We start from the raw sequence: 54,703 nt of genomic DNA, 5'->3' as shown, positions 1-54,703 counted from the left end.
CTGGCGACGGCGCCCGCGGAGAGGTGGCAGAGCGGTTGAATGCACCGCACTCGAAATGCGGCATGGGCGCAAGTCCATCGGGGGTTCGAATCCCTCCCTCTCCGCCAAATCGACTGACCTTGAGGCGCAGCTGCTTCGGTCGTCTGGTATCTAAATAATACATTTATTTCGGATGGCTTGAGCGGCGAGCATGATGCTCGATCGTCTGGGCGGATCGTGTTGGGGATCGATCACCCGAGCAGGCCCCCTGAAGTACTGCTGGCAGGGTCCGAGCCGGTATCCCGCCGGGAGACAGGACGCCCTACTCCTCTCACGAGCGCTTCGGCCTCAGCCGCCAGAGCGCCGCTTCATGGTGATATGGCGGTTGTTGCGATGCTGTCGGGATCGCCCGATCCAGGCACATGAATCTGCGAGACACGTCTTTTATAAGATAATACAATATATTTAGCGAAGATATTTGCAATATATTCTAAAAATTACCCCATGGCAGGCGAAATTACCATAAAATACGTCGTCGTCGCAGATTATTTTCGATTCATATAAATGAATTGATTAGTAAACAAATATAATCATCGCCCTTTTGACCGTCTGCGTGCATATGCGACATGTCGCATCATTCGATCTTGTCTCGCGGATCGGGTCGTCGTGAATCGAAGCGACATCGGATATGAGCTGGAGCCGGGAGGTGCGCGATGGACTGGTTCGAGCGGCTGACCGGATTTCGGGAGATGGATTACGCGGAGACCCAGGCACGGCTGCGCATCAGCGAGGCTCGCCTCGTGCAGGAGCGGACCGGCGATCGCTTCGCGATCGGCACGCTGACGCTGCCATCGGTGGCGGAGCTGCGCGCGTCGGCCCTCGGTCTATGTCGGCCGGGCCGGCCGCGGTTGTCCATCGCCGAGGGCGACGTGCGGGCCATGCACCGCCTGCCCGAGAACCGGGGCGCGCTGTTCCAGGTCGCCTCGCAGTTCAACATGCTGGAGATGGTCGGGCCCGACGTCGCCCCGGAGGATGGCGTCGCCCGCTACGCCCACGATCGGACCCAGGGTCCGGCCTGCGCCATGGCGGCCGGCGCCGCCACGATCTACCGCAACTACCTCGTGCCCGTCGGCGACGGGACCGGCCAGGCCGCCGGGCGGCAGCTCGACGGGCTCGCCGATTTCGGTGACGCCCTCGCCTGGCGCCTCGGTACCGTGCGGACGGCGTTGTGGAGCATGCGCAACGGATACGCGCTCCCGACGCGAGAGGGGCTCGCGGCCATCGCCGCCAACCTGGACCAAGCGGACGAGGAGGCGCTGGACGACCTGCGCGGCCGGCTGAGGCTCGGCCTGCACACGGATGTCGAGGTCACCGATGGGCCGGCGCCGCGTCCGCGCGTCAGCCAGATCTTCTGCTCGGCGCTGCCGGTCGCCTATGCGGGCCTGCCGCAGGCGGACTGGGCGCCCTTCGCCCGCCTGGTGCTGGAGGCCGCCTACGAGGGGACGCTGCTCGCCGGTGTGATCAACGCGGCCCGCGGGGCGTCCGACCGCGTGCTGCTGACGCGGCTCGGCGGCGGGGCCTTCGGCAACGCGGAGGCGTGGATCGACGCGGCCCTGTTGCGGGCGCTGCGTGTGGTCGGGACCTGCGATCTCGACGTCACGATCGTCAGCTACGGGCCGCCCGCCCCGGCCTTGCGCGACCTCGTGCGACGCTACGCCGATCCGAGCGGATGATCGGGCCGAGGGTTCGTCGTGCGGTCCGACGGAGCGGCGTCCTGCATCGTGCCGTCCAAGATCATGCCGCCGCTGTCGGTCCGGGCACGCCTGGGCGAGAGCGTCTCCATCGACGGCCTCCCTCAGGGTAGCATCCTGGCCTCGACCGGCGATTTCACCATCGGCACCATGACGGCCGTCGCGGGGTCGGGCGCCGCCATGCCGAGATCCGGATCTCGGCACCGGTCCACCAGGGCAGCAGCGGCGCGGCGCCGGTCACCGTGCGCACCGCCGACGCCCTGGACGGCGGCGCCCGCCGAGAGGGCCCGCGACGTCATGGTCCAGGTCGTGTGCGCGTGAGCCGCCCTCGCTGCGCTCACGGATAGCGGACGGGCGGCGGGTCCTCGGGCAGCGGGATGAACTCGGCGTCGTTCGGCACCGTGTCGAACCGGCCCTGGCGCCAATCCTCCTTGGCCTGGGCGATCCGCTCGGGCCGCGAGGAGACGAAGTTCCACCACAGGTGGCGCGGGCCATCCATCGGCTCGCCGCCCAGCACCATGAAGCGGGAATCTTCCGTCGCCCGCACGCTGATCCGGTCGCCGGGTCGGAAGACCAGGAGCTGGCCCGGGCCGAAGCCGTCGCCGGCGATCTCGATCGCTCCCGACACCGTGTAGATCGCCCGCTCGTCGTATTCCGCGTCGAGGGGCAGGACGGATCCGGCCTGGAGCGTCACGTCGGCATAGACCATCGGGCTCGAGGTCCGCACGGGCGAGCGCGCGCCGTAGGCCTCGCCGGCGATCAGCCGCACGGTCTTGCCCTCGCCCGAGACGATCGGCAGGGCGCCGGCGTCGTAATGCTCGAAGGCCGGGGCGGTCTCCTCGTCCCGCGCCGACAGGGCGACCCAGCTCTGGAGGCCGAACAGCCGCGAGCCCGTCTGCCGCAGGGCGCTGCCAGTGCGCTCCGAATGGGTGATGCCGCGCCCCGCCGTCATCCAGTTCAGCTCGCCCGGGCGGATCGGCAATTCGGTGCCGAGGCTGTCGCGGTGCATGATCTCGCCGTCGAACAGATAGGTGACGGTGGACAGCCCGATATGCGGGTGCGGCCGCACGTCCATGCCCTGCCCGAGCACGAACTCGGACGGGCCCATCTGGTCGAAGAACACGAACGGACCCACCATCCGGCACTCGGTCGAGGGCAGCGCCCGCCGGACCGCGAAGGAGCCGAGGTCGCGCGAGCGCGGCACGATCAGGGTTTGGATCGCGTCGCAGCTGAAGGCATTGCCCGGAACGGGGTCGTCGGCACCGTGCCAGCTCATCGCATCTGCTCCTTCCGAAGGGGCCCCGAGGGGGTTTGCGTCGCCCGCCGGGCGGCCGTCCCGTGAGCCCGCATCCTGGCCCCACCGGATCGACCTGAAAACAGAAACGATCGAAACGCATCGTTTCGATTTGCGGGCTCGGGCCGGACAGGGAGCCATCGGGCGCAAGCTTCGCGCAATCCAGCTCCCGCACGCTGCGCGCTCCGGTGAAGGGAAGGCGGGCCATGGGCGACGAAGCACTGACGGAGGAGCAGGCCGCCGAGCGCCTGTCCCATTACCTCCTGAAGGAGGCCTATCACGACCTCGCCGCGGTGCTGCTCAGCGCCAACGCCAAGGCGGCCGAGAGCCTGTTCTACGCCATCGAGAAGCGCACCGCCGACGCATTGCGCGCCATCGTCTCCGACCGGACCGAGGGCGCCGCCTCGACCCGCATCGCCCGGACCGTCGGCGGCGAGCTGCACGAGCTGTTCGCCGGCGCGCATGGCCGCACCGCCGCGGCGCCGCAGCAGGTCGCGTAAGCTCGACAGCGGCAGGGCTGTCGCCTTACGCTGGGAGAGAACGACGCTCTCTCGCCCCGACGGTCCGCCATGCGCAGGCTCCTCGTCACCGCGCTCCTCTTCCTGTGCACGGCGGAAGGCCGCGCGGAGGAGCATCGGGCGGAGGAGCACCCGGGAGAGGAGCCGCGGACGCTCTGGCTGCGGGAGCCGGCCCTGTCGCCGGACGGGAGCCGCATCGCCTTCCGGTCCCGCGGCCGGATCTGGACCGTGCCGGCCGCCGGCGGCGAGGCCCGGGCGCTGACCGGCGCCGGCGCCCACGCGGAGACGCCGGTCTGGGCGCCCGACGGGCGGAGCCTCGCCTTCGCCTCCGACCGCTCCGGCGCCCTCAACCTCTACGGCGTCCCGGCCGGCGGCGGCGAGGCGCGGCGCCTGACCTGGTACTCCCTCGACGAGCGCCCGATGAGCGTGACGCCCGACGGTCGGTCGGTGCTGTTCGCCTCGGCGCGCCTGGGCGATGCGACCCGCACCTTCGCGCCCCCGCTCCGCTCCGAACTCGCGAGTCAGGTCTACGCCGTGCCGCTCGCGGGCGGGCGCGAGACCCTCGTCCTGCCCAACGCCGCCCTCGACGCGGCCTGGGATCCGGAGGGACGGCGCCTCCTCTATACCAGCCCCAACATCGAGCAGCGCTTCCGCCAGCATCAGGTGTCGCAGGCGGTGCGCCAGGTCTGGCTCTACGACGCCGCCACCGGGCGCCACGAGCGGCTCACCGACGGCACCCGCGAGAACCGCGGCGCGGTCTGGCTGCCCGGCGGCGAGATCGCCTATCTCGGCGAGGCCTCGGGCACGCTCAACGTCTGGCGCCTGTCCCTGGCCGACCGGGTGCCGCGCCAGGTCACGCGGTTCGACGGTGCGCCGGTGCGCTCCCTCTCCGCCTCCCGCACCGGCGACCTCGCCTTCGCCCGCGACGGGCAGGTCTACCGGCTTCGCGCGGGCGGCGAGACGCCCGAGCCCGTGCCGATCACCGCGCCGGAGGCGACCTTTCCCGACGAGGTCCAGGCCCGCACCTCCGAGTTCAGCGACCTCGCCCTGTCGCCGTCCGGGCACGAGGTCGCCCTGGTGGCGCAGGGCGAGATCTACGTCGCCGCCCGCGACGGGAGGTCGGTCAAGCGGATCACCCGCACGGCGGGCGAGGAGCGCAGCCCCGCCTTCTCGCCCGACGGCCGCCGCCTCGCCTACGCGGCCGAGCGCGACGGGCATTGGGGCCTCTACGAGGCGGTGCCGGCGGAGCCCGACGAGCGCGGCTTCGCGCAGGCGACCCGCCTCGTCGAGCGGGCGCTGCCGACCCCGCCGGGCGACGCCTTCCTGCCGACTTGGTCGCCGGACGGACGGCGGCTGGCCTACATCCTCGACCGCGGCGCGGTCCACGTCCTCGATCCCGCGACCGGCGCCGACCGCGAGGTGGTGCCGCCGGGCCGGTTCTATCCCTACCGCGACGGATCGTGGTGGCTGTCCTGGTCGCCGGACGGGCGCTGGCTGGCGCTGCCGGTCCAGCTCGACCGCGGCTTCACCGACAACGTGGCGGTGGTGCCGGCGGACGGCACGCGGCCGGCCGAGCGGGTGGCGCCTGCGGGCGAGGGCCAGAGCGAGGCGCAGTGGAGCCCCGACGGCGGCATGCTGGTCTGGCGCAGCGAGCCGGAGGACCTGCACTCCGCCTCCGGCGCCACCGAGCCGGCCGACATCGACGCGGTCTTCGCCTCGCGCCGGGCCCGGGACGCCTACGAGGCGCGCCTTCGCGTGCCGGTCGAGCCCGAGGCGCCCCGCCCGGCCGATCCGCCCCGGGGAACGGAGCCCGACACCGCCGAGACCAGAACCGCCGAGCCCGGGGCCTCGCCGCCGCGGGCCGCCGCCCGCCCACCCGCCCCGCTCCAGCCCTTCGATCCGGACGGCCTCGAGGACCGGCAGCACCGGCTGTCGCAGGGCCATGTCGACGTGGTCCTGGCCGCGATGCTGCGCGACGGGATGAGCCTGCTCGTGGTCGAGCGCAGCGAGCGGCCGAAGGGCGAGGGCTACGCCCTGACCGGCACGGTCCGCGACCTGCGCCGGGGCACGCGACGCACGGTCTTCTCGGATCTGCCCTATCGGAGTCCCTTGCCGGTGCGGCTGAGCCGCGACCAGAAGGTCCTGGTGGTCCTCTTCGGGACCGGCTTCACCGAGATCGACCTCGCCAAGGGCACCCCGCGCCACGTCCGGGTCGAGGCCGATGCGAGCCACGACCCGGCGGCGCGCCTCGCGGCGGGCTTCGAGCAATATTGGCGCCTGACGCGGGCGAAGTTCCTCGATCCCGGCATGCACGGGGTCGATTGGGACGCGGTGCGGACCCGCTACGCCCGCTTCCTGCCGGCGCTCGCCGACGCGCGCGACCTCGCCGAGCTCCTGTCCGAGATGGCGGGCGAGCTCGACGCCTCGCATACCCGGGCCTTCGTCGCCCCGAGCGTGCCGGCGGGCGAGCAGACCGCCTCCCTCGGCCTCTACTACGACGAGACCTTTGCCGGCCCCGGCATGCGCGTCGCCGCGATCCTGCCCGCCGGGCCGTTCGATGCCGGCGACACCCGGCTCGCCCCCGGCGACGTGATCACGGCGATCGACGGCGAGGCCGTACCCGAGGCGGGCGGCCTGCGCCGCCTCCTGCGCGGCGCCAAGGACCGGCGGGTCGAGGTGGCCTTCGCCAAGCCGGACGGGACGGTCCTGCGCGAGCGCCGGGTGCCGGTGAGCCTGGAGCGCGAGCGCGACCTCGCCTTCGAGCGCTGGCGGCGCCGGCGCCGGGACGCGGTGGCGGCGCGCTCCTGCGGGCGTCTCGGCTACGTCCACGTCCGGGCGATGAACGCCGCCTCCTACCGCAGTACCTTCGCGGAGGTTTTCGGGCGCTTCGGCCGCGCCGAGGGGCTGGTGGTGGACGTGCGCTTCAACGGCGGCGGCAACCTGCACAACCAATTGCTGACGATGCTGTCGGGCCGGCCCTACCTCACCTTCGCGCCCCGGACCGGCCCGGTCCAGAGCGACCCGCGCGACCGCTGGAGCCGTCCCTCCGCCGTGCTCATGAACGGGGCGAGCTATTCCGACGCCTCGATCTTCCCGCAGGGCTACCGCGACCTCGGCATCGGTCCCCTGGTCGGCGAGCCGGTGGCCGGCACCGGCACCTTCGTCTGGTGGGTGCCCTCCCCGATCGTGCCGCGCCTCACCTACGGGTTGCCGCAGGTCCCGCTCTACCGCACCGACGGTACGCGGCTCGAGAATACCGACGTGCTGCCGGACCTCGCGATCCCCTCCGACCCCGCCGCCTGGGCGGAGGGCCGCGACCCGCAGCTCGACGCGGCGGTGGACCGGCTGCTCGGCGGGACGGGCGGGGCCTGCCGAGCGGTAGGGGCTGCGGCGCCGGGGTAACCCGAGGACAGGATAGGATCAGTCTGGCGATATGAGTGGCTCACTTCGATCTCTTGCGGGCAATACGAATTTGCTGAGCCAAGATGGCAGTGGAGATCAGGATGGCTTCGCCAAGCAAAATGGATCTCGTGAGGGGCTTGGAAGAACGTCTGCATGATCCCGCCATTCGTAGCTCGCCGGATAAGGTGGCCGCGCTCCTGGCAGATGATTTTCTTGAATTCGGAAGATCTGGCGCGGCATACGGGAAAGATGAAATCGTTCGCAGACTGGCCACGGAGCAGGGTCGCGAGCGATCGGAGCTGATCGCCTACGGATACGAGCTGAGGATCCTCTCTGCGGGCGTCGTGCTTTTAACCTATAGAACCGTTCGGAAGGTGGAAGGAGCGCCGGACCTGCACACGCTGCGCAGTTCAGTTTGGAAGCTGATCGACGGCAACTGGCAGATGGCATTCCATCAGGGAACGCCAACCGTTGCCAAAATCTAACGTCTGCCCACCACCCCAAGTGGTCCTCCGCGCGGTCAGAGTGTTTGGGTTTCCACGCTACAGAAAACTCTGCGGATCGACGTCGATCCCGACCCTGAGATTCCCCCGCGGCTTCGGCCCGCGGGCGAGCCAATCGCGCAGATAGCTCTGGAGGTCGATCTCGCGCTCGGTCTTGACGAGCAGGCGGAAGCGGTAGCGGCCGCGCACCAGCGCCAGCGGCGCTTCCGCCGGGCCGAGCACCATCACGCCGGGCGGCGGCTCGGCGACGCGGGCCAGCGCCCGGCCATGGGCCTCGGCCGCCTCGCGGTCGGTGCAGGAGATGACCAGCGCCGCGAGCCGGCCGAAGGGCGGCAGGCCGGCGACCTCGCGGGCGGCGGTCTCCTCGGAATAGAAGCGCTCGGCATCGCCCGAGATCAGCGCCGAGATCACCGGGTGCTCGGGCTGGTAGGTCTGGACGAGCGCCCGGCCCGGCTTCTCGCCGCGGCCGGCGCGGCCCGTCACCTGCTGGAGCAGCTGGAAGGTGCGCTCCGCGGCGCGGGGATCGCCGGAGGTGAGTCCGATATCGGCATCGAGCACGCCCACCAGCGTCAGATGCGGGAAGTTGTGGCCCTTGGCGACGAGCTGGGTGCCCACCACGATGTCGCAACCGCCTTCGGCCACGGTCTGGAGCTCGGCCCGCAGGCGCTCGGCCCCGCCGGGAAAGTCGCTCGACAGCACGATCACCCGCTTGTCCGGGAAGGTGGCGGCGACCTCCTCGGCGATGCGCTCGACGCCGGGGCCGCAGGCGGTGAGGTTGTCGAAGGTGCCGCACTCGGTGCAGGCCTCGGGCCGGCGCTCGGCATGGCCGCAATGGTGGCAGACCAGCGCCCGGCGGAAGCGGTGCTCGACGAGCCAGGTCGAGCAGTTCGGGCATTGGTAGCGGTGGCCGCAGGCCCGGCAGAGCGTCAGCGGTGCGTAGCCGCGCCGGTTGAGGAAGAGCAGCGCCTGCTCGCCGCGCGCATTGGTCTCGGCGATGGCTGAGACCAGGCTCGGCGACAGGTAATGCCCGCGCGGCACCTTCTCGCGCCGCATGTCGATGGCCTGGATCTCCGGCAGGCGCCGGCCGCCGAAGCGCTCGGGCATCACCACCCGGCGGTAGCGGCCGCGCTCGGCATTGACCCGGGTCTCGATCGCAGGCGTCGCCGAGGCCAGCACCACGGCGGCGTGTTCGAGCTTGCCGCGCACCACCGCCATGTCGCGGGCGTGGTAGCACACGCCGTCATCCTGCTTGTAGGCGCCCTCGTGCTCCTCATCGACCACGATGAGCCCGAGGGTGCGGAACGGCAGGAAGAGGGCCGAGCGGGCCCCGACCACCACCTGCACCTCACCCGACGACACGCCCGCCCGGATCTTTTCGCGACGGCGCCCGCCGACGCCGGAATGCCACGCGGCGGGACGCACGCCGAAGCGCTTGGCGAAGCGGTCGAGGAACTGCGCGGTGAGCGCGATCTCGGGCATCAGCACGAGCGACTGCACGCCCCGGCGCAGGGCCTCGGCCACCACCTCGAAATACACCTCCGTCTTGCCCGAGCCGGTCACGCCCTCGAGCAGCGTCACCCCGCCCTCGCCCGCCGCCCCGCCGTCTCGCGGCGGCGCGGTGAGCGTGGCGATGAGCGCCCGGGCCGCCTCGGCCTGGGGTCCCGAGAGGGGATCGTGCGGGTGGTCGGGGTCCGGCGGCTCGGCGACCCGCTCGGGCGCCAGCGCCACGGTCTCGAGTACGCCGTCGTCGATCAGGCCGTCGACCACGCTGGCGCTGACGCCGGCCTCCAGGCTCAGCGCGCGCTTGCCGCGCACCGCGCCGTCGGCCGCCACCGCCACCACCTTGCCCCGGGCCGGGGTCATCCGGCTCGGCGGCATCCCGGTCGCCCGCACGCCGACCTTGGCGGTCTCGGTGCGGCTCTCCTCCGGCAGGCGCAGGGTCATGGCGAGCGCCAGGCCCTTCGGCGCCAGGGTGTAGCGGGCGATCCACTCGACGAGGCGGCGCAGCGCCGGGCTCAAGCCCTCGACGCCGACCCGTCCGCTGACGCGGCGCAGGTTCGAGCCCGCCCCGTCGCGCAGGGACCAGACCACGCCGACGGTCTCCCGCGGCCCGAGCGGCACCTGCACCACGTCGCCCTCCTGGAGGACGAGCTCGGGCGGCACGGCGTAGCTGTAGGCCTGGTCGAGGGCGAGCGGGATCAGGACGTCGGCGATCGGGGCGGTCATCGGGCTTCGAAGGTCGGGCGGGGCTGCCTCGTCATATAGGAACGGTCACGCCGGCTCGCCCCCAGAGGTTCCGGATCAAGAGATGCCGGATCAGGAGACGCCGGATCCTGCGGTCTCCTCGTCCTCGCCGATCCGCCGCCGCACGCCCCACTCGGCCAGCACGGCGTTGAGGTCGTCGAGGACGAAGTGGCGGGCGCTGTCCTGGTCGTAGCCCTCCTCCAGCAGGGAATCGTACTCGGTGAAGACGTGGCGGGCGTAAGCCACCATGCCGAGCCAGGCGGCGGTCTCGGGCGCGGCATTGCGCAGGCCGGTGCTCGCCAGCGCCCGATCGACGATCGCCTCCGATTCGAATTCCGGCACCCGGGGCGCGAGGCGGGCGAGCGCCGCCTCCACCGCCTCGCGTCGGGTGGGGAGCGCCCGTGGCGCGGGATCGGGACGGCGGGTCATCGGGGCCTCCGGCGCGGGCGAGCGGGCGACCCTGCCGGAGCGGGCCGGTCCTGTCACTCCCACGCCGCCGCGCTGCGAACAGGGCACGCGGATGCGCCGATCGGCGCCGGTGTCGCGCGCTGCGGAAACCGCATAAGGTGGGACGTCCGTTCTTCTTCACCGGCCTCCCGCGACGCGGCGGGCGGCCCCGAGACCCCGCCATGCGCCTCTTCCTCGCCAGCACCCTCCTCGCGCTCGCCGCCGGCACCGCCGCGGCGCAGACCGAGGTCCCCGCCCCGGCCGGCACGGCACCCCTGGGCGTGACCGCGCCGGCGGCGAGCCCCGCCACGCCGGCAGGCCGGCGCCAGCCCCGCCGGGGCGACGCCGCCCAGGCGGCGGCGAGGCCCGAGGGGGTCAAGCCGGACGTGGCGGATTCCGCCCGCAAGGCGCAGGCCGCGACCGCCGCCCGCGACAAGGCCTGGGACGCCCGGATGAAGCGCACCCTCGGGTCGATCTGCCACGGCTGCTGAAGAATCCGGCGATCACCCCGATGATCCGCTTCGAGGGCGCGGCCAAGACCTATCCCGGGCAGGCCCGGCCGGCGCTCGACGCCTTCGACCTCACGGTCGAGGCCGGCACGACCTGCGTGCTGATCGGCCCTTCGGGTTGCGGCAAGTCGACGGCCCTGCAGATGGTCAACCGCCTGGTGGCGCCGAGCGCCGGCCGGGTGTGGGTCGAAGGTCGCGACGTCGCCGGGCTCGACCCGATCTCCTTGCGCCGGCGCATCGGCTACGTGCTCCAGGGCGTCGGGCTGTTTCCCCACCGCACGGTCGCCCAGAATGTCGCGACGGTGCCGGGCCTCCTCGGCTGGGACGCCCGGCGGATCGCCGAGCGGGTCGACGCGATGCTCGACCTCGTCGGCCTCGATCCCGGCGAGGTCCGCGACCGGCGGCCGGACGCGCTCTCGGGCGGCCAGCGCCAGCGGGTCGGCGTCGCCCGGGCGCTCGCCGCCGACCCGCCGGTCCTGCTGATGGACGAGCCCTTCGGCGCCGTCGATCCCGTGGCCCGCGCCCGTCTCCAGGACGAGGTCCGGGGTATCCTCGTCCGGCTCGGGAAGACCGTGCTGATGGTCACCCACGACCTCGACGAGGCGGTGCGGATGGGCGACACGGTGGCGCTGATGCGCGAGGGGCGCCTCGTCCAGGTCGACGCGCCCGAGCGCCTGCTCGCCCGGCCGGCCGACGCCTTCGCGGAGCGTTTCATGGGCTCCGATCGATGGCTCCGGCGCCTCGCCCTGCTGCCGGCTACGGCGGCCCAGCTGGCGGAGCGGGTACCGGACGACGCCCCATGCCTGCCCGGCGGGGCAAACCTCAAGGACGCTCTCGGGCTGCTGCTTGCGGGTGATGCGGAGCGCATCGGTCTTGGAGAAGACGGAAGCATCACGCTCGCATCCCTGCGCGCCGCTGCAGCCGGCGCCGCCGATCGAACCTCCTGAAGCGGGTGCCCGACCCGGCGCCGCGACCGGGGAGCAAATGGCTTGCAGCTCGAGTGCCGGTCGTGCTTTTCTATGGATACCCAAGTTTTGTTTAGTTCGCGAGATCGGGATTGCCAGCCCATTCCCTAAGGAATGAAGCGTGCGTCTGATTTAGCCGCCATCGGGGAGACTTCATAGCCATGACCGCGCTCCGGATTCGAACCTTCAGGCCCGAGGACGCGCGGGACGTCATCGGGATTATCCTGCCGATCCAGCGGGACGAATTCGGGTTCGCGATCACGGAGGACGACCAGCCCGATCTGCACGACATCCCGGGATTCTATCAGGTTGGGCACGGCGCCTTCCTGGTCGCGGAGGTCGACGGTCGACTCGTTGGTACCCTCGGCCTGAAGGATATCGGTGCGCGGCAGGGCGCCCTTCGCAAGATGTTCGTGGAGGCCGGTTTTCGCGGGCGCGAGCACGGTGTCGCTCAGGCCCTGCTGCATCGCTTGATCGAGGACGCCAGGGTGCAAGGCCTGCGCGAGATCTATCTCGGCACGACCGAGCAGTTCCTGGCCGCGCACCGCTTCTACGAGAAGAACGGCTTTCGTGCCGTCGCGGCGGACACCCTGCCATCCGCCTTTCCCAGGATGGCCATCGACACCCGGTTCTACCGCCTGGCCCTCGCCTGAGGCACGTGCGCGCTGGTCGGCCCGATGGCCCATGCGGTCGCGCAGCCGCGCCGGGCCGGCTTCACCTCGGCTCCCCAATGGTGTAGCGCGACGGCTTCGCCCCGCCCCGAGCCCGCGCGTGATCGACACGCTGGCCGCCGCTCCCGGAGGCCTGAGAGATCGCATGACCACCCGTCTCGCCGATACCTTCGCCCGCTGCCGCGCGGAAGGCCGCGCCGCCCTCGTCACCTACGTGATGGCGGGCGATCCCGACCCCGAGACCTCGCTGCAGGTGCTGCGCGCCCTGCCGGAGGCCGGCGCCGACATCGTCGAGTTCGGTCTGCCCTTCACCGACCCGATGGCCGACGGCCCGGCGATCCAGGCGGCGGGCCTGCGCGCCCTGAAGATCGGCCAGACGCTCGCCGGCACCCTGGAGCTGGTGCGCCGCTTCCGGGCCGAGAACGCCGGCACGCCGGTGATCCTGATGGGCTACTACAACCCGATCTACACCTACGGCGTCGCCCGCTTCCTCGACGACGCCAAGGCGGCCGGCATCGACGGGCTGATCGTGGTCGACCTGCCGCCGGAGGAGGACGACGAGCTCTGCCTGCCGACGCTCGAGGCCGGCCTCGCCTTCATCCGCCTCGCCACCCCCACCACCGACGAGGCGCGCCTGCCCGCCGTGCTCGCGAACACCTCGGGCTTCGTCTACTACGTCTCGATCACCGGCATCACCGGCACGGCGACCCCGGATTTCGGCGTCGTGGGCAGCGCGGTCGAGCGCATCCGCCGCCACACCGACCTGCCGGTGGTGGTCGGCTTCGGCGTCAAGACCGGCGCGCATGCCGCGGCGCTCGCCCGCTCCGCCGACGGCGTGGTGGTGGGCTCGGCGATCGTCGACACCCTCGCCCGCTCCCTCGACGGCGAGGGCAAGGCCGGGGCGGGCTCGGTCGAGGCGGTGACGGCGCTGGTGCGCGAACTGGCGGCCGGCGTGCGCGCCGGTCGCGCGGGCTGAGCCGCATCCCCATCTAGAACCGTTACGATTCCGACGACCGAGGAGCGATCATGGTCGAGGCGATGAACTGGATCTCCGAGGTCGTGCGCCCGAAGATCAAGACGCTGTTCAAGCGCGAGACGCCGGAGAACCTCTGGGTGAAGTGCCCGGAGACCGGCCAGATGGTCTTTCACAAGGAGGTGGAGGCCAACGGCTGGGTGATTCCCGGCTCGGAGCACCACCTGCGCATCACCGCGCAGCAGCGCCTGAAGCTGATGTTCGACCAGGGCACCTGGCTCGACGTGCCGCTGCCCGACGCGCCGGCCGATCCCCTGAAGTTCCGCGACGAGAAGCGCTACGCCGACCGGCTCAAGGACGCCCGCGCCAAGACCGGCATGACCGACGCCTTCAAGGTCGGGTACGGCCGCGTCGCCGGCCTGCCGATGACGCTGGCGGTGCAGGATTTCGGCTTCATGGGCGGCTCGCTCGGCATGGCGGCCGGCGAGGCCTTCGTGCGCGGCGCCGAGACGGCGCTCGAGAAGCGCACCCCCTACGTGCTGTTCGCGGCCTCCGGCGGGGCGCGGATGCAGGAGGGCATCCTGTCGCTGATGCAGATGCCCCGCACCACCGTGGCGGTGCGCCGCCTCAACAACGCCCGCCTGCCCTACGTCGTGGTGCTGACGAACCCGACCACCGGCGGCGTCACCGCCTCCTACGCCATGCTCGGCGACGTGCACCTCGCCGAACCCGGGGCGCTCATCGGCTTTGCCGGCCCGCGGGTGATCGAGCAAACCATCCGCGAGAAGCTGCCGGACGGCTTCCAGCGCGCCGAGTACCTGAAGGAGCACGGCATGGTGGACCAGGTGGTCCACCGCCGCGAGATGAAGACCACCATCGCGCGCCTGTGCGGCCTCCTGATGCAGGTGCCGGCTGCGTCCCTGGCCGAGGCGGTCCCCGAGCCCAAGGCCGAGGCCAGGCCCGAACCGAAGGTCGAGCCGAAGCCCGAGCCCCGCGCCGTCCCGGCCTGATCCGGGCGCATCGCAGGATCGCGCCCCGCTTCGTGCCGCGGGAGCCGATTTCGGCCTTGCCGTCCGCTCGCCCGGCCGTCGTATGATCCCCTCTCGCGCCCGCCGCACCGGCGGCGGGCCGGATGGAAGACCCCGCGGAAGACCCCGATGGAATCCTCCGACGCCTTGATGGCGCGCTTCCTGGCCCTGCACCCGCGCACCATCGATTTGTCGCTCGGACGGATCGAGCGCCTGCTCGCGGCGCTCGGCCACCCGGAGCGGCGGCTGCCGCCGGTGATCCACGTCGCGGGGACCAACGGCAAGGGCTCGACCATCGCCACGATGCGGGCGATCCTGGAGGCCGGCGGCCTCGCCGCCCACGTCTACACCTCGCCCCACCTCGTGCGCTTCCACGAGCGCATCCGCCTCGGCGCCGTCGGCGGTGGCCGCTTCGTGCCCGAGGACCGGCTGGCGGAAGCCTTCGCCCGCTGCGAGGCGGTGAATGCCGGCGCGCCGATCACGGTGTTCGAGATCACCACCGCGGCGGCCCTGCTGCTGTTCTCCGAAGCGCCCGCCGACGTGCTCCTGCTCGAGGTGGGTCTCGGCGGCCGGGTCGACGCCACCAACGTCATCGACCGGCCGGCCTGCGCCGTGGTGACGCCGATCGGCCGCGACCACGCGGAATATCTCGGCGACACCGTCGAGGCGGTGGCCGGCGAGAAGGCCGGCATCTTCAAGCGCGGCTGCCCGGCGGTGATCGCCCCCCAGGACTACGCCCAGGCCGACGCGGTGCTCTGCGCCCGGGCCGAGGCGGTGGGCGCGACGCCGATCCTCGTCGGCAACCAGGATTTCTCGGCCCACGAGGAGCGCGGCCGGCTGGTCTACCAGGACGAGGACGGGCTCCTCGACCTGCCGCGGCCGCGGCTCGCCGGGCGCCACCAGATCGTCAATGCCGGCACGGCGATCGCGGCCCTGCGCGCCGCCGGCTTCGGCGACATCGGCACCGAGGCCTTCGAGGCCGGGCTCGCCGCCGTCGAGTGGCCGGGCCGGCTCCAGCGCCTGCGCCAGGGCCGCCTCGCCGGCCTGCTCCCGCCGGGCTCGGAGCTCTGGCTCGACGGCGGCCACAACGTCGATGGCGGGCGCATCCTCGCCGCCGCGATGGCCGACCTGCAGGAGCGGGGCGACGCCCCCCTCGTCCTCGTCTCGGCGCTCCTCGGCACCAAGGACGCCGAGGGGTTCCTGGCCAATTTCAGCGGGCTCGCCCGCTTCCTGGTGGCGGTGCCGCTCGCCGGCCAGATGGCGGCGCGGCCGCCCGAGGAGGTCGCCGAGATCGCCGGCCGGGCGGGCCTCACGGCCGCGACGGCGCCGAGCCTGGAGGCGGCCCTGGCCTCGCTCGGCGACCGGGCCTGGGAGCGCCCGCCCCGGGTGCTGATCTGCGGCTCGCTCTACCTCGCGGGGGCGGTGCTCGCGGCGAACGGCACCCCGCCGGTCTGAATCCGGGATCCCCGTCCGGCGGACGGGCCTCTGCCCGAATTCGCGCCACCGGCGCCCGGTGGATCCCCTGGATGGTTTGCCGGCAGGCTTGACATTTCCCTCGGAAGCCCGGCCGCCGGCCGTGTCGTTGCCTGTCCGATGTGACCTAACTGCTACATCGTGCGCCACGGAAATGGTCTAGCTTGGTGTCGATAGGGGAACCTGCTGGGGACCATCATGAAGAAACTCCTGAGTGCTTTCGCTGCCTTCACCGCGCTGACCGCCGCTGCCTCGGCCGCGGACCTGCCGCGTCGCGTTGCCCCGCCGCCGGTCTTCACCCCGGTGCCGGTCTTCACCTGGACGGGCTTCTACGCCGGTTTCAACGCCGGTTACGGCTTCAACACCGCTGACACCCGCGCCCCGACCGTCGTCGGCGTGCCGGCCGGCGCCACCGCCGCCAGCAGCGTGTTCGTGACCGCCGCCGGCGTCCCGACCACCGGCGTCCTCGCCTTCGGCAACCGCAACAGCAACGACGGCTTCGTCGGCGGCGGCCAGATCGGCTACAACTACCAGTTCACCCCGGGCTCGGGCGTGGTCGTGGGTATCGAGGCCGACGCCCAGTACGTCGACTTCGGCCGCAGCCGCAACCAGTATGCCTTCGCCACCGTCGCCGGCGGCGCCATCAACCCGGGCACCCTGGTCTTCAACCCGAACGGCATCTCGGGCCTCGACTTCTTCGGCACCGTCCGTGGCCGCCTCGGCTACGCCTGGGACCGCACCCTCGTGTACGCCACCGGCGGTTTCGCCTACGGCTCGGGCGGCGGTCGCGACTTCGGCCTGCCGAACAGCTCGCGCGACAACTTCCAGACCGGCTGGGCCGTCGGCGGCGGCGTCGAGTACGCTCTGCCCACCGACTCGTTCCTGAACTTCTTCCGTTCGTCGGCCGTGACCCTCAAGGTCGAAGGCCTGTACGTGAACCTGGATCAGGGCAACCGCAACAACGGCGTGTTCGCTCAGACCGTCAACGGCACGCAGTACTCGGTGTTCTCGCCGGGCGTCGTGTCGGTCGGCCCGGCCAACCTGTACCGTCGCGAGACCGAGTTCGCGGTCGTCCGCGCCGGCCTGAACTACAAGTTCGGCTCGTACTAAGACCCGACTTTCCGTCATCGCGACGGAGCGGAGCCCGGCCTCACGGCCGGGCTCTTCGCGTTTTCGACGCCCTTGGCAGTGGATCCTGGCAGTGGATCCTGCCGGCGGATCGCGGGTGGGGAAGCCGGCACGCATGCGGGACGAGCGGCACAGGGCGCGGCAGCACCGCAGCGGCCTGCCCGGCCTCGAGGCGGTCTCTGTCTCGTCCGACCGTGCCTTTCCGCGCCACGCTCACGACCAGCTCGGCTTCGGCGTCGTGGTGGCCGGCGCTCACCGCTCCTGGAGCGGCCTCGGCGCCGTCGAGGCGGCGGCCGGCGACCTCATCACCGTCAATCCGGGCGAGATCCACGACGGCGTGCCGGTCCGCTCGGCCGTCCGAACCTGGCGGATGGTCTATCTCGACCCGTCCCGCCTCGCCGACCTTCTCCCGGAGGAGCGACGCAAGGGTGTCGAACTCGCCCGTCCGGCGCTTCGCGATCCGGCCCTCGCCACGGGCGTCATCGGGCTCTTCGGACTGTTCGCGATGGACCGGCCCGATCCCCTCGCGGTCGAGCAGGACCTCGTCCGGGTCCTCGTGCCGCTGTTTGCCCGCTACGGCAGCCGCCCGGCTCCGCGCCGCGGTCCGCCGCCGCCCGTCGCCCGGGCGTTGCGGCGGCTGGAGGAGGCGCCCGCAGAGGCCGTGACCCTCGCCGAACTCGCCGGGCTGTCGGGGGTCAGCCGCTTCCAGCTGCTCCGCGGCTTTGCCCGGTCGGTGGGGACGACGCCGCACGCCTACCTGATCCAGCAGCGCGTCCGCCTGGCGCGCCGCCTCCTCGCGGCGGGATCCGGGCCCGCGGCGGCCGCGGCGGAGGCGGGCTTTGCCGACCAGAGCCACATGACCCGCGCCTTCGTCCGCCAGTACGGGGTCACGCCGGCCCGCTACCGCGCCGCCCTCGCCTGAAGCCGCAATCGCGTTCAAGACCCCCGTCGCCGCTCCGGGCGAGGATCGTCCCCGACCGGGAGGATGCGGATGGGACGGGACCACGACTACGTTCACGGCTACGCGGCGGCGGAACAGGCGCGCCTGTGCGACCAGGCAGCGACGCTGGAGTCGCGGCTGCATCGCGGCGCCCGCTATCCCGCCGGCGGCACGGTGCTGGAGGCGGGCAGCGGCGTCGGCGCCCAGACGATCCCGCTCCTGCGGCAGAATCCCGACGCGGTTCTCACCTGCGTCGACATCGCGGCGGCCTCTCTCGCGGAGGCGCAGACGCGTATCCGGGCCGCCGGCCTGCCCGTGCCGGCGCTGCGGCAGGCCGATCTCAAGGCCCTGCCCTTCCCGCGGGCGAGCTTCGATCATGCCTTCGTCTGCTTCGTGCTGGAGCACCTTCCCGATCCCCCGGCGGTCCTGGCCGAGTTGCGCCGCGTGGTGCGGCCGGGCGGGAGCCTGACGGTGATCGAGGGCGATCACGGATCGATCCTGCTGCATCCGGAGGACGCGGCGGCGCGGGCCGCCATCGCCTGCCAGGCGGCGCTGCAGCGCAGGGCGGGCGGCGATCCGGAGATCGGGCGGCGGCTCTCGCCGCTCCTGCGGCAGGCCGGCTTCGCCGATATTCGTGTTCTGCCGCACCTCGTCTACGCCGATGGCACCCGGCCGGACCTTGCCGAGGGCTTCGTGCGTCGCACCTTCGCGGCGATGGTGGCGGGCATCCGCGACGAGGCGATCCGGGCCGGGCTCACCGACGGGCCGGCCTTCGATGCGGGCCTCGCCGCTCTCGACCGCGCGGCGTGGCCGGAGGGCAGCTTCGCCTATACCTTCTTCGAGGTCACGGCTTTCGTGCCGCCGGCCTGACGAGCTTGCCTCAGCGGTAGTCGTTCGGGTCGAGGCCGTGGCGGGCGATCTTGTCGTAGAGGGTCTTTCGCGGGGTGCCGAGCGCTTCCGCCGCCACCCGCACGTCGCCGCCGGCCATGATCAGCTCGTCGCGGATCAGGCCACGCTCGTGGCGGTCCATCTGCTCGGCCAGCGTCGCGGGCTTTGCCGGCTCGGTCTGGGCCGGGCCGGTCGGGTTGAGACCCAGCGCGCAGCGCTCGGCGAAGTGGCCGAGCTCGCGCACGTTGCCGGGCCAGTCGTGCCGGCTCAGGTGCTCGCGGATCGACGGGGTGACCGGCGGCGGCTCGCGGTTGAAGCGGGCGGCGGCCCTGCGCAGGAAATGCTCGAACAGGAGCGCCACGTCCTCGCGCCGCTCGCGCAAGGGCGGGATCGCCACGGAGACGACGTTCAGGCGGTAGTAGAGGTCGTCCCGGAACGTCCCTTGCGCGGCCGCCTGGCCGAGGTCGATCTTGGTGGCGGCCACCACCCGCATGTCGACGGGCTGGACCGCGTTGGTGCCGAGGGGCTCCACCACCCGCTCCTGCAGCACCCGCAGGAGCTTGACCTGGATGGTGAGCGCCATGCTCTCGATCTCGTCGAGGAACAGCGTGCCGCCGTCGGCATGCGCGATGCGCCCGACCCGCTTCTTGAGCGCCCCCGTGAAGGCGCCGGCCTCGTGGCCGAACAATTCGCTCTCGACCACGGTGTCGGGGAGCGCGCCGCAATTCATCGCCACGAAGTTGCCCTTGGCGCGCCGGCTCCAGCGGTGGAGCGCGCTCGCCACCACCTCCTTGCCCGAGCCGGTCTCGCCCAGCACCATCACGTCGACATCGGCCTCGGCCACCTCGCGCACGAACTGGCGCAGGCGGGTGATCGCCGGGGAGACGCCGAGGAAGGCCGGGTCCTCCGCCACCGCGGCGTCGAGGCGGGAGCGCAGGGAGCGGTTCTCGATCACCAGCTTGCGGCGCTCGAGGGCGCGGCGCACCGAGGCGACCAGCGTCTCGGCCGGGTAGGGCTTGGCCAGGAAGTCGTAGGCGCCGGCCCGCATCGCCCGGACCGCCATGGTGATGTCGCCGTGGCCGGTGATCAGGATCACCGGCAGCTCGGGATCGGCCTCCTGCAGGGCGGAGAAGAGCCCGAGCCCGTCGAGCCCCGGCAGGCGCACGTCGGTGACGACGACGCCCGGCGGATCGGCGAGGACCGCCCGCAGGGCCGATTCGGCGTCGGCATGGGTCTCGACGGAGAAGCCCGCGAGGTCGAGGCTCTGGCCGTTGGCCCGGCGCACCTCCTCCTCGTCGTCGACGAAGACCACGCGGTCGGACGGTGCGCTCATGCGGCGGCTCCCTCGGTTCCGGGTTTCTGGTGGTGGCCGGGCACGGCCGCGGCGGGGGCGAGCGGCAATTCGACCCGGAACAGCGCGCCGCCCTCCGGCGAGGCGCCGGCCGAGAGGGTGCCGCCGCATTCCTCGACGATGCCGCGCGAGATCGCGAGGCCGAGGCCGAGGCCGCCGGTCTTGGTGGTGAAGAAGGCGTCGAACACCTGGGCGCCCCCCTCGGGCAGCCCGCCGCCGTTGTCGCCCACCTCCAGCACCGCGCGCTCCCCCGCGACCCGCACCGTCACGGCGATGCGCGGCGCGTCGACGCCCGCGACCGCGTCGAGGGCGTTCTGCACCAGGTTGACCACGACCTGCTCCAGCCGCGGTCCTTCCCCAAGGACATAAGGCGACGGCGCGGGCAGCGCGAGGGCGAGATCGATCCCTCCGAGACGCCCCTCCACCACTTCGAGGCTCGTGCGCACCACGCCGGCGAGCGCCACGGGATCGCGCCGGCCCGAGGCCTTGCGGGCGAAGCCCTTGAGCTGGCGGGTCAGGACCGCGATGCGCTCGGTCAGGCGGCCCACCGCCGCGAGGTTCTCGGTCGCCTCCGGCAGCCGCTCGCGCTGGATCAGGATGCCGGCATTGTCGGCGTAGGAGCGGATCGCCGCGAGCGGCTGGTTGATCTCGTGCGCCATGCTGGCGGCGAACTGGCCGAGCGCGGCGAGGCGCCCCGCATGGGCGAGCTCGCGCCCGAGGCGCTGGCGCTCGGCTTCGGCGCGCTGCCGCTCGGCGATCTCGGCCTTGAGCTTCCGGTTGGCCTCGGTGAGGGCTTGCGTGCGCACCCGCACCCGCTCCTCGAGCTCGGTGCGCCGGGTCGCCGCCTCGGCGAGGCTCGCCCGCACGCGCCGGCGCCGCCCGACGATCTCGGCGAGGCCGAGGCAGGCGAGCCCGACCGCGAGGCCGGCGATGACCTGGGCCTGGATCCGCTCGCGCGCCACCGCGACCCCGATCCGGGTCAGGGTGTGGAGCCGCCAGGTGGTGCCCGGGATCGCGGCGTCGAGCGGCATGGCGAGCCGCGCCGGCTCGGCCCCGTGGCCGACCCGGACCAGGGTCCCGTCCGCCGCCGGGTAGAGCGGCAGGGGCTTGAGCGGCGCCTCGCCGAATTCGAGCCGCTCGCGGATCAGCCGGCGCTCGTCGTCGGGCACTGGGCGCAGGGTGCCGAAGCGCCAGGCCGGCTCGCTCGCCACCAGCACGATGCCGCGGGGATCGGTGACCATCACGGTCTCGCCGCCGGCCTCGGCCCCTTTTCGCCAGGCGGCCTCGATGCCGTCGAACTCGACCTTGACCACCACGACCCCGGTCTGCCCGCCGGGGCCCGCGACCCGGCGGCTGAGATAGAGGCCCGGCCGGCCGCTGACCGTGCCGAGCGCGAATTGGCGGCCCGCGCCCTCGGCCAGCGCCTGCTGGAAGTAGGGCCGGAAGGCGTACATCGCCCCCACGAAGCTGCCCGGCTCGCCGGCATTGCTCGCCGCGACCGCGCGCCCGTCCTGGCGGATGACGTAGACCACCGCCGCGCCCGACGCCCGGGCGATCTCGGCGAGCCGGTCGTCGACCCGGGCGATCAGGCCCGGATCCGGCGAGGCGCCCACCACCGCGGCGATCTCCGGGTCGCTGGCGAGGGCCAGCGGCAGGGAGCCCTGCTTCTGCATCTCGGTGCGGAAGGCGGCGACGTGGAGCGCCAGTGTGGCCGAGGCCGAGCGCCGCAGGTCCGCGAGCGCCGCCCGCTCGGCCTGGCGGCCGGCGAGCAGGGCCGCGGCCACCACCGCCGCGAGCCCCAGGAGCCACGGCAGGGCCGGCGAGCGCGGCAGGGCGCGCCAGCCGGTCACGGCCGCCCCGCGCGGCGCGGCCGGGCGGTTGCGGATTTCCGCACGGTTTCCCGGCCGGCGTTGCGGCAGGCCGGACGGCTGCCGCGGGCGGTTTCCCCCTGTGTCATGAAAAGCCTTTTATTCTGTTGGGCTTAACAAAAAATTTCGGATTTTCGCCGGCTGGCACGCCGGTTGCCATGATGTGTCCGTCCGCGGCCTGCCGGTGCGCGGCAGGCCTGTCGCAGGCCGAAGTTCAGGCCGCAAGGCCAAGTCGCCCGCCGCAAGGCCAACAGCAAGAGCATCCCGCGGTCCGCCGCCAACGCCGTCCTGCAACGAGCCATTATAGGGAGAACGTCCGATGGCTACGATCCCGTCCCCGCTGACCGCGCCCCACGCGCCGCCGGCTCCCAAGCCGATCTACAAGACCCTCTATTTCCAGGTCCTGGTCGCCGTCGCGATCGGCATCACGCTCGGGCATTTCTACCCGCAGCTCGGCGCCGACATGAAGCCGCTCGGCGACGCCTTCATCAAGCTCGTCAAGATGATCATCGCCCCGGTGATCTTCCTCACCGTGGTCTCCGGCATCGCCGGCATGACCAACCTCGAGAAGGTCGGCCGGGTCGGCGGCAAGGCGCTGATCTACTTCCTCACCTTCTCGACGCTGGCGCTGATCGTCGGCCTGATCATCGCAAACCTCGTCCAGCCGGGCGCAGGGATGCATATCGATCCGAAGTCGCTCGATCCCAAGCAGATCGCGATGTACGCCGAGAAGGCGAAGTCGCAGACGATCACCGACTTCCTGATGAACATCATCCCGTCGACGGCGGTGGGTGCGTTCTCGGGCGGCGAGATCCTCCAGGTCCTGTTCTTCTCGGTGCTGTTCGGCTTCGGCCTCGCCTTCCTGGGCGAGCGCGGCAAGCCGGTGCTCGACTTCATCAAGATCCTGTCCGAGGCGATCTTCGGCGTCGTCCACATCATCATGAAGGTCGCCCCCATCGGCGCCTTCGGCGCGATGGCCTTCACCATCGGCAAGTACGGCATCGCCTCGCTCGCCAACCTCGCCTACCTGGTCGGCGCGTTCTACCTGACCTCGGCGATCTTCGTCTTCGGCGTCCTCGGCCTCGTCGCCCGCTACAACGGCTTCTCGATCGTCAAGCTGGTCCGCTACATCAAGGAGGAGCTGCTCCTGGTGCTCGGCACCTCGTCCTCCGAGTCGGCCCTGCCCTCGCTGCTCGAGAAGATGGAGCGCGCCGGCTGCTCGAAGCCCGTCGTCGGCCTGGTGGTCCCGACCGGCTACTCGTTCAACCTCGACGGCACCAACATCTACATGACCATGGCGGCCCTGTTCATCGCCCAGGCGACGGACACGCCCCTCACCTACGGCGAGCAGGCCCTGCTGCTCCTCGTCGCCATGCTGTCCTCGAAGGGCGCGGCCGGCGTCACCGGCTCGGGCTTCATCACGCTGGCCGCGACGCTGGCGGTGGTCCCCTCCGTGCCGGTCGTCGGCATGGCGCTGATCCTCGGCATCGACCGCTTCATGTCGGAGTGCCGGGCGCTCACCAACTTCATCGGCAACGCGGTGGCCTGCATCGTGGTCGCCCGCTGGGAGGGTGAGGTCGACATGGACCGCCTGAAGGCCGCCCTCGACGGCAACCCGATGCCGCTGGAGGAGGTCCTCCCGCCTCTGCAGCCGACCCTGCAGCCGGCCGAGTAAGCGACGCTCCCGGGGTCATCGCGACCCCGGGCCCGAGCAAGGGGCGGCCCTGCGCGCGGCGCGGGGCCGCCCCTTCGCGTTTCCGGGTATCGTCACGCCAGGACCTTGTCCGACCGGAACGACGTGCGTCCTCCCACCCACGACCTCATCCTGAGGTGCGACCAACAGGAGCCTCGAAGGAGGGCTCCAGAGAGCGATGAGACCTCTGGAGCCCTCCTTCGAGGTCGGTCCATCTTTGATGGACCGACACCTCAGGATGAGGTCGTGGGTGGGGGGGAAAAGACACGTGTTCTGCCGGTTCGATAAGTTCTGAAATTCTCTCGGAGGGCGACGATGGCGGGCGGCGACTGGCGCGGGATGGACCGTGCGACACTCAGCAAGGCCTACGACAATTCCGGTGCGGTCGCCGGCAGCAGCGCCACCATGGCGGCCTTGCGCGCGCGCAGCGCGGCGTTCCGCGAGAGGCAGGCCGGCGCCCTCGACCTCCCCTACGGCGAGGGCGAGCGTCAGCGTTTCGACCTCTTCCGTTGCGGACGGGCCGGGGCGCCGCTCCTCGCCTTCATTCACGGCGGCTACTGGCAGCGCAACGACAAGCACGGCTTCTCGGCGCTGGCCGAAGGGCCGCTCGCCCGCGGCCTCGACGTGGCGATGATCGGCTACACGCTCTGCCCCGGGGCGACGATGACGGCGCTCTGCGCCGAGATTCCGGCGGCGCTCTCCGCCTTGCGCGCCCACGCGAACCCGCCGCGCCTCGTCGTGTCGGGCTGGTCGGCCGGCGGGCATCTGGCGGCGCTCGCCATGACCTGCCCGGAGGTCGATGCGGGATTGGCGGTCTCCGGTATCTTCGATCTCGCGCCGATCCGGCGCACCGCCCTCGACGACGCGCTCCACCTCACCGAGGACGAGGTCGCGGCGCTGTCGCCGATCCGGCACCTGCCGCGTCGCGCCGGACCGCTCACGGTGGCCTACGGCGCCGGCGAATTGCCGGAGCTGTGCCGGCAATCGCAGGTCTACCAGGCGGCCTGGGCCGGGACCGGCCTCCCCGGCGACCTCCTGGCCCTGCCGGGCGACGACCATTTCACGGTGCTCGACCAGATGATCCGGCCGGACGGGGCGCTGACCGAGGCGGCGTTGCGTCTCGCGACCGGGTGACCGGGGCGGGGTCTCGCCGCCCCGCCCCGCCCGCCCTAAAGCTAACGGCGCCGCGACGACCGCGCGGGCCCGCGAGCGGCCCGGGCGAGGAACCAGGAACCGGGCATGGGCCAGCACCACGCACACGATCACCACGACCATGGGCACGATCACGGGCAAGATCACGATCACGCCCACGGACATGGGCATCATCACGGCCCCGGCCACGTCCACGCCCCGGCGAGCTTCGGCCGCGCCTTCGCGATCGGCATCGCGCTCAACACCGGCTTCGTGCTGATCGAGGGCGGCTACGGCTTCCTCACCGATTCGGTGGCGCTGCTCGCCGATGCCGGCCACAACCTGTCGGACGTGCTCGGCCTCGTCGTCGCCTGGGCGGCGGCGACGCTCGGCCAGCGCCGGCCGACGGCGCGGTTCACCTACGGCCTGCGCTCGTCCTCGATCCTCGCCGCCCTGTTCAACGCGGTGTTCCTGCTGGTCGCGGTCGGCGCCATCGCGCTCGAGGCGGTGCAGCGCTTCAGCGCCCCCGCGCCGGTCCCGGGCCTCACCGTGACGATCGTGGCGCTGGTCGGCATCGCGGTGAACGGCATCACCGCCTGGCTGTTCGCGTCGGGTCGCAAGGGCGACCTCAACATCCGCGGCGCCTACCTGCACATGCTGGCGGATGCCGCGGTGTCGGCCGGCGTGGTGGTGGCGGGCCTCGTCATCCTGTGGACCGGCTGGACCTGGGTCGACCCGCTGACGAGCCTCGTCATCGTGGCGGTGATCGTCGCCGGCACCTGGGGGCTCCTGCGCGACAGCGTCGTGCTCTCGCTCGACGCCGTACCCCCGGGCCTCGATCCGGCCGACGTGCGCCGCTGCCTCGCCGAGCGGCCGGGCGTTTCGGAGGTCCACGACCTCCACGTCTGGCCGATGAGCACCACCGAGACGGCGCTCACCGCCCATCTGGTGATGCCGGCGGGCCACCCCGGCAACGCGTTCCTCAACGACTGCGCCGCCACCCTGCGCCGCCGCTTCGGCATCGCCCACGTCACGCTCCAGGTGGAACTCGCCGGGGGCCCGGCCTGCGCACTCGCCCCCGACCACGTCGTGTAGCGGCCTCACCCCGCCTTGCGCAGCGGCGGGCGGCCCAGCGCCGCGTCGGCGGCGCGGCCCGTCACCTCGGCGTGGTGGTCGAACCGCGCCGTGAAGGTGCCGATCCCGGCGGTGGCGGAGCGCAGCTCGACGATCAGGTCGGTCATCTCGGCCTCGGGGATCAGCGCCTCGACCATATCCCAGCCCGACCAGCCGGGCCGGGCGTCGAAGCCGAGGATCTGGCCGCGCCGGGCCGTGACGAGGCCGGTGGCCTTCGCGGTGGCGCCGCTCGGCACCGCCAGGGTGACGGCGAGGATCGGCTCCAGCAGCACCGGCCCGGCCTTGGCGAGCGCTTCCTCCAGCGCCAGCCGCGTCGCGGCCTGGAAGGCGGCATCCGAGGAATCGACCGCATGGGCCGCGCCGTCCTTGAGCGTCACCGCGATGTCGACCACGGGAAAGCCGAGCGGCCCCTTCGCGGTGAAGGCCCGGGCGCCGGCCTCGACGGAGGCGATGTAGGCGCGCGGCACTGCCCCGCCCACCACCTCGTCCTCGAACGAAAACCCCTCGCCGCGCGGCAGCGGCCGCACCGCGAGCGCCACGTCGGCGAACTGGCCGTGGCCGCCGGTCTGCTTCTTGTGCCGGGCCCGCGCCTCGGCCGGGCCGCGGATCGTCTCGCGGTAGGCGACCCGCGCCCGCTCGGTCTCGACCGCGATGCCGAAGCGCGAGGCCAGCCGCTCCACCGCGACCCGCAGGTGCATCTCGCCCTGGCCCGACAGGCGCAGATCGCCGAGCTCGGCCCGGTGCTCGACGAGCAGCGCCGGATCCTCGTCGGCGAGCTTGGCGAGCGCCGCCGAGAGCCGCACGTCGTCCTTGCGGTCGCGCACCCGCAGCGCCAGCGCGTGCACCGGTTCCGGCGCCGGCAGCGCCGCGAGGGCGTCGGGCGCCGCCTGCCCGGTGCTCAGGGTCTCGGCGGTGGCGATCGGATCGAGCCGGGCGAAGCCCGCGACCTCCCCCGCCCGTGCCTCCGGCACGCGGGTGCTGCCCGCGCCGGCGAGCCGCGTCAGCGCCGCCACCCGGGCGGTGCCGCCGCCCGATCCCGTCACGGTCTCGCCCTCGTGCACGGCGCCGCGCAGCACCCGCCCGACCGAGAGCTTGCCGCTGACGCCGCCATGCAGGGTCTTCATCACCTGCACGAGGGGCGCCCCTTCCTCGGCGATGCCGAGGCGGGCGCGGGTCTCGGCCAAGCCCGGCGCCTCGTGCCGCAGCGCCTTCAGGAGGCGGGTGATCCCGTGTCCGTGCTCGGCCGAGCCGAACAGCACCGAGACGGCCCGGCCCTCGCGCAGCTCGCGGGCGAGGTCGGAAAAAACCCGGTCGGCCTGCGGCTCGACCTCGGCGATCAGGTCCTCCATCAGGGCGTCGTCGTGGTCGGCCAGGCGCTCCAGCATCGTGTAGCGCTCGGCCTTTTCCCGCGCCCGCTCGCCGTCGGGCAGGGCCACCACGTCGCTTTGCGCCTGCTCGCGCCACACGAAGGCGCGCTCGAGCGCGAGATCGATGACGCCGACCGCCGCCTCGCCCTCGATCAGCGGGATCTGGCGCATCAGCAGCGGCACCCGGGAGGCGGGCTGCAGCAGCGCGAGCGCGTCGCGCAGCGAGCCCGCCGCGGTCTCGGCCTTGTTGATGAACAGGAGGCGCGGGATCCCGGCGGCCTCGAGGTCGCGCAGGATCAGCTCCAGGGCCGGCAGCTTGCGGGCGTCGGCCTCGCAGACCACGATCGCCGCGTCGCAGGCCGGCAGCACCGCCCGCAGGTCGTGCGCGAACTCGATCGAGCCGGGACAATCGACGAAGGTGAAGGCCTCGCCGAGAAACCGCGTCGTGGCGAAGGCGGGCTCCACGCTCATGCCGTGGGACCTGGCCTCCGGCGAGGTGTCGCCGAGGCGGGCGCCGGTGCGCCCGGGCCGGTCGATCGCGCCGGTGCGATGGAGGATGGCCTCGAGCAGGGCGGTCTTGCCGCCCTGGAACGGACCGACGATCGCGATGCACCTGTGCTGGGCAGCCACGTGACGTCTCCCATCTTGGTCGTTGTCGACGGGAAGTGAAGCACCAGGCGGGGGCGGGGTCCAGCCGGCAGACGTGCGGGCGCGAAGAGATGTGCGGGCGCGAAGGACAGGCCGGCGCGCGGTCTGTGCAGGTGCGGAGACGGGCCGCTATAAGCCCGAACAGGCCCGAGACGCCGGGCGACGGATGGGACAACGCCGGATGCCCGAGATCGACATCGACCACCTGCGCGGCTGGATCGGGCGCACCCGCGAGGTCGAGGACCTCGTGACGCCGCGCCTCGTCGCCGAGTACCGGGCGACGCTCGCCCCGCACCTCGCCCCGGTCCGGGAGGGCGAGGCGCCGCTGGCCCTGCACTGGTGCCTCGCCCCCGAGACCCCGGCGGCCGACGCCCTCGGGCCCGACGGCCACGCGGCGAAGGGCGGGTTCCTGCCGCCGGTGCCGCTGCCGCGGCGGATGTGGGCCGGCGGCGAGATCGAGACGCTGGCTCCCCTGCGAATCGGCGACCGGGTGGTGCGGCGCGAGACGGTCTCGGACGTGGCGGTGAAGCACGGGCGCACCGGCACCCTGTGCTTCGTCACGGTGCGGCACGACTACGAGACCGAGCGCGGCCCGGCGATCCGCGACCGGCAGGACATCGTCTACCGCGAGGCGAGCCGGCCGGGCGATGCCGCGCCGGCGGTCAGGCCCGTTCCGGCGCAGGACGACGCCGCCTGGTCGGTCCAGGCGAATTCCGTGCTGCTGTTTCGCTACTCGGCGATGACCTTCAACGGCCACCGCTTCCACTACGACCACCCCTACGCCACGCAGGTCGAGGGCTATCCCGGCCTGGTGGTGCACGGGCCGATGCAGGCGAGCCTGCTTCTCAACCTCGCGGCCATCCGCCTCGGCCGGGTGCCGGCGCGGTTCCGCTACCGCGGCGTCTCGCCGATGATCGCCGGCTCGCGCTTCGCGGTGGCGGGGCGACGCGAGGGCGAGGCGTTCCACGGCTGGACCGCCGTCGACGGCGCGGTGTGCATGGAGGCGGACGCCGAGGGCTGAGGATGGAGGCGGAGGCTTTCGGGGGTTAGGCGATCGGCGCATTGCGCCGCGGGGCCCGAACTGTCAGCCTTGCGACCAAACCAGAACGCGACACGAGGAAACGCCATGACGACCCTGACCCGCCGCGCCCTCGCGGCCGGCACCGCCCTGCTGCTCCTGTCGGGCGCTGCCCTGGCCCAGGCGCCGATCGTGATCAAGTTCAGCCACGTCGTCGCGCCCGATACGCCGAAGGGCCGCGGCGCCGACAAGTTCAAGGAACTGGCGGAAAAGTACACGAACGGCAAGGTGAAGGTGGAGGTCTACCCCAACTCGCAGCTGTTCAAGGACAAGGAGGAGGTCGAGGCGCTCCAGCTCGGCGCGGTGCAGATGCTGGCGCCGTCGCTGGCGAAGTTCGGGCCGCTCGGCGCCAAGGAGTTCGAGGTCTTCGACCTGCCCTACATCCTGCCCGACAAGGCGGCCCTGCGCCGGGTCACCGACGGGGCGCTCGGCAAGCGGCTGTTCGACAAGCTGCAATCGAAGGGCATCACCGGGCTCGCTTACTGGGACAACGGCTTCAAGGTGATGAGCGCCAACAAGCCGTTGCGGATGCCGGCCGATTTCCGCGGCCTGAAGATGCGGATCCAGTCCTCGAAGGTGCTGGAGGCCCAGTTCCGCGCGCTCGGCGCGATCCCGCAGGTGATGGCCTTCTCGGAGGTCTACCAGGGCATGCAGACCGGCGTGGTCGACGGCTCGGAGAATACCCCCTCGAACATGTTCACCCAGAAGCACCACGAGGTGCAGAAGTACATCACCCTGTCCGATCACGGCTATATCGGCTACGCGGTGATCACCAACAAGAAATTCTGGGACGGGCTGCCGGCCGAGATCCGCACCGAGCTCGACAAGGCGATGACGGAGGCGACGTCTTACGCCAACCAGGTCGCCGACAAGGACAATGCCGACGCCCTGGAGGAGATGAAGAAGTCGGGCAAGACCACCTTCATCACCCTCACCCCCGACGAGAAGGCGGCCTGGAAGACGGCCCTGGAGCCGGTCACCGCCGACATGGCCAAGCGCGTCGGCAAGGACGTGATCGAGGAGTTCCAGAAGGAGGCGAAGGGCGGGACGCAGTAGGTCCGGGACCGGCCTGACGGGATGACGACTTTGCCCCCTGTGGCACTTCCGTCTTGGCCTGCGGGGGGCAAGTCACAGGCGAGGCCGGTCCGACGGCGTCGATCATCGGCAATCGAAGCGTGCTCGACGCCTGCGGACGGGTGATCCACGCCAGGCCCCTCCCCGGCCTTTCCCGCAACGCAACCCAGCCGTGCCGCGAACCGGAAGGCCGGGCTCGGTGTTGACGCCTCGGAATGAGCCGGAGACGTCGAATGTCGATGCCGTTGACCCGCGTCCTCAGCCTGGCGGCAGCGGTTGGGGCCGGTGCGCTCCTGATGCCCGCCCTGGCAAACGCCCAGGGCACCGAACGGCAGCGCCTGGCCTGCATGACGGACGCGATGACGCTGTGCTCGCGTGACGTGCCGGACACGCGGCGCATCGAGCGCTGCCTGCGCCGCAACTACGACCGCATCAGCGCTCCCTGCCAGGGCGAGCTCGATGCCGCCAACGCCGCGGCCAGTCCGGGTGTGCCCCAGTACGGCCGCTGAGCGCGGCCGGGACTCCCTCTCCCGTTCGACCCGGCGCGATGGCCATCGCCCGGGCCCGGCGCTAAGCTCGAACAGCGCGAGACGGCGCGGCGCCGGCGGGTTCGACCGCCCGGCGACCGGATGAGCGGGAGGACGATCATGGTGCGGACCGAAATGTGCTCGCGGCGGGTGCTGCTGGCGGGCGTCACCCTGGGTGCGGCGGCGCCGATGCTCGCCGCCGGGTCGAGCCGGGCGCTTGCCGCCGACGAGAGCGAGGCGGTGAGCCGCCGGCTCGAGGCCCTGCGTGTCGCGATCGTGGAGGGCGACGCCAAGGCGCTCGACGCGCTGACCCACCCGCAGCTCAGCTACGGCCATTCGAGCGGGCGCAAGATCGAGACCAAGGCGCAGTTCGTCGCCAGCCTCGCCGGCAAGACCAACTACAAGTCGCTGACCTTCTCGGAGCCGTGGATCCAGGTCGTCGGCGACAACGCCATGGTCCGTCACGTCTGGGACGGGGCCGACATCCTGCCGAACGGCGAGACCGGTCGCTCCTACATCGCGGTGTTGCAGGTCTGGCTCAAGGATGGCGGCGAGTGGCGGCTGCTCGCGCGGCAGAGCTGCCCGCTCAAGCCGGCCTGACCGATCGCGGGGAACGACGCGCAAGCTCGGGCGTTCTCGCTCGCCGCGGCGATGTCCGGATGCGGCGTGAGCGGGGGCGTCGAGCGGTGCGGTCCGACCGGCAGGTGAGCACGATCAGGTTGGTCGCCGAGGCCGTGCGCCTCGCCAGCAACCTGGCCGTCAAGGAGATCACGCTGTTCTCCAGCGAGGTCGACCGGATCGCCAAGGTCGTCTCGGGCTACGCCCTGTGGGGCGGCCTGATCGTGCTGCTGGCCTGCGTCAGCGGCTTCCTGCTGCTGATGGCCCTGGTGAAGGGCCTCGGTGCGCTGATCGGCTCGGAAGCCATCGCCGCCGTGATCGGGGCGGCGCCCTTCGCCCTGGCGGCCGTGCTCCTGGCGGCCTGGGGTCTGCGCAAGATGGATGTGCGGCGGTAGGGATCGACGGGCCATGCCCCCGGATCGGTCCTTCGACGGTCCGTTCTCCGCAATCGACTGCGAATGTGAAGAAGCCCGGAGTCGCTCTTGTCCGCGCTCAACGGGCGCCCACGGGCGAGCCCCCGTGGCTCTCCGATGCCGCGGAGATATGCTTGAGCACGGCCATGCGCCGCGAGCATGGCCGTTGTGCGGTGCAATCGATTGTCTTGTGCGCCGCAACATGAGACAAGGAGGCGTACCGCAGCGATGGCGTCGCGGCGGTGCAGCCCTCTTTGGGCGTTTCCTCCCTAGACTTCGGGCCGCCTCGCAAGGGCGGCCTTTTTTCTTGGAATGCGTGTCTCGGGCGGCCCGGTCATAGCCGACCGCCCCCAGCGCCGACAAGCACAATCCTGCATGCGTGGGCGGGATTCGGCACGATCGCGCGGGAGCCACGCCGATGCGGCTCCGCGACAATCATCAGGAGGCGCGACTCGCTACGCTGCGAGATAGGCCGCGATGTTGCGGCGGATGCGCTCGAGCGGCGCCTCGCGCGTGTCCGGCAGGGGAAAGCGTTCGCCCGTGATGGCCTCGAAGGCGCTGACATAGGTGGCGGCGGTCTGCAGCACGACCTCGGGCGGGATGGCCGGCACGGCGTCCCGGTACGGATCGCAGCGGGCCGCAACCCAGTTGCGGACCACGTCCTTGTCAAAACTCTCCGGCAGGGTACCGGCCTCGAAGCGCGCGGCGTAGCTCTGAGCGAACCAGTACCGGCTGCTGTCCGGGGTGTGGATCTCGTCGGCGAGCACGATCCGGCCGTCGGCATCGGTGCCGAACTCGTACTTGGTGTCGGCGAGGATCAGGCCGCGTTCCGCCGCGAGCGCCTGGCCGCGGGCGAAGAGCGCGAGCGCCACCTCCGACAGGGTGTGCCACTGCGCCTCCGTCAGGAGACCCCGTTCCAGGATCTCCGCGGCGGAGAGCGGCGCGTCGTGGTCGCCGTGGCCGGCCTTGGTGGTCGGCGTGATGATCGGCTGCGGTAACGCCTCGTGCGGGCGCATCCCGTCCGGCAGGCGGTGGCCGTACATCTCGCGCTGCCCGGCCTTGTACAGGGTCAGGACCGAGGTGCCGGTGCTGCCGGCCAGATAGCCGCGCACCACGATCTCGACCGGCAGGATGGTGAGCCGCCGCCCCACCACCACGTTCGGGTCGGGATAGGCGAGCACGTGGTTGTCGCAGATGTCCCGCGTCTTCTCGAACCAGTAGCGCGCGGTCTGGGTCAGCACCTGACCCTTCAGCGGAATCGCCGCCAGTTCCCGGTCGAAGGCGCTCAGGCGGTCCGAGGTGATCAGGATCCGCCGCCCGTCGGGCAGGTCGTAATTGTCCCGCACCTTGCCGCGGTAGTGACCCGGCAGTTCCGGCAGGGTCGCTTCCGGCAGGACGTAGTCGGAAAAGGGCGCGAGCGTGGCCGTGTCCATCAGCTTCACCATCACACGTCGAGATTGGCCACGTTGAGCGCGTTCTCCTGGATGAACTCCCGGCGCGGCTCGACCACGTCGCCCATCAGCTTGACGAACAGATCGTCGGCGTCGGTCGTGTCCTTGACCTTCACCTGGAGCAGCGAGCGCACGTCGCGGTCGAGCGTCGTCTCCCAGAGCTGCTGGGCGGTCATCTCGCCCAGGCCCTTGTAGCGCTGGAGCTGCAACCCCTTGCGGCCGAGCGCCATCATGCCCTCGAACAGGGCGACCGGGCCGTACAGCATGGTCTGGTCGCCGCGGCGCACCAGGGTGACGGGGGCGCCGTAGATCTCGCTCAAGGTTTCAGCCCGCTCGTCGAGGCGACGCGCCTCCTGCGAGTGGATCAGCGCTTCGTCGAGCACCGCGACCTGGCGCACGCCGCGGAGCGTGCGCGACAGCACGTAGCCGCCGTCCTTCGCCTCGCCCTCCCAGCCCTGCTCGATCTCGTCCGCGATCGCGTTGAGGCGCCGGGCGATCTCGTCGGCCACCACCTCGGCCTCGGCCGGGTTGCCGGCGACCGAGGGACGGAGCGCCCCGGCGATCGCCGCCTGCTCGACCACGACGCGGTCGTAGCGCGAATGCATCCCGTGCAGCACCTGGCGCACGCCGCGCGCCTCGTCGACGAGCGCCTTGAGCTGGGCGCCGCCGAACTCGGTGCCGGTGGCGAGCTTGAGCACCGCCCCGTCGACGCCGCCGTCGATCAGGTAATCCTCGAGCGCCCGGTCGTCCTTCAAGTAGATCGCGGTCTTGCCCTTCTGCGCCTTGTAGAGCGGCGGCTGGGCGATGTAGAGATGGCCGCGGTCGATCAGTTCCGGCATCTGGCGGAAGAAGAACGTCAGCAGCAGCGTGCGGATATGCGACCCGTCGACATCCGCATCGGTCATGATGATGATGCGGTGGTAGCGCAGCTTGTCGGGGTTGAAGGCGTGGGCGCCGTCCCGGCCGATTCCCGTCCCGAGCGCGGTGATCAGCGTGCCGATCTCCTGGCTCGACAGCATCTTGTCGAGCCGCGCCCGCTCGACGTTGAGGATTTTTCCGCGCAGCGGCAGAACAGCTTGGAACGTTCTGTCACGGCCCTGCTTGGCCGAGCCGCCGGCCGAATCGCCCTCGACCAGCAGGATCTCGCATTTCGACGGGTCGCGCTCCTGGCAGTCGGCGAGCTTGCCGGGCAGCGAGGCGATGTCGAGGGCGCCCTTGCGAGTGGTGAGGTCGCGGGCCTTGCGGGCGGCTTCGCGGGCGGCCGCCGCCAGGGCCACCTTGGCGGCGATGGTGCGGGCCTCGCTCGGATGCTCCTCGAGCCAGCTGCCCAGGGTCTCGTTCAGCACGCCCTCGACGGCGGGACGCACCTCCGAGGAGACGAGCTTGTCCTTGGTCTGGGACGAGAATTTCGGGTCCGGCACCTTGACCGAGACCACCGCGGTCAGCCCCTCGCGGCAATCGTCGCCGGTGAGGGAGACTTTTTCGCGCTTCGTCACCCCGCTCGATTCGGCGTAGCCGGTGATCTGCCGGGTGAGCGCGGCCCGGAACCCGGCGAGGTGGGTGCCGCCGTCGCGCTGCGGGATGTTGTTGGTGAAGCAGAGCACGTTCTCGTGGTAGCTGTCGTTCCACCACAGGGCGACCTCGACACCGATGCCGTCGCGCTCCTGGCGCAGGACGATCGGCGCCTCGATCAGGGCGGGCTTCGCCCGATCGAGGTAGCGCACGAAGGCCTCGACGCCGCCGTCATAGACCAGCTCGTCGCGCTTGTGCTCGGCGTGGCGGGCATCGGTCAGCACGATGCGCACGCCGGAATTGAGGAAGGCCAGCTCGCGCAGGCGCTTCTCGAGGGTCGCGTAGTCGAACTCGACCTGCGTGAAGGTCTCGGTCGAGGGCAGGAAGCTGACCTCGGTGCCGCGCCGGTCGCCGGCCGGGCCGACGACGGCGAGGGGTGCCACGGCGTCGCCGTGGCGGAATTCCATCGTGTGCTCCTGGCCGGCGCGCCAGATGCGCAGGCGCAGCCAGGACGACAGGGCGTTCACCACCGAGACGCCGACGCCGTGCAGGCCGCCCGAGACCTTGTAGGAGTTCTGGTCGAACTTACCGCCGGCATGCAGCTGGGTCATGATGACCTCGGCCGCGGACACGCCCTCCTCCGGGTGGATGTCGGTCGGGATGCCGCGGCCGTTGTCGGAGACCGTGCAGGAGCCGTCCGCGTTGAGGGTGACGGTGACGTGGGTCGCGTGGCCGGCCAGCGCCTCGTCGATGGCGTTGTCGACGACCTCGTACACCATGTGGTGCAGGCCCGAGCCGTCGTCGGTGTCGCCGATATACATGCCCGGCCGCTTGCGCACCGCGTCCAGGCCCTTGAGGACCTTGATCGAGTCGGCGCCGTAGGTGTCGGGGGTCAGATCGCGGGCGGGTTCGGCCATGTCGGTTCCTGGTGCGGGCGGGCGCGCGTCGCGGGGTGGCGCGGCCGGCGCGGGCGCCGGGTCTCGCCCCGGCGCCGTCTGGGTCTCGTGTCTCAAGGGTCGGGGGCCGCCGAGGGGGCAGTCCCGCATCTGCCTGATGTAAGCATTCCGCCTTGAAATTGCATCGGTTTCCGGCGCCGTACGGGCGCTTTTCCAGGGTCCGGCGAGGGCTGGACCGAGCCCTCGCGTCCCTCCCCCGGCCGACCATACCGGAGGTCATCTTTCGCCGCACCCCGTTAAGGATCCGCGAACGGGCGGCGTCTCGCCGATGGTCAGCCTTTGAGCGAGCCCCGGCTCGCCTCGTCGAGGCGCGCGATCGCCGCCGGATCGAGGGCGAGCCGCACCCCGCCCAGGAGCTCGTCGAGCTGCGCCACCGAGGTCGCGCTGGCGATCGGCGCGGTGAGGCCCGGCCGGGCGATCAGCCAGGCGAGGGAGACCTGCGCCGGCGTGGCGCCGTGGTCGCGGGCGACCGCGTCGAGGAGATCGAGGAAGGCGAGGCCGCGCGGGTTGAGGTAGGGCGAGACCCGGGACTCGCGGGCGCGGCCGGCGGCGGCCCCGGCCTGCCGGTACTTGCCGGTGAGGAAGCCCGCCGCGAGGGAGAAGTAGGAGATCACCCCGATCCCCTCCTCCCGGCACAGCGGCTCCAGCTCGGCCTCGTAATCCTCGCGGTCGGCCAGGCTGTAGCCGGGCTGCAGGCTCTCGTAGCGCGGGAGGTTCTCCCTCGCGGCGACGGCCAGCGCCTCGCGCAGGCGGGCGGCGGAGTAGTTCGATGCGCCGATCGCCCGCACCTTGCCGGCGCGGATCAGCCGGTCGTAGGCCGAGAGCGTCTCCTGCAGCGGCGTGGCGGCATCGTCGGTGTGGGACTGGTAGAGGTCGATCCGGTCGGTCCCGAGCCGGCGCAGGGAGGCCTCCACGGCCTCCTCGATGTAGGCCGCCCGCAAGCCCTTGCGGCCCTCTCCCATGTCCATGCCGACCTTGGTGGCGATCGTCATCCGGTCGCGGGCGCCACGGTCCTTCATCCAGCGCCCGATCACCGCCTCCGACTCGCCGCCCCGGTGGCCCGGCGCCCAAGCCGAATAGACGTCGGCGGTGTCGACGAAGGTGAAGCCGGTCTCGAGCAGCCGGTCGAGCAGGGCGAAGGAGGTCGCCTCGTCGGCGGTCCAGCCGAAGACGTTGCCGCCGAAGCAGAAGGGCGGGACCGAGAGGCCGGAACGGCCGAGGGGGCGCAGATCCATGGGGGGCTCCTACCGAAGGAAGGGGTTCGACAGCCGCTCCTGGCCGATCGTGCTCGTCGGGCCGTGGCCGGGGATGAAGGCGACGTCGTCGCCGAGCGGCAGCAGCTTCTCCTTGATCGACGCGATCAGGGCGGCGTGGTCGCCGCCCGGCAGGTCGGTGCGGCCGACCGAGCCGCGAAACAGCACGTCGCCGACCTGGGCGAAGCGGGCGTCCCGGCTCACCAGCACGACGCTGCCCGGGGAATGGCCGGGGCAGTGCAGCACGTCGAAGGTGAGTTCGCCCACCGTCACCGTGTCGCCCTCGGACAGCCAGCGGTCGGGGGTGATCACCTTGGCGCCGTCGATGCCGTAGGCCGCCCCGGTCTCGGGCAGGCAGTCGAGGAGCGGCTTGTCGGCCCGGTGCGGCCCCTCGACGGGGACCTTGAGCACGTCGCGCAGGTCGGCCGCGCCACCGGCGTGGTCGATATGGCCGTGGGTGAGCAGGATCTTCTCGACCGTGACGCCGGCCTCCGCGATTGCCGCCCGGATCCGGTCGAGGTCGCCGCCCGGATCGACCACCGCGGCCCGCTTGGTCGCCTCGCACCACAGCAGGGTGCAGTTCTGCTGGAACGGGGTGACCGGGATGATCGCGGCGCGGGGCGTGCTCGGCATGGTCGGCCTTGGATGAAGAACGGATGGGATCCTTGTAGCGTGGAAGCAGGCGCTGCGGCACCCCGGGTGGCGCGCGCCCCAGGGGGCCGTCAGGACGGGAGCGGACCATGGCCGTGAAGCGGATCGTGACCAACATCCCGGCGACGCGGCTCGATGCGGCGCGCGGCTTCTACGGAGGGGTTCTCGGCCTCGACCTCGTCATGGATCACGGCTGGATCCTGACCTTCGCGGCTCCGGCCGCGTCGGCGCCGCCGCAGGTCAGCGTGGCGCTCGAAGGCGGATCGGGGACGCCGGTCCCCGACCTCTCGGTCGAGGTCGACGACCTGGAGGCCGTGCTCCGGCGCGCGACGGAAGCCGGCCATCCGATCGAGTACGGTCCCGTGGACGAGCCGTGGGGCGTGCGGCGGTTCTACGTCCGAGACCCGTTCGGGCGGCTCCTCAACATCCTGGCCCATCCCGGCTGAGCGGACCCGATCTCTGACCCGGGCCCGGGGCCCGTCGCGCGATCGTGTGCGGTCCGCCCTTGGCGCCCGGCCAGGGCCCGGGCTACCGTCCGGTGACGCGGCGGACCTCTTCCGCCCGGTGTGAGTGATCCAGCTTTGATGCGACCGATCTGTCCGGCGCCCGTGCGGGCCGGACCGGGCGCCTGAAGGACCGCCGACACGACGGCCCGAGACGCGGCCCGGCCCTCCCGTCGCGGGTGCCTCCCCCCGGAGGACACGCGATGTCGAGTTCGTTCCCCCTCTCCCACGGCTTTGCCGCCGCCCGCCCCGCCGTGCGGCGGATCGGCGTTCAGGATCTCAAGGCCGCCCTGTCGCGCGGCGTCGACGATTTCCTGGCGATGCCGACCCACGTCCTGTTCGTGGTGCTGATCTATCCGGTCGCCGGCGTGCTCGTCGCGGCGGCGACCTTCGAGCAGAACCTGATCCCGATCCTGTTTCCCCTCGCCGCCGGCTTCGCGCTGATCGGGCCGTTCGCGGCGCTCGGCCTCTACGAGCTGAGCCGGCGCCGGGAATGGGGCCTGCCCGCCGCCTGGACCGACGCCTTCGCGCCGCTCCACGGGCGCTCGGCCCGGGCGGTGATGGCGGTCGGCGTGGTGCTGGCGCTGATCTTCGCGGCCTGGCTCTGCGCCGCCATGGGGCTCTATTGGTCGCTCTACGGCGGGGTCACCGAGCCGTCGGTCTCCGCCTTCCTCGGCGACGTGCTGACGACGCCCCGGGGCTGGACGCTGATCCTCGCCGGCAACCTCGTCGGCGCCGCCTTCTCGCTCCTGGCACTCGCGGTCAGCGCCGTCTCGATCCCGCTCATCATCGACAGGGACGTGGAGGCCGGCACCGCCATCGAGACCTCGCTGGCGCTGATGCGCGAGAATCCCGGCCCGATGCTCGCGTGGGGCGCCATCGTGGCCGGACTGCTCGTGCTGGGCATGGTGTCGCTGTTCGTCGGCCTCGCGGTGGTGCTGCCGGTGCTCGGCCACGCCACCTGGCACCTCTACCGCCGGGCTGTCGGATGATGCCCGGCGCCGCGATCACCCGGTGATCGCCGCGTAGGTGAGCACCCGCAGCTCGCGCCGGATCGGCCAGGTCGAGGACGGCATGAGCTGCGTCAGCATGATGACGAACAGGTCCTCGGCGGGGTCGATCCAGAACGCCGTCGAGGCCGCCCCGCCCCAGGCCACCTCGCCCGGGGTGCCGAGGATCTGGGCCTTGGCCGGATCGAGCATCACCGAGAAGCCGAGGCCGAAGCCGATGCCGCTGTAGCTCGATTCCGAAAAACGCGGCTGGCCCATATCGGCGAGGTCGCCGCGCAGGTGGTTGGCCGTCATCAGGGCGACGGTCTTGCGGCCGAGAAGCCGCACGCCGTCGAGCGCGCCCCCGCCGAGGATGAAGCGGCAGAACCGGGCATAGTCGGCCGCCGTGGAGACGAGGCCACCGCCGCCCGACGGCACGGTGCGGGCCTTCGCGTAGCGGCCGTCCCGCGCGTCGTCGATCAGGGTCAGCCGGCCGCCCTCGCCGAGCGCGTAGTTCGAGGCGAACCGGGCGAGCTTCTCCGCGGGCACGTGGAAGTCGGTATCGACCATCCCGAGGGGCCGGATGATCCGCTCGCGCAGGAAATCGTCGAAGGGTTTTCCCGATATCACCGCCACGAGGTGGCCGAGCACGTCGGTGGCGATGCTGTAGTTCCACTCGGCCCCCGGCTGGGCGAGCAGCGGCAGGCGGGCGGCCTTCCCCACCACCTCGGCGAGCGAGGTCTCGGCGGTCTGGAAGTCGACGCCCTCCTCCCGGTACATCCGGTCGACCAGCGTCGCGTCCATGAAGCCGTAGCTCAGCCCCGACGTATGCGTGAGGAGATCGCGAAACGTGATGTCGCGCTCCGCCGGCACGGTCTCGGGCTTGCCCCGGCTGCCGCCGACCAGCACCCGCATGTCCCGGAACTCAGGCAGGAAGCGGGTAATGGGATCGTCGAGCTGAAAACGGCCCTCCTCGTACAGCATCAGGATCGCCGTCGAGGTCAGCGGCTTCGTCATCGAGTAGATGCGCACGATGGTGTCGGCGTCCATCGGCAGGTCTCGGGCAAGGTCGCGCAGGCCCTCCTGGCGGGAAAACACCACCCGGCCGCGCCGGGCCACCGTCACCGACAGGCCCGGCAGCTTGCCGGCCTCGACGTAGCCCCGCATCCAGGGGACGATCCGCTCCAGCCGCTCCGACGAGAGGCCGACCGCCTCCGGGGTTCCGATGTCAGCCTGCACGCGGGCTCTCCTGGTGATGGGCGTCGGGAGGTTCTAACGCAGGATCGCCCGCGAGGACGAGTTCCATCAGCACCTCGTCGTGGTAGCGGTCCCCGATCTTCAGGGCCCGGCGCTCGCGGCCATAGGGGCGAAAGCCCAGCCTCTCGTAGAGCCGCAGCGCCGCGTGGTTCTCGGCCTCGACGGTCAGCCGCAGGGCCTCGACCCGGGGGCGGGCCTCGGCGACGAGGCGGTCGAGGAGCGCGGCGCCCAGGCCCAGCCCCCGCGCCTCGCCCCGGATGTAGACCCCGGTCACGTCGCCCTTGTGCCGCAGCTTCGCGCCCTCCTGCAGCGCCAGGGTGGCGGCACCGAGGAGCGCGTCGCTCCGGAACGCCCCGAAGGTCAGGGACTGCTCCAGCCGTAGGCCGAACCAGTCCGGCCCGTGCCCGGCCACATCCTCCAGGGCCGTGCCGAAGGAGGCGGGGTGCCGCTCCAGGGCCTCCAGGCGCAGGGAGCGGTAGGCCGGGCCGTCGACGGCTCCCAGGCGGCGGATCGTGATCGCGTCCATGCGCGGAGGGAGCCGATGGCCCGGGCTCCCGTCAAGCCTCCCGTTGACCGCACCCGGCGCCCGATGCGATGCGAGAGGACAACAAGATCCCCGGGAGCCACGCCGCCGATGTCCCTGCCCGACAGCCTCCGCCACGCCCTCGCCCTGCCGGTGATCGCCTCGCCGATGTTCATCGTCTCGGGGCCGGAACTGGTCATCGCCCAGTGCGTCAACGGCATCGTCGGCTCGTTCCCGGCCCTCAACGCCCGGCCGAAGGAAGCCCTCGACGAGTGGCTGACCCGGATCACGGGAGCGCTCGCCGAGGCCAAGGCGGCCGATCCCGACCGCATCGTCGCGCCCTACGCCGTCAACCAGATCGTCCACGCCTCGAACGACCGGCTCGAGCACGACCTCATGGTCTGCGGCAAGCACCGGGTGCCGATCATCATCACGTCGCTGCGGGCGCCCGACGCGGTGGTCTCGGCGGTGCACGGCTGGGGCGGCGTCGTCTTCCACGACGTCACCACCGTGCGTCACGCCGAGAAGGCGCTGGAGGCCGGCGTCGACGGGCTGATCCTGGTCTGCGCCGGGGCCGGGGGCCATGCCGGCACGCTCTCGCCCTTCGCGCTGGTGAGCGAGGTGCGGCGCTTCTTCAAGGGGCCGCTGATCCTGTCGGGTGCCATCACCACCGGCGATGCGATCCTGGCCGCCCAGGCGATGGGCGCGGATCTGGCCTATATGGGCACCCGCTTCATCGCCACGCAGGAGGCCAACGCCGCGCCGGCCTACAAGGAGATGATCGTCGGCACGACGGCCGCCGACGTGATGTACACCCCCTACTTCACCGGCGTGCCGGGCAACTACCTCAAGCCCAGCGTCACCGCCGCCGGCCTCGACCCCAACGCGCTGCCGGAGGTCGACAAGACCAAGATGAACTTCGGGTCCGGCACCACCAAGGCCTGGCGCGACATCTGGGGCGCCGGCCAGGGCGTCGGCACCATCGACGACGCGCCGGCCACCGCCGTGGTGATCGACCGGCTGAAGGCGGAATACGCGGCGGCCCGCGCGCGGCTCGGGTAGCGCGCACCCCACCCCCGCGCCCGGCGCCGGGCCGTCCGGCACGGCCCTCGCATCCCGGCGCACGCACACTCCCCCGCGTAGCGTGAGGCCTTCCGCGATGACCACCAACCTCTCCGTGAACGGCAGCCGGCTCTGGGACACCCTGATGGTGTCGGCCGGCATCGGCACCGGGCCCCGGGGCGGTCTGCGCCGCCTCACCCTGACCGAGCCCGACCGGGTGATGCGCGACCAGCTGAAAGCCTGGGCCGGGGAAGGCGGCTATCCGCTCACCATCGACGGGCTCGGCAACATGGTGCTGCGGCGCGAAGGCACCGAGCCCGACCTGCCGCCGGTGGTGATCGGCAGCCATCTCGACACCCAATGGGCCGGCGGGCGCTTCGACGGCATCCTGGGCGTGCTCGCCGGGCTCGAGGTCCTGCGCACTCTCGACGATCTCGGGATCGCGACGAAGCGCGCGATCGAGGTGGTGAACTGGACCAACGAGGAGGGGGCGCGGTTCTCGCCGCCGATGCTCTGCTCGCTGGCCTGGTCCGGCCAGGCGACGCCGGACTGGGTCGAGAACCGGCGCGACCGCGACGGCATCCGCTTCGGCGATGCGCTGGACGGCATCGGCTATCGCGGTCCCGAACCGGTCGGCGGTCGCAGCATCGACGCCTATTTCGAATTGCACATCGAGCAGGGCCCGGCCCTCGACCGGGCGGGCGTGCCGGTCGGCATCGTCACAGGCGGCTATCCGAGCTGCGGCATGCGCATCGCCGTCGAGGGCGCCACCGCTCATACCGGCCCGACCCCGATGGGCGAGCGCCACAACGCGCTGGTGGGCGCCGCCATGGTGGCGGTGGCGGTCAACGACATCGGCTGGGCCCATGCCGACACCGACGCCAAGGCCACCGCCGCCCGCCTCGACCTGGTGCCGAACCTCCCCGGGACGCTCTCGGAATACGCCGAACTCTTCATCGACATGCGGGCGCCCAAGCTCGAGACCCTCGAGACCATGAAGGCATCCTTGCGCGCCGCCCTGCCCGACTGCGCCGCCCGCTCGCTGACGCAGATCTCCATCGCCGAGGAATGGGGTTTCGGGGTCTTCTCGTTCGACGACGGGTTGATCGGCACCCTGCGCGAGACCGCCGCGCGCCTGGGCATCCCGACCATGGACCTGCGCTCCCAGGCCGGCCACGACGCCTACCACGTCGCCCGGGTCGCCCCTTCCTGCATGATCTTCACCCCCTGCCGGGACGGCATCACCCACAACGAGGCCGAGGATATTTCCCTGGAGCCGACCCTGCCGGGCGTGAATCTGCTGCTCCACGCCGCCCTGGCGCGCGCCAACCGCTGAGACGCGACCGGGCGGCGCGGGGCGCCGCCCGAATCCCCTTGCGGGACTTTGCGCATTCGCGTACTTTGCATCAGAAAGTTGATGCGGGTTCCCCGATGCGCGATCTCGACAGGGCCGATCTCGACCGGGTGCTGGCCGACATCACGGCGATCCGCAGCCAGGTCGCCGCCGGCACCGCCTTCCAGGGCTACGGCCCCACCGCGCTGGCGGTCACCGGCGCCCTGGCGCTTGCCGCCGCGGTGGCGCAGGCCGCCCTCCTCGACGATCCGACCGGCCGGCCCCTGACCTTCCTCGCCGGCTGGATCGCCGTCGCGGTCGTCTCGATCCTGGTGATCGGCGCCGAGATGCTGGCGCGCAGCCGCCGGCACCATTCCGGGCTCGCCGACGCGATGATCCTCAACGCGGTCGAGGCCTTTCTGCCGGCGGGCGCCGCCGGGGCGCTGCTGCTCCTGGTGCTGGCGCGCCTCGCGCCGGAATCCCTGTGGCTGCTGCCGGGCCTGTGGCAGATCCTCGTCGGCCTCGGGCTGTTCGCCTCCCTGCGGGCCCTGCCGCGGCCGGTCGCCCTGGCGGCGGGCTGGTACGTGGTCGCGGGCCTCGGCACCATCGCGGCCTCGGCCGAGGGGCATGCCCTCTCGCCCTGGACCATGGGCCTGCCCTTCGCCCTCGGCCAGGGGCTGCTGGCGTTCATCCTCCACCGTGCCCCGGGAGGCGACGATGTCTAAACCTGCCCCTTACGCGTATGACGGGCTCGACCGGGTGCTGCACGAGCGGGCGCGGCTGAGCCTCCTCACCTCGCTCGCCGCCCACCCGAAGCCCCTGGCCTTCTCCGACCTCAAGCAGCTCTGCGGCCTGACCGACGGCAATCTCAGCCGCCACCTCGGCGTGCTGGAGGAGGCCGGGCTCGTCGAGATCCACAAGGGCTACGAGGGACGGCGCCCGCTCACCACCTGCCGCCTCACCCCCACCGGGCGGCAGCGCTTCGTCGACTACCTCGCGGTGCTGGAGCGCGTGGTCCGCGATGCCGCCGAGGCGGCCCGTCAGGGCGACGGCCGGAACGACGCCGGTCCCGAGCCAGTCCCCGCCTGACCTCCCTCCCTTTTTTGTCTGGAGACTTTGCAATGCAAAGCGGTTCAATCCAGGAAGCCGAGCTGCAAGCGCCCAACCTGCAAGAGTTCAACCTGCAAGAGCCCGAGCTTCGGGAGCCCCGGCTTCATGTCGGCCTCATCATGGACGGCAACGGCCGCTGGGCGACGACCCGCGGCCTGCCCCGGGTCGTCGGCCACGAGGCGGGGGTCGGCACGGTGCGGCGGGTGGCGCGGGCGGCACCCGGCCAGGGCATCGGCACGCTGACGCTCTACGCCTTCTCCTCCGACAACTGGCGCCGTCCGGCCGCCGAGGTGGCCGGGCTGATGGGCCTGCTCCGCCTCTATCTCGCCCGCGAGGTCGAGGTCTTGCGGCGCGACGGCGTGCGCCTCACCGTGATCGGCCGGCGCGACCGCCTGCCCGACGGCCTCGCGGAGGCCATCGCGGCCGCCGAGGCCGCGACCCGCGCGGGCACCCGCTTGCACCTGCGCATCGCCCTCGACTACTCGGCCCGCGACGCGATCCTGGCGGCCGCCCGCGCGGCCGCTCCCGACGCCACCCGCGAGGACTTCGCCCGCCTCGTCACCGGCGACGGCGCCCCGGAGGTCGACCTCGTGATCCGCACGAGCGGGGAGCAGCGCCTGTCCGACTTCCTGCTCTGGGAGAGCGCCTATGCCGAGCTGCACTTCACGCCCTGCGCCTGGCCGGATTTCGGCGAGGCGGAACTCGCCGCGGCGATGACCGCGTTCCGGAGCCGCCAGCGCCGCTTCGGCGGGTTGCCGGCGGCGGCGTGAGGAGCGGAGCGCGCCCGCCATCCAGGCTTTCGGCGGGCGACAGGTGCGGTCGCGGAAGGCACGCCTCTTGTACGGGACGTATGCCGCGAAAGCGCCGAGCTGGCAGTTGGTGAGCTTACCTTTCCTCGATGGTCAGCTTCTGAAAACCCTTCGCCGCCAGCTTCGGCCGCTTGGCGCTGAGGATGCGGGAATTCACCCCCGTCCAGCCGATCTCCCCCGAGAGGCGGCCGTACTCGATCTTCGGGCAGCGGTTCATCACCACGGTGACGCCTCGGGCCTCGGCCCGGGCCGCCGCCTCGTCGTTGCGCACGCCGAGCTGCATCCAGATCACGCCCGGCAGCGGATCGAGAGCGAGCGCCTCGTCGACGAGGGGCCCGGCGGCCTCGGAATTGCGGAAGATCTCCACCATGTCGACCGGCTGGGCGAGGTCGGCGAGCCGCGCCACCACGGGCCGGCCCAGAAGGTCGGTCCCGGCGAGGCCCGGATTGACCGGGATCACCTGATAGCCGCGCTCCAGGAGGTACTTGGTGACGATCCAGCTCGGCCGGGCCGGGTTGGCGGAGGCGCCGACCAGCGCGATGCTGCGCACCCGCTGCAGGATCTTGCGCAGAGCCTCGTCGTCGTAACGGTCGTGGGTCATCGGGCGGCCTTCCGGTCGAGGAACGCCGCGATGCCGTCCTCGGCCGCACGCGCCAGCATGTTCTCGGTCATCACCCGGCCCGCATGGGCGTAGGCCTCGGCCAGCGGCATCTCCAGCTGCTCGTAGAAGGCGCGCTTGCCGACCCGCACCGTGTAGGCGCTGCGCGCCGCGATGCCGGCCGCGAGATCCTGCGCCTGGCCGAGCGCCGTGCCGGCGGGCACGACCCGATTGACGAGGCCGAGGGCCTTCGCCTCCTCGGCCTCCGCCATCTCGGCGGTGAGCAGCATCGCCATCGCGGCCTTGCGCGACAGGTTGCGCGAGAGCGCCACCATCGGGGTCGAGCAGAACAGGCCGATCTGCACGCCCGGCGTCGCGAAGCGGGCCTCCGTTCCGGCCACCGCGAGGTCGCAGGAGGCCACCAGCTGGCAGCCGGCCGCGGTCGCGACGCCCTCGACCGCGGCGATCACCGGCTGCGGCAGGGCGGGAATCGCCATCATCACCGACGAGCAGAGGTCGAACAGCGCCCTGAAGCGGGCCGCGCCGCGATCGGCCTCCGCCCGATAGGCGGTCATCTCCTTGAGGTCGTGGCCGGCACAGAAGGCGGGCCCTTCCGCGGCCAGCACCACGGCGCGCACGGATTCGTCCGCGGCGAGCCGCGCGAATTCTTCCGCCAGGGCGGTCAGCATCGCGTGCGACAGGGCGTTGCGGGCCCGCGGCCGGTTCAGCGTCAGCGTCGCGACGCCGTCGCGGTCGTCGCGGAGGAGGAGAAGGTCTGACATGCGCGCTCGGCTTGGTGGGCTCGGCTTGGTGGGCTCGCCTTGGCGGTCCCGGATCGGGGACGACACGGATGGCCTATTGTCCGGTGCCGGGCGCCATGCTGCAAGATCGTGCAACACGATCACCGGAACCACCCTGCGCATGCCTTCCGCCCCCGCGTCCCCCGCCCCGATGATGGACCGCGCCGCGGTCTCGGCCTTTCTCGACGAGGTGTTTCCGCAGATCCATCACGGCGGCCCCGGTCCGGTGGTCGAGAGCGTCGGGCCGATGACCGCGACGATGCGCCTGCCCTACCACGAGCGCCACCTGCGCCCCGGCGGCACGATCTCCGGCCCGGCGATGATGGGGCTCGCCGACGTGGCGCTCTACGTGGCGATCCTGGCCCAGATCGGCCCGGTGGCGCTCGCGGTGACCACCAACCTGTCGTTCAACTTCATGCGCAAGCCCGCGCAACGCGACCTCCTCGCCGAGGCGCGCCTGCTCAAGCTCGGGCGCTCCCTCGCCGTGGGCGAGGTCCTGATCCGCAGCCTCGATCAGGAGGAGCTGGTCTGCCACGCCACCGGCACCTACGCGATCCCGCCAAAATAGCGGTATCATGATACCGCTATCGCGAAGCTGCTAGAAACGCTCGGGTTTTTGCCGTTTCGGGTTTTTCGGTTCGCTTGACGCCGACGCGATCCTCGGTTACTGAGCCGGCCATCGCCGCTGCGCGCTCGTCACTGACCGCGGCGGCGTCCTGTTTTTTTCGTCAAGACTTCCGGGACTTATCCGCGATGAAGACCTTTTCGCTGAAGCCCGCCGACGTCGACAAGAAGTGGGTGGTTATCGACGCGGAGGGCCTCGTGGTCGGCCGCCTGGCGTCGATCATCGCGATGCGTCTGCGGGGCAAGCACAAGCCCCAGTACACGCCCCACGTCGATTGCGGCGATAACGTCATCGTCATCAACGCGGAGAAGGTGAAGTTCACCGGCCGCAAATATAACCAGAAGGTGTACTACCACCATACTGGTTACGCCGGTGGCATCAAGGAGCGCTCGGCCAAGTTCATCCTCGAGGGGCGCTTCCCCGAGCGCATCGTCGAGAAGGCCGTGGAGCGCATGCTGCCGCGCGGCCCGCTGTTCCGGCAGATCCTGGGCAACCTCCGGGTCTACAAGGGCAACGAGCACCCCCACACCGCCCAGCAGCCGGAGACGCTCGACGTCGCCGCTCTCAACCGCAAGAACGTGAGCGCGTAAGATGGCGACCCTTCAGTCCCTCTCCGACCTCGGCCAGGCCAGCAAGGCCCAGAACTCGTCGCAGGGCGAGAACGAGGCCCCGGTCCACGTCCAGAAGCTGGACTCCCTCGGCCGCGCCTATGCCACCGGCAAGCGCAAGGACGCGATCGCCCGCGTCTGGATCAAGCCCGGTGCCGGCAAGATCACGGTGAACGACCGCCCGGTCGACACCTACTTCGCCCGTCCGGTGCTGCGCATGATCCTGCAGCAGCCGCTCCAGATCGTCGACCGCGTCGACCAGTACGACATCGTCGTGACGGTGGCCGGCGGCGGCCTCTCCGGCCAGGCCGGCGCTGTGCGCCACGGCTTGTCCAAGGCCCTGACCTACTTCGAGCCCGAGCTGCGCTCGCCGCTGAAGCGCGAGGGTTTCCTGACCCGCGACCCGCGCGTCGTCGAGCGCAAGAAGTACGGCCGCAAGAAGGCTCGCCGCAGCTTCCAGTTCTCGAAGCGCTAAGGCGACATTTTCGGTCACTGCAAAAAAGAGGGCGGGCCCGCGAGGGCCCGCCCTTTTTTCGTGGCCGTCCGGACGATCGGGACTCGTCATACCCGGCCTGAGATGCTGACGCATCGATCAGTCGCCGCGGCTCCGGTCGGTATCCCGTATCTGCGCGACGAGGAACGTCTCGGCGCGCTGCCACGCCTCGTCCGTGTCGCCGCGGAAGTTGAGGTCGCGCGAGAACACATCCCGACCGGTGTGGACATCGGCGAGCCGCGCCCAGATCTGCAGGATCAGGGTGCTGCTCTTGTGGACGACGCCAACGAAGACCAGCGCGGCCCCCTGCCGGCGGGCGGCCTCCAGCAGGCAGGCGGCCTTGCCGGTGGGACAATCCCGTTCCAGTACCGCGGCTGGGAGGACCATCGCCCGGTATCGGCCCGTGCGCGTCAGGTCCGCCGCGAGGTCGTCGGCCATGCGTGCCAACCGGACGCCATGCTGCGGTGCCTGATCAGTCGGCTCGCCCGATGTGTCGAGCAGCTTGATCGGCAAGACCGCGATCGTTGGCGGCGTTTCGGCGGCGTGCCCGTCGAGGGCGGCGGCAGCACCGAGGAGAAGCCCGAGCGCGCCGCTTCGCAGGCGGGACCAGATCGCCCTACGCCGGCTCCTGCACCGGCGGATTCCGTGCGGACGGGGACTGGCCATCGGCATCACGCGACGGCCTCCGCCTGCGCGTTGTAGAGCGCCTGGAACTCCGGCAGGCCGAAGGTCGCCACGACGGTGTGATCCTCGTCGAGGATCTCGTAGATCGGGCCATCGATGTTGCGGTTGGTGAAGTAGACGATCGCGTCCTGGTCGCCGCCGCCCTCCGTATGGGGCTCGCCTCCCGCCCGACCCGCGACGTAGCTACCGACCGGCCGTACCTCCTTCAGCGTCCCGTCGGGCCGGTAGATCCGCAACTCGCCTTGCAGGACCAGCGTCCGGTAATCGGCGCCGTGCCGGTGCAGCGCGACCCTTTCGTTCGCCGCAAACTTCAGCAGGAGGTCGACGATCCGCGCGTGCTCGTCGACGCTCAAAATCGCATACGAGGCGTGGTCGAAGCCGTCGATGGTCCGCCATGCGATGGCGCGGTCGTCGAACGGATAGGTCTTCATGAGGCTCTCCGGGTTCGTCTGCCGCGATCGGGAGCGACCCGGACCCCGTGCCGGGTGGTTGCCGTCCCCTGCGGGCCCCGAGGCTTAGGCGTCGCTCGCGGCTGAGGCTTGCCATTCGGCGCCAGTCGGAGAACCCTGTCGTCCGGGGAGGCTCGAATGTCGTCTTACGGCATGACCAGGGCGCGGACCGTCGGGGCGATCGCCCAGGCGGTGACGGAAGCCGGAGGCTCGCTCGGGCGCTTGTTCGGACGGGCCGGGATGCCGCTGACGCTGCTGGATACGCCCGATCGCCTGATCCTGCTGCGTGACCAACTCGCGCTCGTTGCCGCCGCCTTGCGGGAAATCGGTGATCCGGCCTTGCCCGCTCGCCTGTCCATGCAAACGGGGATCGTCGGCCTCGGGCCGATCGGCGCCCAGGTCCGCTCCGCCGAGACGTTGGGCGCGGCCCTGCACCGGGTGGAGGTCGTCACGCCGCTTTTGCTGCAGACCGCCACCTGGACGGGCCAGCGCCGGCAGGGCGACGACGCGTTCTACGGCTACGGCATCACCGAGCGGATCGAGAGAGGGCGCCAGGCCAACGAGGTCCTGGCCCTCGGCTATCTGCTCGGCACCGTCCGCCATTTCCTCGGACCGGCTTGGCGGCCCGAACGGGCGGTGGTGACGGGAGCGACCCTGGCGGGTCGCGCCGAGATCGAGGCGTGCCTCGGCTGCACGGTTTCCTTCGGGCCGCGGGCGGGCCTGGCCTTCCCCGCCCGCCACCTCGACGCGGCAAATCCGAGCCGCCTCGATCCGACGGAACTGTCGCCGGCGGAGACAAAGCCGATCGGCGAGGACCTCCCGGCCTGCGTTTGCCACCTCATCGAACTCGGCCTCGACGAGGCTCGTCCCTCAATCGATGCTGTCGCCCGCCGTCTCGGGCTCTCGCGCAGGACCCTTCAACGCCGTCTGGAGCAGGCGGGCACCGGCTTCGCCGATCTGCGGCGCGACGTGACGCGCCGCCGCGCCGAAGCTCTTCTCTCGACGAGCACGCAATCCATCGGGCGGATCGCGATCGATCTCGGCTACTCCGATACCGCCCACTTCACGCGGGCTTTCCTGGAATGGACCGGTGCGACGCCGAGCCAGTGGCGCCGGAGCGTCCATGCCGCGGCCGATGCGCGGTCACGCCGTTGAAGGCGCGCCGACCGCGATCCGACCCGAGGAACAGGGAATGGATCGCCCTCGCGCCGGTGCTCGCCGCCGGTCAGGCGCCCAACGCCCGCTCCAGCTCGCCCTTCGACATGGTGGAGCGGCCCGGAATGTTCTTCGCCCGGGCCTTCTGCATCAGCTCGGCCTTGGTCGGGCCGCCGTCCCGGCTGCCGGTCTTGTGCGAGGCCTTGCGCGCGGCGGCCGCCTTCTTCGCCACGTCCTTCGGCTGCTTCGAGTGCTGCCGGCCCTTGGCGCTGTCGGCCCGCTTCTTGGCCGTCGAGCGCTTGTACTCGTCGTCGGACAGCTCCTCGCGGGCCTTCTTCGGCAAGTAGCGCTCGCCGGTCTTGCCGCTCTCCTTGCCCGACTTGGTGCCCCACTCCTCGTCGGTCCATTGCTTGAGGCGGTTGTCGGACGACTTCTTGCCCTCGTAGCCGCCGCCCTCCTCCTTGTATTCCTGCACCGCCATCTGCGCCTTGCGGGCCGACCATTGGCCGGGCTTGCCGCCCTTCGCTGAGCGGGTGACGTCCTTCTTCACCTTCTCCCACAGCTTCGGGTCGGTCTTCTTGGCGGTACCGGCCATGATGGGCTCCTCAGGTCGTCTGCTTCGATCTGGCAGCACAACCGGGCGGCGAGGGCCGGGTTCCTCTGGGGCGGGGTCTCCGGCTGTGGACGGGCCTGCGACATGAGACCGTCGCGAATCACGCGGCACAGTTCCTGCCCTCACGGGCCGTCATTGCCGATTGACTCGACGGCCCCCCGCCCCCCATCACGACGCGCGTCGTTCGGCATCGGCCGGTCCGCGCCACGGAGACTTCGCCCATGACCCGCAAGCACAGCCCGAGCGTCTTCATCGACGGCGAGGCCGGCACGACCGGTCTCGGCATCCGCGAGCGCCTGGAGGCCTTCGACGACATCACCCTGCGATCGATCCCGCATGAGAGCCGCAAGGACCCGGAGGCCAAGCGTGCCCTCCTGTCCGAGGTCGACCTCGTGGTCCTCTGCCTGCCCGACGACGCCTCGCGCGAGACGGCGGCGCTCGCCGATTCCCTGCCCGGCGGCGGCCCGCGGCTGCTCGATGCGAGCACCGCCTACCGGGTCGATCCGGCCTGGACCTACGGCTTCGCCGAGCTGGCGCCCGCGCAGGAATCCGCCATCCGGGCGTCGCGCCGCGTCTCCAACCCGGGCTGCTACCCGACCGGCGCCATCGCGCTGCTGCGCCCGCTGGTCGATGCCGGCCTGATCCCGGCCGACCACCCCATCAGCATCAACGCGGTGTCGGGCTATAGCGGCGGCGGCCGCAAGATGATCGAGGCCTACGAGGCCGGCGAGGCCCCGGCCTTCCAGCTCTACGGCCTCGGCTTCGGCCACAAGCACCTGCCCGAGACGCAGAAATATGCCGGCCTGACCCGCCGGCCGATCTTCGTGCCGTCGGTGGGCAATTTCCGCCAGGGCATGCTGGTGTCGATCCCGCTCCACCTCGATCTGCTGCCCGGCACACCGCGCGTCGCCGATCTCGAAGCCGCGCTCGCCGCCCGCTATGCCGGCGCCAAGCTCGTCAAGGTCGTGGACGCGGCCGAGGACGGCGCCGACCGCGAGCGCATCGAGCCCGAGGCGCTGAACGACACCGACACGCTCGAACTCCGGGTGTTCGGCTCCGACACGCATCGCCAGGCGGTGCTGGTCGCGCGCCTCGACAATCTCGGCAAGGGCGCGTCCGGTGCCGCGGTGCAGAACCTGCGCCTGATGCTCGACCTCGACTGACCCGGGTCGCCGGAGGGCGAAAGACCCCTCCGGCTGCCGCCGGGGTCACCCCCGCGGCGGGATCTCCAGCCCGCGCTGCACCGCCGGCCGGGCGAGCCCCCGCTTCAGCCAGGCCGGGACGGCTGCGAGCGCGTCGTACTCCACCAGTTCCCGCGCCTCGTAGAAGCCGATCAGGTTGCGCACCCAGCCGAGCATCGCGATGTCGGCGATGGTGTAGTCCGCGCCCATGATCCAGTCGCGGCCGGTGAGCCGGGTCTCCAGCACGCCGAGCAGGCGCTTCGACTCGTCGCGGTAGCGGTGCAGCGGCCGCTTGTCCTCGATCTCCCGGCCGGCGAACTTGTGGAAGTAGCCGAGCTGGCCGAACATCGGCCCGACCGCCGCCATCTGGAAGAAGAGCCACTGCGTGGTCTCGGTGCGCCCGGCCGGATCGGCCGGGATCAGCCGCCCGGTCTTCTCGGCGAGGTAGAGCAGGATCGCGCCCGACTCGAACAGGGCGAGGGGTTGTCCACCCGGCCCGTCCGGATCGATGATCGCCGGGATCTTGCCGTTCGGGTTGAGCGACAGGAATTCCGGGTTCCAGGTCTCGTTCTTGCCGATCTGGACGGTGTGGGCCTCGTAGGGCAGGCCGAGTTCCTCCAGGGCGATCGACACCTTCACGCCGTTCGGGGTCGGGAAGGAATAGAGCTGGATCCGGTCCGGGTGCCGGGCCGGCCAGCGCGCGGTGATCGGAAAGGCGGAGAGGTCGGGCATCGCGGGGAAGCTCCCTGAGGACGCCGCGACGATACTCGACCCCGCCGGCCTGCGTCAGTCCTTGGCCGCGAAGTGCGAGACGATCCGCGGCAGGTGGTCGGTCCCGTGCCCCGCCTCGACCACGCGATCGAGATCGGCCAGCACCCCGGCGGCGACGGCCCGCTCGGCGCCCAGCCCCTCGGCCATCGCCACGTAGTAATTCAAGTCCTTGCGGGCATTGGCGATCGAGAACTGCATCGGCGAGGAATCGCCCGAGATGAGGAACGGCGACAGCCGGTCGAGCGCCGCGCCGTGGCCGCCGCCCTTCCTCAGCACCTCGACCAGCACCTCCGGGGCGATGCCGGCGCGCCCGGCGCAGGCCGCGGATTCGGCGAGCAGGGTGACGAAGCCGAGCGAGACGTAGTTGTGCAGGAGCTTGAGGGTGTGGCCGGCCCCGGCCTCCGCGCCGGCATGGAAGATGTTCTCGGCGAAGGCCGAAAGCAGCGGGTGCATCGCCTCGAACAGCTCCGGCTCGGCCCCGACCAGGAGGTTGAGCCGCCCCTCCGCCGCCTCCTTCGGCGTGCGGGTCATCGGCGCGTCGAGGAAGCGCCCTCCGGCCTCGCGCACCGCCGCCGCGACTTTCGCCGTCGAGGCGGGCACCGCGGTCGAGCAATCGACCACCACCGTGCCGGGGCGCAAGGAGGCGAGCACGCCGCCGTCGCCGAGAAGGACGTCCTCGACCTGCGGCGTCCCGGTGACGCAGAGGATGACGACCTCGCTCGCCTTCGCCAGCGCCGTCCGGTCGGGGTGGCGGGCCGCGCCGAGGGCGTCGAGGTCGTCCGTCGGCTGGTTGCCCGGATGGTCGAGATAGCCGAGCGGCCAGCCCTTGCGGGCGAGGTTGAGGGCGATGCCGTGCCCCATCAGCCCGACGCCGACGATTCCGACGCGCTGCTTGCTCATGACGATGTCTCCATGGGGAAGAAGGGAAATCAGGCGAGGGCGCGACGCACGGCGTCGGTCACCTCGGTGCAGCTCGCGGCCCCGCCGAGGTCGCGGGGCACCGCGCGGCCCTCAGCGAGCACCGTGCCGACCGCCGCCTCGATCCGGTCCGCCGCGGAGGCGAGAGCCGCATCGCCGTTCCGCTGGCCGAGCCAGCGCAGCATCATCACCCCCGACAGGACGGTGGCGATCGGGCTCGCGGCGTTCTGTCCGGCGATGTCCGGCGCCGAGCCGTGGGCGCCCTGGAACAGGGCGTGGCCGTCGCCGATCTCGCCCGAGGGCGAGATGCCCATCCCGCCGACGGTGGCGGCGCCGAGATCCGAGATGATATCGCCGAACATGTTCTCGGCCACGATCACGTCGTAGCTGTCGGGCCGCTTGAGCATATGGACGGTGATGGCGTCGGCATAGGCGTAGTCGATGGCGATGTCCGGATAGCCGGCATGGACCTCGTCGCAGATTCGGCGGAAGAAGGCGTAAGACCGCAGGATGTTGGCCTTGTCGCAGACCGTGACCCGCCGCTGCCCGTCCCGCGGCGCGCCCTGGCGCCGGGCGGCGAGGTCGAAGGCAAAGCGCGCCACCCGCTCGGTGCCCTTGCGCGTCACGACCAGACTGTCGGAGGCGATCTCGTCGCGCAACACCACCCCGGCGCCGCGGCTGGCATAAAGCCCCTCGGTGTTCTCGCGCACGATGACGTAGTCGATGCCGCCGCCCTCGAAGGCGCGCAGCGGCGAGAGCACGCCGGGCAGGAGCTTGATCGGCC

Annotated in this window: 54 protein-coding genes and 1 tRNA gene (1 of these 55 running past the window's edge); 34 read left to right on the top strand and 21 right to left on the bottom strand. The window is 71.6% G+C overall.

What is annotated here, in order from left to right; all coding sequences use genetic code 11:
• Positions 1-17: 17 nt before the first annotated feature.
• Positions 18-107, top strand: a tRNA-Ser gene (locus miv_RS12505).
• Positions 108-692: 585 nt separating this feature from the next.
• Positions 693-1,712 carry a hypothetical protein gene (locus tag miv_RS12500; RefSeq protein ID WP_207183018.1) on the top strand — a complete coding sequence of 340 codons (1,020 nt, stop codon included), beginning with the start codon at positions 693-695 and terminating at the stop codon, positions 1,710-1,712.
• Between the two features lie 122 nt (positions 1,713-1,834).
• On the opposite strand, the gene miv_RS12495 is transcribed toward miv_RS12500, so the two are convergent.
• Both miv_RS12495 and miv_RS12490 read right to left on the bottom strand, forming a co-directional pair.
• Entirely contained in the window at positions 1,835-2,029 is a 195-nt protein-coding gene (locus miv_RS12495; protein WP_207183017.1) for a hypothetical protein, read from the bottom strand.
• A gap of 38 nt (positions 2,030-2,067) precedes the next feature.
• Complete coding sequence (locus miv_RS12490) at positions 2,068-3,006, bottom strand: pirin family protein (protein ID WP_207183016.1); 939 nt, start codon at positions 3,004-3,006, stop codon at positions 2,068-2,070.
• A 224-nt stretch (positions 3,007-3,230) separates the two neighbouring features.
• Here miv_RS12490 and miv_RS12485 point away from each other — a divergent pair, with 224 nt between their 5' ends.
• The 3 genes from miv_RS12485 to miv_RS12475 all read left to right on the top strand — a co-directional run bounded on the left by miv_RS12485 (position 3,231) and on the right by miv_RS12475 (position 7,429).
• Positions 3,231-3,524, top strand: coding sequence for a hypothetical protein (locus miv_RS12485; protein WP_048430983.1), 294 nt, complete (start codon positions 3,231-3,233; stop codon positions 3,522-3,524).
• 69 nt (positions 3,525-3,593) lie between these two features.
• Complete coding sequence (locus miv_RS12480; RefSeq protein ID WP_207183015.1) at positions 3,594-6,944, top strand: S41 family peptidase; 3,351 nt, start codon at positions 3,594-3,596, stop codon at positions 6,942-6,944.
• Positions 6,945-7,027: 83 nt separating this feature from the next.
• Entirely contained in the window at positions 7,028-7,429 is a 402-nt protein-coding gene (locus miv_RS12475) for a nuclear transport factor 2 family protein (protein ID WP_207183014.1), read from the top strand.
• Positions 7,430-7,486: 57 nt separating this feature from the next.
• Here miv_RS12475 and miv_RS12470 read toward each other — a convergent pair whose 3' ends face one another.
• A complete protein-coding gene (locus miv_RS12470) occupies positions 7,487-9,673 on the bottom strand; it encodes a primosomal protein N' (RefSeq protein ID WP_048428949.1) in 2,187 nt (728 codons plus the stop codon).
• A gap of 90 nt (positions 9,674-9,763) precedes the next feature.
• Positions 9,764-10,120 (bottom strand): DUF2293 domain-containing protein, encoded by a 357-nt coding sequence (locus miv_RS12465; protein ID WP_207183013.1) that lies wholly within the window; start codon positions 10,118-10,120, stop codon positions 9,764-9,766.
• 200 nt (positions 10,121-10,320) lie between these two features.
• On the opposite strand from miv_RS12465, the gene miv_RS12460 reads away from it, so the two are divergent.
• The 9 genes from miv_RS12460 (at position 10,321) to miv_RS12420 (ending at position 18,695) form a co-directional block, all read left to right on the top strand.
• Positions 10,321-10,629: a hypothetical protein gene (locus miv_RS12460; RefSeq protein WP_048428947.1), complete on the top strand. Its 309-nt coding sequence runs from the start codon at positions 10,321-10,323 to the stop codon at positions 10,627-10,629.
• 20 nt (positions 10,630-10,649) lie between these two features.
• Complete coding sequence (locus miv_RS12455) at positions 10,650-11,594, top strand: ABC transporter ATP-binding protein (RefSeq protein WP_207183012.1); 945 nt, start codon at positions 10,650-10,652, stop codon at positions 11,592-11,594.
• 179 nt (positions 11,595-11,773) lie between these two features.
• A complete protein-coding gene (locus tag miv_RS12450) occupies positions 11,774-12,265 on the top strand; it encodes a GNAT family N-acetyltransferase (protein WP_207183011.1) in 492 nt (163 codons plus the stop codon).
• A gap of 163 nt (positions 12,266-12,428) precedes the next feature.
• Positions 12,429-13,259 carry a tryptophan synthase subunit alpha gene (gene trpA, locus miv_RS12445; protein WP_048428945.1) on the top strand — a complete coding sequence of 277 codons (831 nt, stop codon included), beginning with the start codon at positions 12,429-12,431 and terminating at the stop codon, positions 13,257-13,259.
• 50 nt (positions 13,260-13,309) lie between these two features.
• Positions 13,310-14,266, top strand: a complete 957-nt coding sequence (accD, locus tag miv_RS12440; protein ID WP_048428944.1) for an acetyl-CoA carboxylase, carboxyltransferase subunit beta — start codon at positions 13,310-13,312, stop codon at positions 14,264-14,266.
• Positions 14,267-14,413: 147 nt separating this feature from the next.
• On the top strand, positions 14,414-15,739 hold the full coding sequence (locus miv_RS12435; protein WP_058620248.1) for a bifunctional folylpolyglutamate synthase/dihydrofolate synthase: 1,326 nt from the start codon (positions 14,414-14,416) through the stop codon (positions 15,737-15,739).
• Positions 15,740-15,955: 216 nt separating this feature from the next.
• Positions 15,956-16,867 (top strand): outer membrane protein, encoded by a 912-nt coding sequence (locus miv_RS12430; protein ID WP_207183010.1) that lies wholly within the window; start codon positions 15,956-15,958, stop codon positions 16,865-16,867.
• Between the two features lie 133 nt (positions 16,868-17,000).
• A complete protein-coding gene (locus miv_RS12425; protein WP_207183009.1) occupies positions 17,001-17,807 on the top strand; it encodes an AraC family transcriptional regulator in 807 nt (268 codons plus the stop codon).
• 69 nt (positions 17,808-17,876) lie between these two features.
• Positions 17,877-18,695 carry a methyltransferase domain-containing protein gene (locus miv_RS12420; protein WP_207183008.1) on the top strand — a complete coding sequence of 273 codons (819 nt, stop codon included), beginning with the start codon at positions 17,877-17,879 and terminating at the stop codon, positions 18,693-18,695.
• Positions 18,696-18,705: 10 nt separating this feature from the next.
• Here the strand turns inward: miv_RS12420 and miv_RS12415 are convergent, their stop codons facing one another.
• Entirely contained in the window at positions 18,706-20,046 is a 1,341-nt protein-coding gene (locus miv_RS12415; RefSeq protein ID WP_207183007.1) for a sigma-54-dependent transcriptional regulator, read from the bottom strand.
• Entirely contained in the window at positions 20,043-21,914 is a 1,872-nt protein-coding gene (locus miv_RS12410; protein ID WP_207183006.1) for a sensor histidine kinase, read from the bottom strand. The genes miv_RS12415 and miv_RS12410 overlap by 4 nt, the downstream gene beginning before the upstream one ends.
• Positions 21,915-22,251: 337 nt before the next feature.
• Here miv_RS12410 and miv_RS12405 point away from each other — a divergent pair, with 337 nt between their 5' ends.
• The 3 genes from miv_RS12405 to miv_RS12395 all read left to right on the top strand — a co-directional run bounded on the left by miv_RS12405 (position 22,252) and on the right by miv_RS12395 (position 25,851).
• Entirely contained in the window at positions 22,252-23,607 is a 1,356-nt protein-coding gene (locus tag miv_RS12405; protein ID WP_207183005.1) for a dicarboxylate/amino acid:cation symporter, read from the top strand.
• Positions 23,608-23,940: 333 nt separating this feature from the next.
• Entirely contained in the window at positions 23,941-24,759 is an 819-nt protein-coding gene (locus miv_RS12400) for an alpha/beta hydrolase (RefSeq protein WP_207183004.1), read from the top strand.
• Between the two features lie 105 nt (positions 24,760-24,864).
• Complete coding sequence (locus miv_RS12395; protein WP_207183003.1) at positions 24,865-25,851, top strand: cation diffusion facilitator family transporter; 987 nt, start codon at positions 24,865-24,867, stop codon at positions 25,849-25,851.
• Between the two features lie 5 nt (positions 25,852-25,856).
• Here the strand turns inward: miv_RS12395 and miv_RS12390 are convergent, their stop codons facing one another.
• Positions 25,857-27,887, bottom strand: a complete 2,031-nt coding sequence (locus miv_RS12390) for an elongation factor G (protein ID WP_207183002.1) — start codon at positions 27,885-27,887, stop codon at positions 25,857-25,859.
• A gap of 199 nt (positions 27,888-28,086) precedes the next feature.
• Here miv_RS12390 and miv_RS12385 point away from each other — a divergent pair, with 199 nt between their 5' ends.
• From miv_RS12385 to miv_RS12365, 5 genes are all read left to right on the top strand, one after another.
• Positions 28,087-28,926, top strand: a complete 840-nt coding sequence (locus miv_RS12385; protein ID WP_207183001.1) for an HTD2 family dehydratase — start codon at positions 28,087-28,089, stop codon at positions 28,924-28,926.
• 105 nt (positions 28,927-29,031) lie between these two features.
• Positions 29,032-30,039, top strand: a complete 1,008-nt coding sequence (locus miv_RS12380) for a TRAP transporter substrate-binding protein (RefSeq protein ID WP_082171525.1) — start codon at positions 29,032-29,034, stop codon at positions 30,037-30,039.
• 251 nt (positions 30,040-30,290) lie between these two features.
• Entirely contained in the window at positions 30,291-30,566 is a 276-nt protein-coding gene (locus miv_RS12375) for a hypothetical protein (protein ID WP_244748974.1), read from the top strand.
• A gap of 138 nt (positions 30,567-30,704) precedes the next feature.
• Entirely contained in the window at positions 30,705-31,184 is a 480-nt protein-coding gene (locus miv_RS12370; RefSeq protein ID WP_207183000.1) for a nuclear transport factor 2 family protein, read from the top strand.
• Positions 31,185-31,288: 104 nt separating this feature from the next.
• Positions 31,289-31,597: a phage holin family protein gene (locus miv_RS12365; RefSeq protein ID WP_244748973.1), complete on the top strand. Its 309-nt coding sequence runs from the start codon at positions 31,289-31,291 to the stop codon at positions 31,595-31,597.
• Positions 31,598-32,070: 473 nt separating this feature from the next.
• Here miv_RS12365 and miv_RS12360 read toward each other — a convergent pair whose 3' ends face one another.
• From miv_RS12360 to miv_RS12345, 4 genes are all read right to left on the bottom strand, one after another.
• Positions 32,071-33,048, bottom strand: coding sequence for a phosphoribosylaminoimidazolesuccinocarboxamide synthase (locus miv_RS12360; RefSeq protein WP_048427012.1), 978 nt, complete (start codon positions 33,046-33,048; stop codon positions 32,071-32,073).
• An 11-nt stretch (positions 33,049-33,059) separates the two neighbouring features.
• A complete protein-coding gene (gene gyrB / locus miv_RS12355) occupies positions 33,060-35,495 on the bottom strand; it encodes a DNA topoisomerase (ATP-hydrolyzing) subunit B (RefSeq protein ID WP_207182998.1) in 2,436 nt (811 codons plus the stop codon).
• 311 nt (positions 35,496-35,806) lie between these two features.
• Positions 35,807-36,769: an aldo/keto reductase gene (locus miv_RS12350; protein ID WP_207182997.1), complete on the bottom strand. Its 963-nt coding sequence runs from the start codon at positions 36,767-36,769 to the stop codon at positions 35,807-35,809.
• A gap of 9 nt (positions 36,770-36,778) precedes the next feature.
• Positions 36,779-37,420 (bottom strand): MBL fold metallo-hydrolase, encoded by a 642-nt coding sequence (locus miv_RS12345; protein WP_207182996.1) that lies wholly within the window; start codon positions 37,418-37,420, stop codon positions 36,779-36,781.
• A gap of 107 nt (positions 37,421-37,527) precedes the next feature.
• Between miv_RS12345 and miv_RS12340 the strand changes: the two genes are divergently transcribed.
• Together miv_RS12340 and miv_RS12335 are read left to right on the top strand one after the other, a co-directional pair.
• Positions 37,528-37,884 (top strand): VOC family protein, encoded by a 357-nt coding sequence (locus miv_RS12340; RefSeq protein WP_048426988.1) that lies wholly within the window; start codon positions 37,528-37,530, stop codon positions 37,882-37,884.
• Between the two features lie 260 nt (positions 37,885-38,144).
• On the top strand, positions 38,145-38,933 hold the full coding sequence (locus tag miv_RS12335; RefSeq protein ID WP_207182995.1) for a DUF2189 domain-containing protein: 789 nt from the start codon (positions 38,145-38,147) through the stop codon (positions 38,931-38,933).
• Positions 38,934-38,948: 15 nt separating this feature from the next.
• On the opposite strand, the gene miv_RS12330 is transcribed toward miv_RS12335, so the two are convergent.
• Both miv_RS12330 and miv_RS12325 read right to left on the bottom strand, forming a co-directional pair.
• Positions 38,949-40,169 carry a serine hydrolase domain-containing protein gene (locus miv_RS12330; RefSeq protein ID WP_244748972.1) on the bottom strand — a complete coding sequence of 407 codons (1,221 nt, stop codon included), beginning with the start codon at positions 40,167-40,169 and terminating at the stop codon, positions 38,949-38,951.
• On the bottom strand, positions 40,159-40,713 hold the full coding sequence (locus miv_RS12325) for a GNAT family N-acetyltransferase (protein ID WP_207182994.1): 555 nt from the start codon (positions 40,711-40,713) through the stop codon (positions 40,159-40,161). Before miv_RS12325 ends, miv_RS12330 begins: the two co-directional genes overlap by 11 nt.
• Before the next feature lie 108 nt (positions 40,714-40,821).
• On the opposite strand from miv_RS12325, the gene miv_RS12320 reads away from it, so the two are divergent.
• The 5 genes from miv_RS12320 (at position 40,822) to miv_RS12300 (ending at position 44,985) form a co-directional block, all read left to right on the top strand.
• Positions 40,822-41,772, top strand: coding sequence for an NAD(P)H-dependent flavin oxidoreductase (locus miv_RS12320; RefSeq protein WP_058618283.1), 951 nt, complete (start codon positions 40,822-40,824; stop codon positions 41,770-41,772).
• Positions 41,773-41,869: 97 nt separating this feature from the next.
• Positions 41,870-43,108: a Zn-dependent hydrolase gene (locus miv_RS12315; RefSeq protein ID WP_207182993.1), complete on the top strand. Its 1,239-nt coding sequence runs from the start codon at positions 41,870-41,872 to the stop codon at positions 43,106-43,108.
• Positions 43,109-43,203: 95 nt separating this feature from the next.
• Positions 43,204-43,830 (top strand): hypothetical protein, encoded by a 627-nt coding sequence (locus miv_RS12310; protein ID WP_048426993.1) that lies wholly within the window; start codon positions 43,204-43,206, stop codon positions 43,828-43,830.
• Positions 43,823-44,194: a winged helix-turn-helix domain-containing protein gene (locus miv_RS12305; RefSeq protein WP_048426994.1), complete on the top strand. Its 372-nt coding sequence runs from the start codon at positions 43,823-43,825 to the stop codon at positions 44,192-44,194. Before miv_RS12310 ends, miv_RS12305 begins: the two co-directional genes overlap by 8 nt.
• Before the next feature lie 140 nt (positions 44,195-44,334).
• Entirely contained in the window at positions 44,335-44,985 is a 651-nt protein-coding gene (locus miv_RS12300) for a di-trans,poly-cis-decaprenylcistransferase (protein WP_048426995.1), read from the top strand.
• Positions 44,986-45,100: 115 nt separating this feature from the next.
• On the opposite strand, the gene miv_RS12295 is transcribed toward miv_RS12300, so the two are convergent.
• Both miv_RS12295 and miv_RS12290 read right to left on the bottom strand, forming a co-directional pair.
• Entirely contained in the window at positions 45,101-45,625 is a 525-nt protein-coding gene (locus miv_RS12295; protein WP_048426996.1) for a CoA-binding protein, read from the bottom strand.
• Positions 45,622-46,404, bottom strand: coding sequence for an enoyl-CoA hydratase (locus miv_RS12290; RefSeq protein ID WP_207182992.1), 783 nt, complete (start codon positions 46,402-46,404; stop codon positions 45,622-45,624). The genes miv_RS12295 and miv_RS12290 overlap by 4 nt, the downstream gene beginning before the upstream one ends.
• Positions 46,405-46,543: 139 nt before the next feature.
• Here miv_RS12290 and miv_RS12285 point away from each other — a divergent pair, with 139 nt between their 5' ends.
• The 3 genes from miv_RS12285 to rpsI all read left to right on the top strand — a co-directional run bounded on the left by miv_RS12285 (position 46,544) and on the right by rpsI (position 48,130).
• Positions 46,544-46,990, top strand: coding sequence for a PaaI family thioesterase (locus miv_RS12285; RefSeq protein WP_058618281.1), 447 nt, complete (start codon positions 46,544-46,546; stop codon positions 46,988-46,990).
• Positions 46,991-47,175: 185 nt separating this feature from the next.
• Complete coding sequence (rplM, locus tag miv_RS12280) at positions 47,176-47,637, top strand: 50S ribosomal protein L13 (RefSeq protein WP_048426999.1); 462 nt, start codon at positions 47,176-47,178, stop codon at positions 47,635-47,637.
• Between the two features lies 1 nt (position 47,638).
• Positions 47,639-48,130 carry a 30S ribosomal protein S9 gene (gene rpsI, locus miv_RS12275; protein ID WP_048427000.1) on the top strand — a complete coding sequence of 164 codons (492 nt, stop codon included), beginning with the start codon at positions 47,639-47,641 and terminating at the stop codon, positions 48,128-48,130.
• 117 nt (positions 48,131-48,247) lie between these two features.
• Here rpsI and miv_RS12270 read toward each other — a convergent pair whose 3' ends face one another.
• Both miv_RS12270 and miv_RS12265 read right to left on the bottom strand, forming a co-directional pair.
• A complete protein-coding gene (locus miv_RS12270) occupies positions 48,248-48,661 on the bottom strand; it encodes a DUF2380 domain-containing protein (protein ID WP_244748971.1) in 414 nt (137 codons plus the stop codon).
• Positions 48,662-48,819: 158 nt separating this feature from the next.
• Positions 48,820-49,263 (bottom strand): cupin domain-containing protein, encoded by a 444-nt coding sequence (locus miv_RS12265; RefSeq protein WP_058618280.1) that lies wholly within the window; start codon positions 49,261-49,263, stop codon positions 48,820-48,822.
• Between the two features lie 258 nt (positions 49,264-49,521).
• Here miv_RS12265 and miv_RS12260 point away from each other — a divergent pair, with 258 nt between their 5' ends.
• Positions 49,522-50,436, top strand: a complete 915-nt coding sequence (locus tag miv_RS12260) for an AraC family transcriptional regulator (protein ID WP_244748970.1) — start codon at positions 49,522-49,524, stop codon at positions 50,434-50,436.
• A 70-nt stretch (positions 50,437-50,506) separates the two neighbouring features.
• On the opposite strand, the gene miv_RS12255 is transcribed toward miv_RS12260, so the two are convergent.
• On the bottom strand, positions 50,507-51,031 hold the full coding sequence (locus miv_RS12255) for a DUF5872 domain-containing protein (protein ID WP_207182991.1): 525 nt from the start codon (positions 51,029-51,031) through the stop codon (positions 50,507-50,509).
• A gap of 239 nt (positions 51,032-51,270) precedes the next feature.
• Here miv_RS12255 and argC point away from each other — a divergent pair, with 239 nt between their 5' ends.
• A complete protein-coding gene (gene argC, locus miv_RS12250) occupies positions 51,271-52,212 on the top strand; it encodes an N-acetyl-gamma-glutamyl-phosphate reductase (protein WP_048427004.1) in 942 nt (313 codons plus the stop codon).
• Positions 52,213-52,257: 45 nt separating this feature from the next.
• On the opposite strand, the gene miv_RS12245 is transcribed toward argC, so the two are convergent.
• The 3 genes in view from miv_RS12245 to miv_RS12235 are tightly spaced (at most 54 nt apart) and all read right to left on the bottom strand, a layout consistent with a single transcriptional unit that may run on beyond the window.
• The gene (locus tag miv_RS12245; protein ID WP_048427005.1) at positions 52,258-52,962 is read right to left on the bottom strand and encodes a glutathione S-transferase N-terminal domain-containing protein; all 705 of its coding nucleotides are present in this window, start codon (positions 52,960-52,962) and stop codon (positions 52,258-52,260) included.
• A gap of 54 nt (positions 52,963-53,016) precedes the next feature.
• Positions 53,017-53,901, bottom strand: a complete 885-nt coding sequence (locus tag miv_RS12240; RefSeq protein WP_058618276.1) for an NAD(P)-dependent oxidoreductase — start codon at positions 53,899-53,901, stop codon at positions 53,017-53,019.
• 29 nt (positions 53,902-53,930) lie between these two features.
• Positions 53,931-54,703, bottom strand: partial view of an isocitrate/isopropylmalate dehydrogenase family protein gene (locus miv_RS12235; RefSeq protein WP_048427007.1) — the 3' portion only. It continues 313 nt past the right edge of the window; the window shows 773 of its 1,086 coding nt (coding positions 314-1,086); the start codon falls outside the window, past its right edge — the gene reads right to left on this strand; its stop codon occupies positions 53,931-53,933.

Origin of the sequence: Methylobacterium indicum, from assembly GCF_017347565.1 — a bacterium.
Classification (GTDB): Bacteria; Pseudomonadota; Alphaproteobacteria; order Rhizobiales; family Beijerinckiaceae; genus Methylobacterium; species Methylobacterium indicum.
Note: the sequence above shows the minus strand (reverse complement) of the source record. Positions and strands in the feature narration are given on the sequence as shown.

Bases quoted from the DNA above. Each gene is read 5' to 3' on its own strand.
- rpsI (WP_048427000.1), top strand. From the start codon at position 47,639: ATGGCGACCCTTCAGTCCCTCTCCGACCTCGGCCAGGCCAGCAAGGCC.
- miv_RS12245 (WP_048427005.1), bottom strand. From the start codon at position 52,962: ATGCCCGACCTCTCCGCCTTTCCGATCACCGCGCGCTGGCCGGCCCGG.
- miv_RS12335 (WP_207182995.1), top strand. From the start codon at position 38,145: ATGTCGAGTTCGTTCCCCCTCTCCCACGGCTTTGCCGCCGCCCGCCCC.
- miv_RS12405 (WP_207183005.1), top strand. From the start codon at position 22,252: ATGGCTACGATCCCGTCCCCGCTGACCGCGCCCCACGCGCCGCCGGCT.
- miv_RS12315 (WP_207182993.1), top strand. From the start codon at position 41,870: ATGACCACCAACCTCTCCGTGAACGGCAGCCGGCTCTGGGACACCCTG.
- gyrB (WP_207182998.1), bottom strand. From the start codon at position 35,495: ATGGCCGAACCCGCCCGCGATCTGACCCCCGACACCTACGGCGCCGAC.
- miv_RS12420 (WP_207183008.1), top strand. From the start codon at position 17,877: ATGGGACGGGACCACGACTACGTTCACGGCTACGCGGCGGCGGAACAG.
- miv_RS12430 (WP_207183010.1), top strand. From the start codon at position 15,956: ATGAAGAAACTCCTGAGTGCTTTCGCTGCCTTCACCGCGCTGACCGCC.
- miv_RS12455 (WP_207183012.1), top strand. From the start codon at position 10,650: ATGATCCGCTTCGAGGGCGCGGCCAAGACCTATCCCGGGCAGGCCCGG.
- miv_RS12340 (WP_048426988.1), top strand. From the start codon at position 37,528: ATGGCCGTGAAGCGGATCGTGACCAACATCCCGGCGACGCGGCTCGAT.
- miv_RS12395 (WP_207183003.1), top strand. From the start codon at position 24,865: ATGGGCCAGCACCACGCACACGATCACCACGACCATGGGCACGATCAC.
- rplM (WP_048426999.1), top strand. From the start codon at position 47,176: ATGAAGACCTTTTCGCTGAAGCCCGCCGACGTCGACAAGAAGTGGGTG.
- miv_RS12425 (WP_207183009.1), top strand. From the start codon at position 17,001: ATGCGGGACGAGCGGCACAGGGCGCGGCAGCACCGCAGCGGCCTGCCC.
- miv_RS12370 (WP_207183000.1), top strand. From the start codon at position 30,705: ATGGTGCGGACCGAAATGTGCTCGCGGCGGGTGCTGCTGGCGGGCGTC.
- miv_RS12360 (WP_048427012.1), bottom strand. From the start codon at position 33,048: ATGGACACGGCCACGCTCGCGCCCTTTTCCGACTACGTCCTGCCGGAA.
- miv_RS12475 (WP_207183014.1), top strand. From the start codon at position 7,028: ATGGCAGTGGAGATCAGGATGGCTTCGCCAAGCAAAATGGATCTCGTG.
- miv_RS12470 (WP_048428949.1), bottom strand. From the start codon at position 9,673: ATGACCGCCCCGATCGCCGACGTCCTGATCCCGCTCGCCCTCGACCAG.
- argC (WP_048427004.1), top strand. From the start codon at position 51,271: ATGACCCGCAAGCACAGCCCGAGCGTCTTCATCGACGGCGAGGCCGGC.
- miv_RS12460 (WP_048428947.1), top strand. From the start codon at position 10,321: ATGCGCCTCTTCCTCGCCAGCACCCTCCTCGCGCTCGCCGCCGGCACC.
- miv_RS12320 (WP_058618283.1), top strand. From the start codon at position 40,822: ATGTCCCTGCCCGACAGCCTCCGCCACGCCCTCGCCCTGCCGGTGATC.
- miv_RS12300 (WP_048426995.1), top strand. From the start codon at position 44,335: ATGGACGGCAACGGCCGCTGGGCGACGACCCGCGGCCTGCCCCGGGTC.
- miv_RS12290 (WP_207182992.1), bottom strand. From the start codon at position 46,404: ATGTCAGACCTTCTCCTCCTCCGCGACGACCGCGACGGCGTCGCGACG.
- miv_RS12485 (WP_048430983.1), top strand. From the start codon at position 3,231: ATGGGCGACGAAGCACTGACGGAGGAGCAGGCCGCCGAGCGCCTGTCC.
- miv_RS12310 (WP_048426993.1), top strand. From the start codon at position 43,204: ATGCGCGATCTCGACAGGGCCGATCTCGACCGGGTGCTGGCCGACATC.
- miv_RS12285 (WP_058618281.1), top strand. From the start codon at position 46,544: ATGCCTTCCGCCCCCGCGTCCCCCGCCCCGATGATGGACCGCGCCGCG.
- miv_RS12255 (WP_207182991.1), bottom strand. From the start codon at position 51,031: ATGGCCGGTACCGCCAAGAAGACCGACCCGAAGCTGTGGGAGAAGGTG.
- miv_RS12500 (WP_207183018.1), top strand. From the start codon at position 693: ATGGACTGGTTCGAGCGGCTGACCGGATTTCGGGAGATGGATTACGCG.
- miv_RS12295 (WP_048426996.1), bottom strand. From the start codon at position 45,625: ATGACCCACGACCGTTACGACGACGAGGCTCTGCGCAAGATCCTGCAG.
- miv_RS12465 (WP_207183013.1), bottom strand. From the start codon at position 10,120: ATGACCCGCCGTCCCGATCCCGCGCCACGGGCGCTCCCCACCCGACGC.
- miv_RS12385 (WP_207183001.1), top strand. From the start codon at position 28,087: ATGCCCGAGATCGACATCGACCACCTGCGCGGCTGGATCGGGCGCACC.
- miv_RS12400 (WP_207183004.1), top strand. From the start codon at position 23,941: ATGGCGGGCGGCGACTGGCGCGGGATGGACCGTGCGACACTCAGCAAG.
- miv_RS12435 (WP_058620248.1), top strand. From the start codon at position 14,414: ATGGAATCCTCCGACGCCTTGATGGCGCGCTTCCTGGCCCTGCACCCG.
- miv_RS12260 (WP_244748970.1), top strand. From the start codon at position 49,522: ATGCCGCTGACGCTGCTGGATACGCCCGATCGCCTGATCCTGCTGCGT.
- miv_RS12490 (WP_207183016.1), bottom strand. From the start codon at position 3,006: ATGAGCTGGCACGGTGCCGACGACCCCGTTCCGGGCAATGCCTTCAGC.
- miv_RS12480 (WP_207183015.1), top strand. From the start codon at position 3,594: ATGCGCAGGCTCCTCGTCACCGCGCTCCTCTTCCTGTGCACGGCGGAA.
- miv_RS12305 (WP_048426994.1), top strand. From the start codon at position 43,823: ATGTCTAAACCTGCCCCTTACGCGTATGACGGGCTCGACCGGGTGCTG.
- miv_RS12375 (WP_244748974.1), top strand. From the start codon at position 30,291: ATGTCGATGCCGTTGACCCGCGTCCTCAGCCTGGCGGCAGCGGTTGGG.
- miv_RS12240 (WP_058618276.1), bottom strand. From the start codon at position 53,901: ATGAGCAAGCAGCGCGTCGGAATCGTCGGCGTCGGGCTGATGGGGCAC.
- miv_RS12265 (WP_058618280.1), bottom strand. From the start codon at position 49,263: ATGAAGACCTATCCGTTCGACGACCGCGCCATCGCATGGCGGACCATC.
- miv_RS12350 (WP_207182997.1), bottom strand. From the start codon at position 36,769: ATGGATCTGCGCCCCCTCGGCCGTTCCGGCCTCTCGGTCCCGCCCTTC.
- accD (WP_048428944.1), top strand. From the start codon at position 13,310: ATGGTCGAGGCGATGAACTGGATCTCCGAGGTCGTGCGCCCGAAGATC.
- miv_RS12380 (WP_082171525.1), top strand. From the start codon at position 29,032: ATGACGACCCTGACCCGCCGCGCCCTCGCGGCCGGCACCGCCCTGCTG.
- miv_RS12415 (WP_207183007.1), bottom strand. From the start codon at position 20,046: ATGAGCGCACCGTCCGACCGCGTGGTCTTCGTCGACGACGAGGAGGAG.
- miv_RS12450 (WP_207183011.1), top strand. From the start codon at position 11,774: ATGACCGCGCTCCGGATTCGAACCTTCAGGCCCGAGGACGCGCGGGAC.
- trpA (WP_048428945.1), top strand. From the start codon at position 12,429: ATGACCACCCGTCTCGCCGATACCTTCGCCCGCTGCCGCGCGGAAGGC.
- miv_RS12325 (WP_207182994.1), bottom strand. From the start codon at position 40,713: ATGGACGCGATCACGATCCGCCGCCTGGGAGCCGTCGACGGCCCGGCC.
- miv_RS12495 (WP_207183017.1), bottom strand. From the start codon at position 2,029: ATGACGTCGCGGGCCCTCTCGGCGGGCGCCGCCGTCCAGGGCGTCGGC.
- miv_RS12345 (WP_207182996.1), bottom strand. From the start codon at position 37,420: ATGCCGAGCACGCCCCGCGCCGCGATCATCCCGGTCACCCCGTTCCAG.